This is a genomic window from Streptomyces sp. NPDC052052 (assembly GCF_040680455.1).
Lineage (GTDB): Bacteria > Actinomycetota > Actinomycetes > Streptomycetales > Streptomycetaceae > Streptomyces.
Map to the genome: position 1 here is coordinate 57672 of NZ_JBFAWU010000026.1, position 56913 is coordinate 114584.

The 56913-nt window shown below is 69.3% G+C and carries 51 protein-coding genes, 4 tRNA genes and 1 other RNA gene (1 of these 56 cut by a window edge); 16 read left to right on the top strand and 40 right to left on the bottom strand.

The features are described 5' to 3' along the window. Positions 1-138: 138 nt before the first annotated feature. Entirely contained in the window at positions 139-399 is a 261-nt protein-coding gene (locus AB0L71_RS27120; protein ID WP_365247724.1) for a DUF3073 domain-containing protein, read from the top strand. 164 nt (positions 400-563) lie between these two features. Here the strand turns inward: AB0L71_RS27120 and purM are convergent, their stop codons facing one another. Together purM and purF are read right to left on the bottom strand one after the other, a co-directional pair. Beyond that, on the bottom strand, positions 564-1631 hold the full coding sequence (gene purM, locus AB0L71_RS27125) for a phosphoribosylformylglycinamidine cyclo-ligase (protein ID WP_365247726.1): 1068 nt from the start codon (positions 1629-1631) through the stop codon (positions 564-566). Positions 1632-1691: 60 nt separating this feature from the next. Beyond that, entirely contained in the window at positions 1692-3218 is a 1527-nt protein-coding gene (gene purF, locus AB0L71_RS27130; RefSeq protein ID WP_365247728.1) for an amidophosphoribosyltransferase, read from the bottom strand. A gap of 485 nt (positions 3219-3703) precedes the next feature. Here purF and AB0L71_RS27135 point away from each other — a divergent pair, with 485 nt between their 5' ends. Then, on the top strand, positions 3704-3796 hold the full coding sequence (locus AB0L71_RS27135) for a putative leader peptide (RefSeq protein WP_365247730.1): 93 nt from the start codon (positions 3704-3706) through the stop codon (positions 3794-3796). Positions 3797-4019: 223 nt separating this feature from the next. Then, complete coding sequence (locus AB0L71_RS27140; RefSeq protein ID WP_365247732.1) at positions 4020-5474, top strand: sulfatase-like hydrolase/transferase; 1455 nt, start codon at positions 4020-4022, stop codon at positions 5472-5474. 143 nt (positions 5475-5617) lie between these two features. Here the strand turns inward: AB0L71_RS27140 and AB0L71_RS27145 are convergent, their stop codons facing one another. The 5 genes from AB0L71_RS27145 to purS all read right to left on the bottom strand — a co-directional run bounded on the left by AB0L71_RS27145 (position 5618) and on the right by purS (position 10491). Further along, positions 5618-6418, bottom strand: coding sequence for a sterol carrier family protein (locus tag AB0L71_RS27145; protein WP_365247734.1), 801 nt, complete (start codon positions 6416-6418; stop codon positions 5618-5620). A gap of 106 nt (positions 6419-6524) precedes the next feature. Then, the gene (locus AB0L71_RS27150; protein WP_365247736.1) at positions 6525-7163 is read right to left on the bottom strand and encodes a helix-turn-helix domain-containing protein; all 639 of its coding nucleotides are present in this window, start codon (positions 7161-7163) and stop codon (positions 6525-6527) included. Between the two features lie 138 nt (positions 7164-7301). After that, positions 7302-9551 carry a phosphoribosylformylglycinamidine synthase subunit PurL gene (gene purL, locus AB0L71_RS27155; RefSeq protein WP_365247738.1) on the bottom strand — a complete coding sequence of 750 codons (2250 nt, stop codon included), beginning with the start codon at positions 9549-9551 and terminating at the stop codon, positions 7302-7304. Then, on the bottom strand, positions 9548-10228 hold the full coding sequence (purQ, locus tag AB0L71_RS27160) for a phosphoribosylformylglycinamidine synthase subunit PurQ (protein ID WP_365247740.1): 681 nt from the start codon (positions 10226-10228) through the stop codon (positions 9548-9550). The genes purL and purQ overlap by 4 nt, the downstream gene beginning before the upstream one ends. Next, a complete protein-coding gene (gene purS, locus AB0L71_RS27165; RefSeq protein WP_283852935.1) occupies positions 10225-10491 on the bottom strand; it encodes a phosphoribosylformylglycinamidine synthase subunit PurS in 267 nt (88 codons plus the stop codon). The genes purQ and purS overlap by 4 nt, the downstream gene beginning before the upstream one ends. A 373-nt stretch (positions 10492-10864) precedes the next feature. On the opposite strand from purS, the gene AB0L71_RS27170 reads away from it, so the two are divergent. The 4 genes from AB0L71_RS27170 to AB0L71_RS27185 all read left to right on the top strand — a co-directional run bounded on the left by AB0L71_RS27170 (position 10865) and on the right by AB0L71_RS27185 (position 12309). Beyond that, a complete protein-coding gene (locus tag AB0L71_RS27170; RefSeq protein ID WP_365247742.1) occupies positions 10865-11200 on the top strand; it encodes an Lsr2 family protein in 336 nt (111 codons plus the stop codon). A gap of 242 nt (positions 11201-11442) precedes the next feature. Continuing rightward, positions 11443-11514 (top strand) — tRNA-Gly (locus AB0L71_RS27175). 98 nt (positions 11515-11612) lie between these two features. Next, a tRNA-Gly gene (locus AB0L71_RS27180) sits at positions 11613-11685 on the top strand. Positions 11686-12236: 551 nt separating this feature from the next. Next, positions 12237-12309, top strand: a tRNA-Gly gene (locus tag AB0L71_RS27185). Between the two features lie 59 nt (positions 12310-12368). Here AB0L71_RS27185 and AB0L71_RS27190 read toward each other — a convergent pair. From AB0L71_RS27190 to ffs, 6 genes are all read right to left on the bottom strand, one after another. Further along, entirely contained in the window at positions 12369-13283 is a 915-nt protein-coding gene (locus tag AB0L71_RS27190; protein ID WP_365247744.1) for a phosphoribosylaminoimidazolesuccinocarboxamide synthase, read from the bottom strand. A 109-nt stretch (positions 13284-13392) separates the two neighbouring features. After that, positions 13393-14853 (bottom strand): N,N-dimethylformamidase beta subunit family domain-containing protein, encoded by a 1461-nt coding sequence (locus tag AB0L71_RS27195; RefSeq protein ID WP_365247745.1) that lies wholly within the window; start codon positions 14851-14853, stop codon positions 13393-13395. 151 nt (positions 14854-15004) lie between these two features. Beyond that, the gene (locus AB0L71_RS27200; RefSeq protein WP_365247747.1) at positions 15005-16801 is read right to left on the bottom strand and encodes a hypothetical protein; all 1797 of its coding nucleotides are present in this window, start codon (positions 16799-16801) and stop codon (positions 15005-15007) included. A 386-nt stretch (positions 16802-17187) separates the two neighbouring features. Next, on the bottom strand, positions 17188-18438 hold the full coding sequence (gene purD / locus AB0L71_RS27205) for a phosphoribosylamine--glycine ligase (protein WP_365247749.1): 1251 nt from the start codon (positions 18436-18438) through the stop codon (positions 17188-17190). Positions 18439-18607: 169 nt separating this feature from the next. Continuing rightward, positions 18608-20806: a DNA polymerase III subunit gamma and tau gene (locus AB0L71_RS27210; protein WP_365247751.1), complete on the bottom strand. Its 2199-nt coding sequence runs from the start codon at positions 20804-20806 to the stop codon at positions 18608-18610. Between the two features lie 105 nt (positions 20807-20911). Beyond that, positions 20912-21006, bottom strand: an RNA gene (gene ffs, locus AB0L71_RS27215) — signal recognition particle sRNA small type. Between the two features lie 132 nt (positions 21007-21138). Between ffs and AB0L71_RS27220 the strand changes: the two genes are divergently transcribed. Then, a tRNA-Ser gene (locus AB0L71_RS27220) sits at positions 21139-21226 on the top strand. Positions 21227-21306: 80 nt separating this feature from the next. Here AB0L71_RS27220 and AB0L71_RS27225 read toward each other — a convergent pair. The 12 genes from AB0L71_RS27225 to AB0L71_RS27280 all read right to left on the bottom strand — a co-directional run bounded on the left by AB0L71_RS27225 (position 21307) and on the right by AB0L71_RS27280 (position 31280). Then, a complete protein-coding gene (locus AB0L71_RS27225) occupies positions 21307-22566 on the bottom strand; it encodes a tyrosine-type recombinase/integrase (protein ID WP_365247753.1) in 1260 nt (419 codons plus the stop codon). A 9-nt stretch (positions 22567-22575) separates the two neighbouring features. Further along, positions 22576-22821: a helix-turn-helix domain-containing protein gene (locus AB0L71_RS27230; protein ID WP_365247755.1), complete on the bottom strand. Its 246-nt coding sequence runs from the start codon at positions 22819-22821 to the stop codon at positions 22576-22578. Positions 22822-22941: 120 nt separating this feature from the next. Continuing rightward, positions 22942-24336, bottom strand: a complete 1395-nt coding sequence (locus AB0L71_RS27235) for a phage/plasmid primase, P4 family (protein ID WP_365247757.1) — start codon at positions 24334-24336, stop codon at positions 22942-22944. Next, positions 24333-25259 carry a bifunctional DNA primase/polymerase gene (locus AB0L71_RS27240; protein ID WP_365247759.1) on the bottom strand — a complete coding sequence of 309 codons (927 nt, stop codon included), beginning with the start codon at positions 25257-25259 and terminating at the stop codon, positions 24333-24335. The genes AB0L71_RS27235 and AB0L71_RS27240 overlap by 4 nt, the downstream gene beginning before the upstream one ends. 85 nt (positions 25260-25344) lie before the next feature. Next, a complete protein-coding gene (locus tag AB0L71_RS27245; RefSeq protein WP_365247761.1) occupies positions 25345-25947 on the bottom strand; it encodes a hypothetical protein in 603 nt (200 codons plus the stop codon). Positions 25948-25958: 11 nt separating this feature from the next. After that, positions 25959-26147, bottom strand: a complete 189-nt coding sequence (locus tag AB0L71_RS27250; RefSeq protein WP_365247763.1) for a hypothetical protein — start codon at positions 26145-26147, stop codon at positions 25959-25961. 35 nt (positions 26148-26182) lie between these two features. Continuing rightward, a complete protein-coding gene (locus tag AB0L71_RS27255; protein ID WP_362450908.1) occupies positions 26183-26434 on the bottom strand; it encodes a hypothetical protein in 252 nt (83 codons plus the stop codon). Positions 26435-26573: 139 nt separating this feature from the next. Next, complete coding sequence (locus AB0L71_RS27260; RefSeq protein ID WP_365247765.1) at positions 26574-28796, bottom strand: cell division protein FtsK; 2223 nt, start codon at positions 28794-28796, stop codon at positions 26574-26576. Positions 28797-28952: 156 nt separating this feature from the next. Then, a complete protein-coding gene (locus tag AB0L71_RS27265) occupies positions 28953-29321 on the bottom strand; it encodes an RRQRL motif-containing zinc-binding protein (RefSeq protein WP_365247767.1) in 369 nt (122 codons plus the stop codon). Beyond that, positions 29321-29965: a GGDEF domain-containing protein gene (locus AB0L71_RS27270; protein ID WP_365247769.1), complete on the bottom strand. Its 645-nt coding sequence runs from the start codon at positions 29963-29965 to the stop codon at positions 29321-29323. The genes AB0L71_RS27265 and AB0L71_RS27270 overlap by 1 nt, the downstream gene beginning before the upstream one ends. Beyond that, a complete protein-coding gene (locus AB0L71_RS27275) occupies positions 29962-30987 on the bottom strand; it encodes a DUF2637 domain-containing protein (RefSeq protein WP_365247771.1) in 1026 nt (341 codons plus the stop codon). Before AB0L71_RS27275 ends, AB0L71_RS27270 begins: the two co-directional genes overlap by 4 nt. Next, positions 30984-31280, bottom strand: coding sequence for a hypothetical protein (locus AB0L71_RS27280; RefSeq protein ID WP_365247773.1), 297 nt, complete (start codon positions 31278-31280; stop codon positions 30984-30986). The genes AB0L71_RS27275 and AB0L71_RS27280 overlap by 4 nt, the downstream gene beginning before the upstream one ends. A 652-nt stretch (positions 31281-31932) precedes the next feature. On the opposite strand from AB0L71_RS27280, the gene AB0L71_RS27285 reads away from it, so the two are divergent. Together AB0L71_RS27285 and AB0L71_RS27290 are read left to right on the top strand one after the other, a co-directional pair. After that, positions 31933-32691, top strand: coding sequence for a helix-turn-helix transcriptional regulator (locus AB0L71_RS27285; protein ID WP_365247775.1), 759 nt, complete (start codon positions 31933-31935; stop codon positions 32689-32691). Between the two features lie 2 nt (positions 32692-32693). Continuing rightward, positions 32694-33167 (top strand): NUDIX domain-containing protein, encoded by a 474-nt coding sequence (locus tag AB0L71_RS27290; protein WP_097967342.1) that lies wholly within the window; start codon positions 32694-32696, stop codon positions 33165-33167. On the opposite strand, the gene AB0L71_RS27295 is transcribed toward AB0L71_RS27290, so the two are convergent. The 5 genes from AB0L71_RS27295 to AB0L71_RS27315 all read right to left on the bottom strand — a co-directional run bounded on the left by AB0L71_RS27295 (position 33155) and on the right by AB0L71_RS27315 (position 39751). After that, the gene (locus tag AB0L71_RS27295; RefSeq protein ID WP_365247777.1) at positions 33155-33727 is read right to left on the bottom strand and encodes an HD domain-containing protein; all 573 of its coding nucleotides are present in this window, start codon (positions 33725-33727) and stop codon (positions 33155-33157) included. The genes AB0L71_RS27290 and AB0L71_RS27295 overlap by 13 nt on opposite strands. Next, entirely contained in the window at positions 33724-34143 is a 420-nt protein-coding gene (locus AB0L71_RS27300) for a GntR family transcriptional regulator (protein WP_365247779.1), read from the bottom strand. The genes AB0L71_RS27295 and AB0L71_RS27300 overlap by 4 nt, the downstream gene beginning before the upstream one ends. A gap of 114 nt (positions 34144-34257) precedes the next feature. Beyond that, positions 34258-36987, bottom strand: a complete 2730-nt coding sequence (locus tag AB0L71_RS27305) for an ATP-binding protein (RefSeq protein WP_365247781.1) — start codon at positions 36985-36987, stop codon at positions 34258-34260. Between the two features lie 100 nt (positions 36988-37087). Next, a complete protein-coding gene (locus tag AB0L71_RS27310) occupies positions 37088-37573 on the bottom strand; it encodes a hypothetical protein (protein WP_365247783.1) in 486 nt (161 codons plus the stop codon). A gap of 528 nt (positions 37574-38101) precedes the next feature. Then, on the bottom strand, positions 38102-39751 hold the full coding sequence (locus tag AB0L71_RS27315; protein ID WP_365247785.1) for a bifunctional NAD(P)/FAD-dependent oxidoreductase/class I SAM-dependent methyltransferase: 1650 nt from the start codon (positions 39749-39751) through the stop codon (positions 38102-38104). A 76-nt stretch (positions 39752-39827) separates the two neighbouring features. On the opposite strand from AB0L71_RS27315, the gene AB0L71_RS27320 reads away from it, so the two are divergent. Next, positions 39828-40385 (top strand): helix-turn-helix domain-containing protein, encoded by a 558-nt coding sequence (locus AB0L71_RS27320; RefSeq protein ID WP_365247787.1) that lies wholly within the window; start codon positions 39828-39830, stop codon positions 40383-40385. Between the two features lie 387 nt (positions 40386-40772). After that, positions 40773-41084 (top strand): hypothetical protein, encoded by a 312-nt coding sequence (locus AB0L71_RS27325; protein WP_365247788.1) that lies wholly within the window; start codon positions 40773-40775, stop codon positions 41082-41084. 173 nt (positions 41085-41257) lie between these two features. On the opposite strand, the gene AB0L71_RS27330 is transcribed toward AB0L71_RS27325, so the two are convergent. Both AB0L71_RS27330 and AB0L71_RS27335 read right to left on the bottom strand, forming a co-directional pair. After that, complete coding sequence (locus AB0L71_RS27330; RefSeq protein WP_365247789.1) at positions 41258-42196, bottom strand: FAD-dependent oxidoreductase; 939 nt, start codon at positions 42194-42196, stop codon at positions 41258-41260. Between the two features lie 46 nt (positions 42197-42242). Further along, positions 42243-42821: a class I SAM-dependent methyltransferase gene (locus AB0L71_RS27335; RefSeq protein WP_365247791.1), complete on the bottom strand. Its 579-nt coding sequence runs from the start codon at positions 42819-42821 to the stop codon at positions 42243-42245. 958 nt (positions 42822-43779) lie between these two features. On the opposite strand from AB0L71_RS27335, the gene AB0L71_RS27340 reads away from it, so the two are divergent. The 4 genes from AB0L71_RS27340 (at position 43780) to AB0L71_RS27355 (ending at position 49583) form a co-directional block, all read left to right on the top strand. Then, entirely contained in the window at positions 43780-45477 is a 1698-nt protein-coding gene (locus tag AB0L71_RS27340) for a helix-turn-helix domain-containing protein (protein ID WP_365247793.1), read from the top strand. A gap of 218 nt (positions 45478-45695) precedes the next feature. Then, complete coding sequence (locus AB0L71_RS27345) at positions 45696-47072, top strand: diaminopimelate decarboxylase (RefSeq protein ID WP_365247795.1); 1377 nt, start codon at positions 45696-45698, stop codon at positions 47070-47072. Further along, complete coding sequence (locus AB0L71_RS27350; RefSeq protein WP_365247797.1) at positions 47069-47902, top strand: M55 family metallopeptidase; 834 nt, start codon at positions 47069-47071, stop codon at positions 47900-47902. Before AB0L71_RS27345 ends, AB0L71_RS27350 begins: the two co-directional genes overlap by 4 nt. A 238-nt stretch (positions 47903-48140) precedes the next feature. Then, positions 48141-49583, top strand: a complete 1443-nt coding sequence (locus AB0L71_RS27355) for an amino acid permease (protein WP_365247799.1) — start codon at positions 48141-48143, stop codon at positions 49581-49583. Between the two features lie 105 nt (positions 49584-49688). Here the strand turns inward: AB0L71_RS27355 and AB0L71_RS27360 are convergent, their stop codons facing one another. The 8 genes from AB0L71_RS27360 to AB0L71_RS27395 form a co-directional block, all read right to left on the bottom strand. Next, entirely contained in the window at positions 49689-50504 is an 816-nt protein-coding gene (locus AB0L71_RS27360; protein WP_365247801.1) for a discoidin domain-containing protein, read from the bottom strand. Between the two features lie 341 nt (positions 50505-50845). After that, on the bottom strand, positions 50846-51379 hold the full coding sequence (locus tag AB0L71_RS27365; RefSeq protein WP_365247803.1) for a phage tail protein: 534 nt from the start codon (positions 51377-51379) through the stop codon (positions 50846-50848). A gap of 5 nt (positions 51380-51384) precedes the next feature. Beyond that, positions 51385-53343, bottom strand: a complete 1959-nt coding sequence (locus tag AB0L71_RS27370; RefSeq protein ID WP_365247805.1) for a putative baseplate assembly protein — start codon at positions 53341-53343, stop codon at positions 51385-51387. Continuing rightward, positions 53340-53753 carry a GPW/gp25 family protein gene (locus tag AB0L71_RS27375; protein ID WP_365247807.1) on the bottom strand — a complete coding sequence of 138 codons (414 nt, stop codon included), beginning with the start codon at positions 53751-53753 and terminating at the stop codon, positions 53340-53342. Before AB0L71_RS27375 ends, AB0L71_RS27370 begins: the two co-directional genes overlap by 4 nt. 6 nt (positions 53754-53759) lie before the next feature. Next, positions 53760-54053, bottom strand: coding sequence for a PAAR domain-containing protein (locus tag AB0L71_RS27380; protein ID WP_365247809.1), 294 nt, complete (start codon positions 54051-54053; stop codon positions 53760-53762). A gap of 50 nt (positions 54054-54103) precedes the next feature. Next, a complete protein-coding gene (locus AB0L71_RS27385; protein WP_365247811.1) occupies positions 54104-56080 on the bottom strand; it encodes a VgrG-related protein in 1977 nt (658 codons plus the stop codon). Further along, the gene (locus AB0L71_RS27390) at positions 56080-56880 is read right to left on the bottom strand and encodes a LysM peptidoglycan-binding domain-containing protein (protein WP_365247813.1); all 801 of its coding nucleotides are present in this window, start codon (positions 56878-56880) and stop codon (positions 56080-56082) included. The genes AB0L71_RS27385 and AB0L71_RS27390 overlap by 1 nt, the downstream gene beginning before the upstream one ends. Before the next feature lie 5 nt (positions 56881-56885). Further along, positions 56886-56913 carry the 3' end of a phage tail protein gene (locus AB0L71_RS27395; RefSeq protein ID WP_365247815.1) on the bottom strand. 410 nt of this gene lie beyond the right edge of the window, so 28 of the gene's 438 nt are visible here — the last part of the coding sequence; its start codon lies off the right edge, out of view; the stop codon is at positions 56886-56888.

Sequence of the window (56913 nt, forward strand, 5' to 3'; positions counted from 1 at the left end):
CGGCGTACCGCATGGCCGCGGAAGCAGGTACCGTTGAAGCCCTACAGGCACGGTCTCTCTGTCGAGAGTCCGTCCTGAAACATGAACGCGTGTCAAGACTCTGGGGCCGTCGAGCCCCGTCACCGAGGGGGTCGAGCCATGGGGCGCGGCCGGGCAAAGGCCAAGCAGACCAAGGTCGCCCGCCAGCTGAAGTACAGCAGCGGCGGGACTGACCTGTCGCGTCTGGCCAGTGAGCTGGGCGCATCGACTTCGAGTCAGCCACCGAACGCGGAGCCGTTCGAGGACGACGACGAGGAAGACGACCGGTACGCACAGTACGCGGATCTGTACAACGACGACGACGACGAAGAGGACGAGGACGACACGTCCAGTTCGTCGTCGCAGCGCCGCGGCGCTTGACCTCGCGCTGACACTTCAACCCGGTCCAGGCCCGTCCCGGACCGGGTTCTGTGTTGCCTCGACACGGTTCCGCGACAGCATCGTTCCGGCACCGCGCGGTGTCCGGGAACGAAGGTGCGCAGGAGCGAAGTGGCGACCGGGCAGGACCCGGTCGCCACTTCGCACTACCGTGCGTAGTCGCCCACCAGCTCGGCGCCCGAGGTGTGTGCCCCACGCTCCGTGATCTCGCCGGCGACCCACGACTCGACACCGCGGTCGGCGAGCGTCGTCAGGGCCACGTCCACGGAAGAGGCGGGGACGATCGCGATCATCCCGACGCCCATGTTCAGCGTCTTCTCCAGCTCCAGCCGCTCGACCTGCCCCGCCTTGCCGACCAGGTCGAAGACCGCGCCGGGCGTCCAGGTGGACCGGTCGACCCTGGCGTGCAGTCCGTCCGGGATGACCCGGGCCAGGTTGTTGGCCAGGCCACCGCCGGTGACATGGCTGAAGCCGTGCACCTCGGTCGTCCGAGTGAGGGCGAGGCAGTCCAGCGAGTAGATCCTGGTGGGCTCCAGGAGCTCCTCACCGAGCGTCCGGCCGAACTCCTCGACCTCCCGGTCCAGCGCCCAGCCGGCCCGGTCGAACACCACATGGCGGACGAGCGAGTACCCGTTGGAGTGAAGACCGGACGACGCCATCGCGATCACGACGTCACCCTCGCGGATACGTTCCGGGCCGAGCAGCTGGTCGGCTTCGACCACACCGGTACCGGCACCGGCGACATCGAAGTCGTCGGGGCCGAGGAGCCCCGGGTGCTCGGCGGTCTCGCCGCCGACCAGGGCGCAGCCGGCCAGGACACAGCCTTCGGCGATGCCCTTCACGATGGACGCGACACGCTCGGGGTGCACCTTGCCGACGCAGATGTAGTCGGTCATGAAGAGCGGCTCGGCACCGCAGACGACCAGGTCGTCGACGACCATGCCGACGAGGTCGTGGCCGATGGTGTCGTACACGCCCATCTGGCGCGCGAGGTCGACCTTCGTCCCGACGCCGTCGGTGGCGGAGGCGAGCAGCGGACGCTCGTAACGCTTGAGAGCAGAGGCGTCGAAGAGTCCGGCGAAACCGCCCAGGCCACCAAGGACCTCGGGGCGCCGTGTCTTCTTCACCCACTCCTTCATCAGTTCGACGGCGCGGTCGCCGGCCTCGATGTCGACGCCCGCTGCCGCGTAGGAAGCACCTGTTGTCTCAGACATGGCCTGGGATCTTTCGTGTGGAGATACGGGGCTGGTGGCCAGAGGGATACGGCCGGGCCGTCACGGACGACGCAGCGCGTCGGACGCGGCGGTTGCCGCAGGGCCTGCCGCCAGCTCGGTCTCCAGCAGCTGCTTGCCGAGCAGCTGCGGATCCGGCAGCTCCATCGGGTACTCGCCGTCGAAGCAGGCGCGGCACAGGTTCGGCTTGGCGATCGTCGTCGCCTCGACCATCGCGTCGAGCGAGATGTACGCGAGCGAGTCGGCACCCATCGACGTACAGATCTCGTCGACCGTCATGCCATTGGCGATCAGCTCGGCGCGGGTCGCGAAGTCGATGCCGAAGAAGCAGGGCCACTTCACCGGCGGGGACGAGATCCGGATGTGGATCTCGGCGGCTCCGGCCTCGCGGAGCATCCGGACCAGCGCGCGCTGGGTGTTGCCGCGGACGATCGAGTCGTCGACGACCACCAGGCGCTTGCCCTTGATGACTTCCTTGAGCGGGTTCAGCTTGAGCCGGATCCCCAGCTGGCGGATGGTCTGCGACGGCTGGATGAAGGTCCGGCCGACATAGGCGTTCTTCACCAGTCCGGAGCCGAACGGGATGCCGCTGGCCTCCGCGTATCCGATGGCGGCGGGGGTACCGGACTCCGGGGTCGCTATGACCAGGTCGGCTTCCACGGGGGATTCGGCAGCCAGCTTGCGGCCCATCTCCACCCGGGAGAGATAGACGTTGCGCCCGGCGATGTCGGTGTCGGGGCGGGCCAGATAGACGTACTCGAAGACACAGCCCTTGGGCTTCGCTTCCGCGAAGTGCGAGCTGCGCAGGCCGTTCTCGTCGATGGCGACGAGCTCGCCCGGCTCGATCTCGCGGACGAAGCTGGCACCGCAGATGTCGAGGGCGGCGGACTCGGAGGCCACCACCCAGCCGCGCTCCAGCCGACCCAGAACCAGCGGGCGGATGCCCTGCGGGTCACGGGCCGCGTAAAGGGTGTGCTCGTCCATGAAGACGAGGGAGAAGGCGCCCTTCACCTCGGGGAGCACCTTGGGGGCCGCCTGCTCGATGGTGAGCGGCTTGCCGTCCTCGTCGACCTGGCCGGCGAGCAGGGCGGTGACCAGATCGGTGTCGTTCGTCGCGGCGACCTGGGTGGAGCGGCCGTCCTTGCGGGGAAGGGCGGCGACCATCTCGGCGAGCCGGGCCGTGTTGACCAGGTTGCCGTTGTGGCCCAGGGCGATCGAGCCGTGCGCGGTCGCACGGAACGTCGGCTGCGCGTTCTCCCACACCGAGGCACCGGTGGTGGAGTAACGGGCATGACCGACCGCGATATGGCCCTGGAGAGATCCCAGAGACGTTTCGTCGAAGACCTGCGAGACCAGTCCCATGTCCTTGAAGACCAGGATCTGGGACCCGTTGCTCACTGCGATGCCCGCGGACTCCTGTCCACGGTGCTGCAGGGCATACAGTCCGAAATAGGTGAGCTTGGCGACCTCTTCACCCGGAGCCCAGACACCGAAGACGCCGCAAGCGTCCTGGGGGCCTTTCTCGCCGGGGAGCAGGTCGTGGTTGAGTCGTCCATCACCACGGGGCACGCCACCGAGTGTAGGCGAGGTCGACCACTGGTCCGAATTCGGGATACCGGTCCCGAGCACCGGGTAAGCGCCCCGGAGGACCTTTCGAGGATTCTGCGGGACGATCACTTGGAGTGATTGATTCCGGAACATCAGGGCGCTAGGAGCCGGCGCGAACCGGCCACAGGGCGGGGGCCGCCGGACCAGCGGCCGTTCACCGACCCGTTCCGGCACGCCCGAAGCCGTCCTGCCGGGACGGACCGTGGCGCTCGGTGAGTCGACGACGCTCCATCAGAGAGTCTGCCCGAACGTCTGTTTCGTGGCGAGCCTCACACCTGACAGGTTCGCATCCGGCCTCCCGAACGGGCTCGCACCAGGCGGAGCGGGGTCTTCGCGCCGCCGGCCGGACCAGGCCGGGCCTGGTCCGGGCACCGAATCGCACCCGGCGGTCCACAGTGCGAGACCCTCATTGACAGGCGCATGACCGATTGACAGTCTCCTGCCCCATGCAGCCTCTCGGCGACCGCACGGTCACGCTCGTGGAGCGCCGCCACGTCGATCTGGGACGTGTCGCGAGCGCCATCTGTCGCTGCACCTGATTCCCCGGCGCGCTCCCGGCCTTTTCTTCTTCTGCGCCTTTGTCGCGCACGGCCGGTACCGCTTCCCCCTCTCCGCCGCGCGCCGGCTGCGGCCACACCCGCCTCCCGTCACCCGCGCACGGCCGCACGCACCCGGAACCGCGGCCGGCTCCTGACGGTGGCCGACGGGTCCCACCTCCCCTTCCGCCGCTGCCCGCGATCCAACCCTGCCTTCGGAGCATTCATGTCGTCACAAAATTCGAACTTGCGTTCCCATGCGTCGCATGCGCCGCTGACCCGGCGCGCCTTCGGGGCCGCTGTCGGTGTCACGGCCGCCACCGCCGCCGTGGGAATCCCGGCCGCCTCCCCCGCCTCGGCGGCCCCCGTGGCCGAAGAGGTCCACGAGCGGCCCTTCCGGGCGGCCCGGGGCAAGCACTCCCGGCGGCCCAACATCCTCTTCATCCTCGGCGACGACCTCGGCTGGGCCGACCTCTCCTCCTACGGATCGCCGCACATCCGCACGCCCCATCTGGACCGGCTGGGACAGCAGGGCGTGCGATTCACGGACGCCTACTCCGGTTCCGCCACCTGCTCCCCCACCCGGTTCAGCCTCTACACCGGGCGCTATCCGGGCCGTACCGAGGGCGGGCTCGCCGAACCCATCGCGGACCGGTCGGTGGGGCTTGAACCCACCCACCCCACGCTCGCTTCGCTGCTGCGCGGCGCCGGGTACGCCACCGCGCTGATCGGCAAGTGGCACTGCGGCTATCTGCCCGACTACAGCCCGACCAAGTCAGGATGGGACGAGTTCTTCGGGAACTTCGGCGGCGCGCTGGAGTACTACTCCAAGCTCGGCCTGGGCGGCGAGTACGACCTGTACGAGGGTGATGCCGAGTACCGGGACCTGCGTTACTACACGCGGATCCTGACCGAGCGGGCGAGCGAGTACGTCCAGCGCGAGCACGACAGGCCGTGGCTGCTCAACCTCAACTTCACCACCCCGCACTGGCCGTGGATCGCGGAGGGCGACACGGCCGAGAGCGCCGAGGTCGTCCGAAAAATCAAGGCCGGGGGCCTGTCGGCCCTGTTCCACGCCGACGGCGGCACGGTCGAGAAGTACCGGCAGATGGTCGAGGACCTGGACCGGTCCGTCGGTGAGGTGCTGAAGGCCCTGGCGCGATCCGGCCAGGAGGAGGACACCCTTGTCTTCTTCGCCAGCGACAACGGCGGTGAGCGGTTCTCCTACCAGTGGCCGCTCTCCGGCAACAAGAGCTCCCTCCTGGAGGGCGGCATCCGGGTTCCGGCGGTGCTGCGCTGGCCCGCCAGGATCGATCCGCACCAGGTGAGCGGTCTGCCGGTGTTCTCGCCCGACTGGACGGCGACCCTGCTGGAGCTCGGCGGCGCCCGGCCGGACCCGGCATATCCGCTGGACGGCATCAGCCTCGCCGGGTACCTGCTGCGGGGTGAGGAGCCGCAGGAACGAGATCTGTTCTGGCGGGTGCGCAAGGAGCGGGCGCTGCGGCGCGGCGACTGGAAGTACTACCGGGGCAGCGGCGGGCGGGACCAGCTGTTCCAGCTCTCCCGGGACCAGCGGGAGCAGGCCGATCGTGCCGCCGCGGAGCCGGAACTGCTGGCCGAGCTGCGGGCCTCCTGGGAGCGGACGGACGCCGGCCTGCTGCCGTACCCGACGGGATCCTGAGCCGGTCCGCGGCCTCGGTGGCCGACACCCGTGTCCCTTGCCGTTCTCCGCGGTGAGGGACAGGGCCGCCGCGCGTATCCGCGGACGGCCTCCCGGAGACGGGGTCAAGCCGCCGCGAGACGACGCCGGCGGCCGTTCCCGGCTCATCTCATCAGCGGCAGCAGGGCGGAGAGGTCGGCCCGCTCGCCACTGGCGTCGAGCTTTGCCGCGTCGAGGGCCCGCTCCCATGTGGTGCGTCCGGTGGCGAGCCGGATCCAGGTGAGCGGATCGGTCTCGACGACGTTGGGCGGCGTACCGCGGGTGTGCTTGGGGCCCTGGACGCACTGGACGACCGCGAACGGCGGGATCCGCACCTCGACCGAGCCGCCCGGGGCCCTGTCCGCGAGGGCGTCGGCGAGCAGCCGGGTACAGGCGGCGAGCGCCTGCCGGTCGTACGGGATATCGAGCCCGGCCGCGTCGTTCAGGTCGTCGGTGTGCACGACGAGTTCGACGGTACGGGTGACGAGGAAGTCGGCCAGCCGCATCGTCCCGGCCGGGGCCTGCAGCAGCCGGTCCTCCGGGGCGCCCGGCACCAGCTCCTCGAACCGTTCGGCGACCTCCCCGTACAGCGCGTCGAGATCCGGCCGGTCCGCGGCGAGCGCCTTGGTGCCGTCGGCGATGGGGGCGGCCCGGTCGGCCGTCGAGAACGGCCAGTCGAGGAGGGCCACCTCGGGGGCGGCCAGGGCCGGTTCGGGCTGTTCCAGCATCCGGACGAGGTGCGAGAGGCCCATGGTCAGATGGGCGGCCAGTTCGCGCACCGTCCAGTCCCCGAGCCGGGTCGGCCCGGCGAGCTGTTCGGGCGTCAGGCCCCGTACGGCTGCGCGGACGTGGGCGAACTGCGCCAGAACCGCGGTGCGGGTCCTGGCGGGGTCGTAGCGACGGGCTCGTTTCCGGGACGGCGGCATGGTCCAGGAGCCTACCGACAGCCCTCGGGCCGGGCTGACCTTTCCGCCATCCGCCCACGGGCGGGGCACGGTTCCCCGGACTCGGCCCAGGTGTACGGGCGCGGCCTCAGGACCTGGTCGCGAAGGAGCCGATCCCCTGGTCGAGCAGGTCGAAGCCCCGCCCGGCAAGCATCAGGGCATCCGGCACGACCTGGTCCGCCGACTCCCCCGCCAGCAGCCGCAACTGGTTGTGCACGATCAGACCGTTCCGGGTGGCGATCAGCTGCGCGGCCGCGATCCTGACGAGAGCCGGCTCCTCACCCTCGTCGACCAGGACCTCCGCGAGCAGGTCGAGGGAGCGCAGGGAGGACGCATGAGCCCGGATGAGCAGCGCCGGGGTCTCCTGGATCAGCCGACGCAGTTCGAGCGCCAGTGGTGCGTCGCTCATCCCGACCGAGGGGTCGTGGGCCTCGACGGCCGCCAGGAACTGGCGCCGCGCCGCGTCCGTCGCGGACTCGCCTACGGCCCGGTCCCGCACCACGCGCGCGACATCGCCGATGTGCTCCTCCAGAGGGGCGAGGACCAGGTCCTCCTTGCCGGCGAAGTAGTTGAAGACCGTCATCTTCGACACGTCGGCCGCCTCGGCGATCTCGGCGACCGAGACCTGGTCGAAGCCGCGCTCGGCAAAGAGTCCGGCGGCCGCGCTCAGCAGACGGTGGCGCGTCTGGAGCTTCTTGCGCTCGCGCAGGCTCATCCCCTCAGTCATGGCCGCACCGTACCAGGATGAATATTGACCTCTGCCCAATTCTTGACTTGATCCATATTTGCCGGATGCAGGCCGGAAGCAGGAAACGAGAACGGCCCCTCCCATCCGGGCGGGGCCGTCCTCAGGCGGAATCAGACGTCAGGCGAGCAGACCCGGAATGGTCTCCTCGTGCGCCGTGCGCAGCTCGCTGAGCGGAATGCTGAACTCGCCCTGGATCTCGATCTCCTCACCGTCCACGACACCGATCCGGGTGACGGGCAGACCCCGCGCCCCGCACATGTCGTTGAAGCGGAGCTCCTCGCTGCGCGGAACGGAGACGATCGCGCGCCCCGCCGACTCGGAGAAGAGGAAGGTGAACGCGTCCAGACCGTCCGGCACGACCAGCCGGGCACCCTTCCCGCCCCGCAGGCAGGACTCGGTGACCGCCTGGATCAGACCGCCGTCGGAGAGGTCGTGCGCCGCGTCGATCATGCCGTCGCGGGACGCCGAGATCAGGATCTCGCCGAGCAGCTTCTCGCGCCCCAGGTCGACCTGGGGCGGCATGCCGCCCAGGTGCCCGTGGACGACCTCGGACCAGGCCGAGCCGCCGAACTCCTCACGCGTGTCGCCCAGCAGGTAGAGGAGCTGCCCCTCGTCCGCGAAGGCGACCGGCGTACGCCGGCTGACATCGTCGATCACACCGAGCACGGCCACGACCGGCGTCGGGTGGATCGCCGTCTCACCGGTCTGGTTGTACAGCGACACATTGCCGCCGGTGACCGGGGTACCCAGCTCCAGGCAGCCGTCCGCGAGACCACGGGTGGCCTCGGCGAACTGCCACATCACGTCCGGGTCCTCGGGCGAACCGAAGTTCAGGCAGTCCGAGACCGCGAGTGGCTTGGCACCGGAGGCGGCGACATTGCGGTACGCCTCCGCCAGCGCGAGCTGCGCACCGGTGTACGGGTCGAGCTTGGCGTACCGGCCGTTGCCGTCGGTCGCCATGGCCACGCCCAGGTTCGACTTCTCGTCGATCCGGACCATGCCGGCGTCCTCGGGCATCGCGAGCACGGTGTTGCCCTGCACGAACCGGTCGTACTGGTCCGTGATCCAGGACTTCGACGCCTGGTTCGGCGAAGCGACCAGCTGGAGGACCTGCTCGCGCAGCTCCGCGCCGTTCGCCGGACGCGCCAGCCTGCCCGCGTCGTCGGCCTGCAGCGCGTCCTGCCAGGACGGCCGGGCGAACGGGCGGTGGTACGTCGGACCCTCGTGGGCGACGGACCGCGGCGGCACGTCGACGATCTGCTCGCCGTGCCAGAAGATCTCCAGCTGGGAGCCCTCGGTCACCTCACCGATGACGGTGGCGATGACGTCCCACTTCTCGCAGATCTCCAGGAAACGCTCGACGTGCCGCGGCTCGACGATCGCGCACATGCGCTCCTGCGACTCGCTCATGAGGATTTCCTCGGGCGAGAGGGAGGAGTCGCGCAGCGGCACGGTGTCCAGCTCGACGCGCATGCCGCCGGAGCCGGCGGAGGCCAGCTCGGAGGTGGCGCAGGACAGGCCGGCGCCACCGAGGTCCTGGATACCGGCGACGAGCTTCTCGCGGAAGATCTCCAGGGTGCACTCGATGAGGAGCTTCTCCTGGAACGGGTCGCCGACCTGGACGGCCGGGCGCTTCGCCGGGCCGGTCGACTCGAAGGTCTCCGAGGCCAGCACCGAGACGCCACCGATGCCGTCGCCACCGGTGCGGGCACCGTAGAGGATCACCTTGTTGCCGGGGCCGGACGCCTTGGCGAGGTGGATGTCCTCGTGCTTCATCACGCCGATGCAGCCGGCATTGACCAACGGGTTGCCCTGGTAACAGGCGTCGAAGACGACCTCGCCGCCGATGTTCGGCAGCCCCAGGCAGTTGCCGTAGCCGCCGATGCCCGCCACGACACCCGGCAGGACGCGCTTGGTGTCGGGATGGTCGGCCGCGCCGAACCGCAGCGGGTCGACGACGGCGACGGGGCGGGCGCCCATGGCGAGGATGTCGCGGACGATGCCGCCGACACCGGTCGCCGCACCCTGGTAGGGCTCGATGTACGAGGGGTGGTTGTGCGACTCGACCTTGAAGGTGACCGCGTACCCCTGACCGACGTCGACCACACCGGCGTTCTCGCCGATGCCGACGAGCATCGCGTCGTTGACCGGGGCCTTCTCGCCGAACTGCTTGAGGTGGACCTTGCTGCTCTTGTAGGAGCAGTGCTCGGACCACATCACGGAGTACATGGCGAGCTCGGCGCCGGTGGGACGGCGGCCCAGGATCTCGCGGATCCGGGCGTACTCGTCCTCCTTGAGGCCGAGCTCCTTCCAGGGCTGCGCGACGTCCGGGGTCTCGGCCGCGTGCTTGACCGTATCCAGGCTCATGCGTTGACCAGCTTCTTGATGATCGAGGTGAAGAAACCGAGGCCGTCGGTGCGACCGGTTCCGATCAGCGGCTCGACGGCGTGCTCCGGGTGCGGCATCAGACCGACAACATTGCCCGCGGCGTTGGTGATGCCGGCGATGTCGCGCAGCGAGCCGTTGGGGTTCATGTCCAGATAGCGGAAAGCGACCCGGCCCTCCGCCTCCAGTTCGTCGAGCACGCGCTCGTCGGCGACGTACCGCCCGTCCATGTTCTTGAGCGGGACGGAGATCTCCTGGCCCGCGGAGTAGTCCGAGGTCCAGGCGGTCTCCGCGTTCTCGACGCGCAGCTTCTGGTCGCGGCAGATGAAGTGCAGGTGGTTGTTGCGCAGCATCGCGCCGGGCAGCAGGTGCGCCTCGGTCAGGATCTGGAAGCCGTTGCAGATGCCGAGCACCGGCATTCCCGCCCGCGCGTTCTCGATGATCGTCTCCATGACCGGCGAGAAGCGGGAGATGGCTCCGGCCCGCAGGTAGTCGCCGTAGGAGAAGCCTCCCGCCAGGACGACCGCGTCGACCTGGTGCAGGTCCTTGTCGCGGTGCCACAGCGAGACGGGCTCGGCGCCCGCGACCCGTACGGCCCGCAGGCTGTCCTGGTCGTCCAGCGTGCCGGGAAAGGTGACGACTCCGATGCGAGCGGTCACTTCGACTCCTCGGCCTTCTCCACCTTGACGGTGAAGTCCTCGATCACGGTGTTGGCGAGGAAGGTCTCGGCCATCTCGTGAATGCGACCGAGGGCGGCCTCGTCGACCGGCCCCTCGACCTCGAGCTCGAAACGCTTTCCCTGACGTACGTCCGCGATTCCCTCGAAGCCGAGACGGGGCAGTGCACGCTGCACCGCCTGTCCCTGCGGGTCGAGGATCTCGGGCTTGAGCATGACGTCGACTACGACGCGTGCCACTGGCACTCCCGGTGGTGGTGTGGTGCGACTGATTCTCCGGAGGGTTCCCCAGACCCCCGCAGGTCCCCTCAGCCTACCCGGCCAGAAATTCTACGCGAGTAGATATCCACAGGCCCCGATCGCGCCGGATAAGGACTGCGGCAACACACGAGGAAAGTCCTGCAAAGATTCTTACTGCCGACACATACAGAAGGCTGACACGCGGAGGTAATTGGACGGGCTTCACCATGCGGCACTCATCGCTGTACAAATGATTACCGGGGAATGCAGAATTACCCCTAAACAGTCGACATCTGTCGACCCCCATCCGCCTAACAGCCGGAAGGCCGGTATCAGCGCATATCAGACGCGCCGACACCGTAGGAAAGGACCGATATTCGTGGCTCAGCGCGTAGTGGTCACGCTCTCCGACGACATCGACGGGGGAGCAGCGGCGGAAACGGTCACCTTCGCCCTGGACGGGAAGTCGTACGAGATCGACCTCAATCCGTCCAATGCAAAGAAACTGCGCAAGGCCCTGGCGCCGTACATGGCGGCGGGCCGGAAGCAGACAAATACCAGAAAGCGCGGCAGGACTCCGGGACCGTACCGGCACACCTCGCTCGAACCCGATCCGGCGGCCGTGCGCGCCTGGGCCCGCTCCCACCGGATGGAGGTGCCGGCCCGCGGCCGGATCCCCAAGAAGGTCTACGAGGCGTTCCGCCAAGCCAGTTGAGCGCCCGGCCGCCGGACCGCCCGACCGGCCCGGCGGCCGGGGCGGTCGACGAGCGGATCTCGGCGCACGCGCGCCGACGCTCCGGCGCACGCTCGCGAACGCCCTGGCGCACGCTCACGAACGCCCTGGCGCACGCCTCGACGACACCCCGCGGGAGCCGACTTGCGCTACACCCCCGCAGGTCGGCTAAAGTCTGGAGCACGCCGAGGGGCAAGGCCGCAAAGCCGAACCTCACGCAGCGTGCGGGTGTAGTTCAGTAGCAGAACATCCCCCTTCCAGGGGGAAGGCGCAGTGTGCAATTCCTGTCACCCGCTCTGCATCGCTCTTCACGACCACTCCGGTGGATCAGGTAGAGTAGTGCTCGCACCGCCCGATGGATCTCTCGAAAGGGAGTACAATGAGCGGCAGCAATGCGGACGTGGCTCAGTTGGTAGAGCATCACCTTGCCAAGGTGAGGGTCGCGAGTTCGAATCTCGTCGTCCGCTCTTGATAAGACGAAGGCCCTGGTCGAATCCGACCGGGGCCTTCGTCGCATTCCCACTCACCCCCTCCGCCCTCCCCTCCCCTTCCCCGACTGGGAGATGCCCGGCATCGGCGGTGTGAGTGTGGCCACATCCCTGCGGGTCCAACGGCCGCACGGCCGGACGGCGATCGTGACGGGCCCGAGTCGGCCGGGGCGTCCGAAGCGGACCCCTCCGTGGATGTCCCGACCTTGGCACCGAAGATCGTCCCGCCCGGCAGCCGGCCGGGATCACCGGACGGAGCACGCGGGACAGCGGTGTGCGGTCGCGGAGTTGGCGGCCGATGGGATCTTTCCGGGGCCCCACCGCCGACCGCGCGCGAGGCCTGGAAACGGGAGCCGGCGGTCGGCGGGGCGCTGGTCAGGGAGATCGCCGAGCGGGCGGCGCTGTCACGGGGGAACGCCCGGAACCGCCTTTCGCGGGGCGCCTCGAAGCCTGGGCGGAGGACTGCTCTGCGGCAGTGCGTCCCGCGCACGGGCGCGCATGGGTATAGTGGTCCTCGCGCTTCGGCGCCTGCGGACGTGGCTCAGTTGGTAGAGCATCACCTTGCCAAGGTGAGGGTCGCGAGTTCGAATCTCGTCGTCCGCTCGGTTCAGCAAGAAGCCCCCGGTCTCTCGGCCGGGGGCTTCTTCGTGTCCGGGAGCCGCTTACCGCCAGGGCATGCCGGTGAGGCGCTCGTACGCCTCCAGGTACTTCGCCCGGGTCGCGTCCACGATCTCCTGGGGCAGCGCCGGGGGCGGCTGCTCGCTCTTGCGGTCCCAGCCGGAGGCCGGGGAGACCAGCCAGTCGCGTACGAACTGCTTGTCGTAACTGGGCTGGGCCCGGCCCGGCTCCCAGCTGTCCGCGGGCCAGAAGCGGGAGGAGTCCGGGGTCAGCACCTCGTCGGCGAGGATCAGCTTCTCGCCGCCGTCGGCCGTGGGAGCGAAGCCGAACTCGAACTTCGTGTCGGCGAGGATGATGCCGCGCTCACGGGCGATGTCGCGGGCCCTGCTGTACACGTCCAGCGTGGTGCGGCGCAGGTGGGCGGCGGTCTCCGCGCCGACCTGGCGGGCCACCTCCTCGTAGCTCACGTTCTCGTCGTGGTCGCCGACCGCCGCCTTGGTGGCGGGGGTGAAGATCGGAGCCGGGAGCTCGGAACCGTCGGCGAGGCCCTCGGGCAGCGCGAGGCCGCAGACCGTGCGCGATTCGTTGTACTCGACGAGGCCCGAGCCGGTGAGGTAGCCACGGGCGACGCATTCGACCGGGACCATCCGCAGCGACGTGCAGACCAGGGTGCGGCCGGCCCAGTCCGCGGGGGCTCCGGCAGGGAGCTCCGTGGACAGGACGTGGTTCGGGACGAGGTCGGCGAGCTGGTCGAACCACCACAGGGAGAGCCGGGTGAGGACGCGGCCCTTGTCCGGGATCTCGGTGGGCAGAACCCAGTCGAACGCGGAGATCCGGTCGCTGGCGACCATGACGAGATCGCCCGCCTCGTTCCGGTACAGGTCGCGCACCTTGCCGGTGTGAAGGTGGGTGAGCCCCGGGACCTGCACTGGTTCGGGCTTTTCTACAAATCCGGACACGCTGCCTCCGCGTAGGTTGATCCAGGAGTCGTAACGATTCTCCCGTATCGGGTGCGCCGGGTCGGAACGGGGGCGTCCGTGGCGTCGCGCGCCGTGCCCCGGAAGATTTTCAGGCGCGTTTGCAGATGTGGTCGAGGAGATTGGCGGTGGCGCGCTGAATGCGGGGGTCCACATGACCGGGGCGGTCCAGCGCCGGGGACCAGGCGAACGTGCCGGAGGCGAAGACGAGTGCGCCGGACGGTGCCCGGTACAGAGAGGTCTCCTGGTGGCGCTTGGCTCCCTCACTGTCCCGGTAGGGGGAATGGGCGAGCAGGATGCGGCTCTCGTGTGCGGGAAGTGCGGTGCGCGGGAAGTACCGGTCGGCCTCCCCCGCGACCAGGCCGTCGATCTCGTCGCCCTCGCCGGCTTCCGTGGCGTCCCACAGCCAGTGGTCGGCGTTCCGGACGACCAGGGGGTGCGGCTCGGGGACGCGGCCCGCGTACTGGATGCCGAGCAGTAGCTGCTCGGGACGGTCGATCTCGCGCCAGAGGGCGGGCTTTCCCGGACCGCGGCGCTTGCGGCAGGTGAGCAGCCGGTCCGGGACGCCGGACGGTGACGGGGAGAGGCTGACCTGCCAGTACATGGTGTTGGCGGAGAGGAAGACGAGCGAGGTACCGCCGTCGCGGGCGCGTTCGGCGGTCCGGCGCATGGGCACCGACCAGTACTCGTCGTGGCCGGGGAAGACCAGGCCCCGGTAGCGGCCCGGGTCGATCCGGCCCGCGTGCAGGTCTCGGGTGTCGGCATAGGCGATGTCGTAGCCGTACCGCTCGGCCCAGCGGATGAAGTCGTAGGCATGACCGACATGGAGGGGCAGACCCGCACCCGCGTACGGGCGGTCGAAGGACACGGTGATCGCGGCGTCCTCCTCGCCCAGGAGGCGGCCCTGTTCGTCCCAGGCGTGGTAGAGGCTGGCGCCGGTGCGGCCGTCCTCCGGGTAGAGGTTGTACGCCTGCCAGGTGATGTCCGGCAGGACCAGGAGCAGATCTGCCGGATGGTTGTCGCGGACCGTGAACGGGATGTGGGAGCGGTGCCCGTCGACCGTGGTGAGCACGGCGACGTACGCACCGATCGACCAGTAGCCGGGGATCTGCAGCCGCCAGGACTGCCACCAGTGGTGGCAGGAGACCGTCCGGTCGGCGGTGAGCGGGGCGGGCTGGGCGATGCCGGAGAGCCGGGGACTCGTGGTGATCTTGGAGGCGCCGTCGCCTCCGTAATGACCGATGCGGTAGATGTCCACGGTGAACTGCTGGGGCGGGTCCACGGTGATGTGGAAGTCGATCGCCTCTCCGGGGGCGGCGGCGCCCGTGGAGATGAAGCCCTTGATCTGGCGGTGCACGTCGTCGGCGGTGCGGGTGCCGCCGTCGGAGCTGCGGGTCAGTGTGGGGTCCGCGTACCAGGGGACGACGTGCCCGCTGTCGTCGACGTAGTTCTCGCTGCCGCGCAGCCAGGGCAGCGGGCCCTGGCCGAAGGGGTCGGAGACGGCATGCGCCGAAGCACCCGACTCCCACCGCCGAATCTGGTCCGCCCCCATATCGCTCCCCTCCCTGGTCCCCCGAGACAACAGTGACGTGCCGACCGTCAGCGTCGGTCCCCAGCACATCACATAACGCATGCACTCCGTCACCGTTCGTCGCTCATTGACAGGAATGGAACGCAATCTTCCGGGTATGCGGGGGTCCGCTTCAGACGAGACGGACGGGTTTGTCGGTGCGGACCCCGACCGACGCGAGCCAGGAACACAGCGGCCCCGCGTCCCCGTCCTCGACCAGGCGGAGGACGGGGCTGCCCAGATCCGCCCGCCGCTCACCGCCGACCAGCAGCACGGGACCGTCGAGCCAGTCGAGTCCGGGCACCGCACCCGCCGTGTCGACGGCGGCGCAGCAGACCATCGCCGCGACATGCTCGGCGAGCAGTTCCGTACCCGTACGGGGCGGCTGGAGCGGGAAGAGCGGGAGAGGGCCGGGGCCCCAGGACTCCGGGACGTCCCCGCCCGGGTGAGCACTCCGGGCTCCCGCCGAGCTCGACACGGCGCCGCTCCGGGGCTGTCGGGCCTCCGTCTCACGGGCCACCACGGCGCTGATCCGGGCAGCGAGGTCCTCGCTGCTCCCGCTCCGTCCGGACAGGTGCTCGACGACCCGGGCCAGCGTGGGCACTCCGGCGTCGAGGCCGAGCGGGAACACAGGACGGCCGGGACCGACAGGGCGACCGGGACCGGAGCCACCGGAACGGCCGGGATGCCCGGAGGAACCGTCCGTGGCCGCCGTGGGCGTCGCATCCGTCGAGTCGAGGACCCGGTGCAGGCGTGCCGCCTCGGTGCGCCATTTCCGGTCGACCACCTCTTCCGGGTACTGCTGCCAATCGACCGGAGCCCAGTCGGGGCCGCTCTGCGTCGGGCCGCCGTGGAAGAGCCGGGCCGCGAGCAGCGACGCCGCCTCGTCGGCCGCGCCCGGCTCCTCCAGAAGGTCGCAGGCAGGGCGCTCACCGAGCCGGGCGGTGAACCCGTCGGCGAGCCGGTCGCGACGGGAGAGTTCGGTGAGGGCGGACACCACACCCGCATCCAGCCGGGACGGCCAGCGACCCATCTGCCAGGCCGGCAGCGCGACCCGGGTGAGCAGTCGGTCCCAGCCCGCACAGGCGAGGCCCACCTGCTCCTGGGCGACGATCCGCAGACCGTAATCCACACCCTGTGCACAGACCGACGCGGCGGCGGCGACTCCCCGCTCCATCTCCGCGGCATGGGGCCGACATCTGCTCAGCAGCAACCGGGCGACCCAGCCGGCGAAGACCCGCGGCGCTCTGCGTACCCCGGGCATCGGTCCGGAGACGGGTGCGGCCGCGTCGGCAACGACTCCGTCCAGTCCCCGTACGAAACGACGTGCTGCGGCTATGTCGGGATGCGCGGAGGGACCCGTGCCCGCGACGACCGGAGCGAGGACGGCCCGCAGCTCCGCGACCCGCATCCACCAGAGGAACGGCGAACCGATGACCAGCACGGGAGCCGCCGAGCAGCGGCTGCGGCGCCGGCCCGCCGAACGTGTGCGGCGGGCCGCTCCGGGCTGCGCCGCGGGGTGCGTGCGGTCCTCCAGCCAGCTGTCGCAGTCGGGTGTGAGCGCCATCGCCGACGGCGCGGGAACCCCGAGCCGGTCGGCGAGGTCCCTGACCATGCGGTAGAGATCGGGGGCGGCGTCCTCCGGGAGCGGGACGGTCGGGCTGACCGCCGGTCTCGCCCGTACGACCGCGACCGCGACCACCGCGCCCAGCAGGAGCACGACGACCGCGCAGACGGCAGCGATCCAGCGCACCGCGTCCCAGCCGCTGCCGACGGCATGGCCCTGTGCGCCCGCCGCGAGCAGTACCACGGCCACCGCCGCCGGCAGGATGGCCACAGCGGTCGCTCTGCTGCGGATGCGCAGCAGAGCGAGAGCCCGGGCACGCGCGCTCTGCGCACCCAGCTCCTCACTCGTACCGGTACCGGACACGGCCGGACGTCACCCCCTCTGCCCCCGCGGCGGTGTTGTTCACTCCCCCACTGTGGCACCCGTCACTGACATCGCAATGCCGGTGGGCCAAGTGCCGGAATGCTTGCGCCGCACCCTAGTTGGGGCCTCGGCAAGCGTCATCCAGATAGCTGAGCCGTCACTCGATGGAATGGCTTTGGGTAAAGGTGCTGACACGGCGCCGTTCTTGAGGCAGCGCCACGTCGGTGGGTGTCGATCGGGTGCGGGGAGCGGCTCGAGCCAGGGGGCAGGCGAAACGGACGGCCCCGGTCCGGGCCTTCCAGGGCCGGGGCCGTCGGAACGGGCGGGGCAGGGGCCGTCGGAGCGCGGGCAGGGCCGGGGCCGTCCGGCCCCGGCCTCGCCCGGTCTCAGGCCTCCGCGGCCTTCCGGGCGATGTCCGTACGGAGCTGCGCACCGTCGAGCCGGATCCGGGACGCCGCCGTGTAGGCGCGCTCACGAGCGGCCGCGAGGTCCTTGCCGGTCGCGGTCACCGACAGCACCCGGCCGCCGGCGCTGACGATCGCGTCGCCATCCCGCCTGGTCCCGGCGTGCAGGACGTACGCGTGCGGGGCATCCTGTGCCGCCACGTCGTCGAGCCCCTCGATCGGGTCCCCCGTGCGCGGCGTACCCGGGTAGTTGTGCGAGGCGATGACCACCGTGACGGCGGCCTCGTCGCGCCACTTCAGCGGGGGCAGCTCATCGAGGGTGCCCTCCGCGGAGCCCAGCAGGACGCCGGCCAGCGGGGTCCTCAGGCGGGCCAGGACCACCTGGGTCTCGGGGTCGCCGAAACGGGCGTTGAACTCGATCACCCGGACGCCGCGCGAGGTGATCGCGAGGCCCGCGTACAGCAGCCCGGAGAACGGAGTACCGCGGCGGCGGAGCTCGTCGACGGTCGGCTGGAGCACCGACTCCAGGACCTCGTCGACCAGCTTGGGGTCGGCCCACGGGAGCGGGGAGTACGCACCCATACCGCCGGTGTTCGGGCCCTTGTCGTCGTCCAGGGCACGCTTGAAGTCCTGCGCGGGCTGGAGCGGCAGCACGGTGGTGCCGTCCGTGATCGCGAAGAGGCTGACCTCGGGTCCGTCGAGGAACTCCTCGATGACCACGTGGTCGCAGGCCAGGGCATGGGCGCGGGCGGCCTCGACGTCGTCGGTGACGACGACGCCCTTACCGGCCGCGAGCCCGTCGTCCTTGACGACGTACGGGGCGCCGAAGGCATCGAGCGCGGCATCGATCTCGGCGGGGGTGGTGCAGACGTAGCTCCGTGCGGTCGGGACACCGGCCCCGGCCATCACGTCCTTGGCGAACGCCTTGGAGCCCTCCAGCCGGGCCGCCTCGCCAGAGGGGCCGAAGCAGGGGATGCCCGCGGCGCGCACGGCGTCGGCGACTCCGGCGACGAGCGGCGCCTCGGGGCCGACGACCACCAGCTCGGCGCCCAGGTCGGTGGCGAGACGGGCGACGGCGTCGCCGTCGAGTGCGTCGACCGGGTGCAGTTCGGCCACCTCCGCGATGCCGGCGTTGCCGGGAGCGCAGTACAGAGCGGTGACGTCGGGGTCGAGGGAGAGAGAGCGGCACAGGGCGTGTTCGCGGGCGCCGCCGCCGATGACGAGGACCTTCACGGGGTGCAGCCTAACCGCCGGGGCGTGGCGGCCTCGACGGATGCCGTTCCGTGGACACCCGGCGCACCGCCCGCCGGACCGGCCGGGCGCTCTGGACGAACGCCCCGGCCGGGGCGTTCGTCACCCGGTCCCACCGGACCGGCGCCCCGACCGCACACCGCTCCCGTCGCTACTCGTTGTTGAACTCCTCGACCACGGTGGCACCCAGCTCGCGCACGATCAGGTCGTGGCCGGAGAGCGCCGAGTCGACGAGATCCGGGTCGTCCGCCTCCGGAATGTCGTCCTCGGGAGCGACCGACCGCGGGGGTTCGGACGCCGAGTACGCCGACGGTGCCGGCTCCGCGGCGGGCGCGGGACCCGGCTGCTGCTGCGACGCGGGGGTGGGCCCGGGCTCGTAGCTCTGCTGGGGCGTGGGGGCCGGACGGTGCTGCACGGGCGGTCCGGCGGAGGGACGGCCGCCACCGGTGTGCGCAGGCGCCCCGGCGCCGCCCGAGGGGTCGACGATCGCCTCGATCTTCCACTGGGCGTTGAACCGCTCGGCGAGCGCCTGCCGCAGCACGTCCTCGCTGCCGCTGCTCGCGAAGTTGTCGCGCGCGCCCGCGTTGAGGAAACCGATCTGCAGGGTGGTGCCGTCGAAGCCGGTGACCTGGGCGTTCTGACTGAGCAGGATCCAGGTGAACCGGCGGCGGTTCTTCACGGCCTCCAGGATGTCCGGCCACATGTTCCGTACCTGGCCGGCGCCCTGCGCCATTCCCGGGCTCGGCTCGGCGGCGGGCGCAGGTCCCGCGGGCGCGGCCCGGTCCGGGGCGGGGGCCGCGGCCGCCTGCGGAACCGGCGCCTGACCGGGCGTCGAAGCGGTCGGCCAGCCACCGGGACGACGGCCCGGATCCGGCGCCGTCGTCGCGGTGGGCCAGGCACCGGGGCGCTGGCCGCCCGCGGGGGCCGGGGCGGCGGGGCTGTCGGCGGGCGGCTGCGGAACGACGGGCGGCGCGGGCGGCGCGGACACCGGGGCCTCTGCGGCGGGGGCGAGTGCGGGTGCGGCAGGGGCGGGGGGCGCCACCACGGCGGCCGGTGCCTCCCCCCGTACCGCCGCACGCGCGGCGGCGGGTCCGGCGCCGGGCTGCACGGGCGGTGCGACGGGTGCGTGGGCCAGGGCCTCCGGCCCGGGCACGTACCCCATGGCGGGTCCCGTACCGGCGGTCGCGAACGACGCGCCGCGCTCCAGCCGGTCCAGCCGGGCCTGCAGCGAACGCTCGTCGTCGAAGGCGGCGGGCAGCAGCACCCGGGCGCAGATCAGCTCCACCTGGAGGCGCGGCGAGGTCGCCCCGCGCATCTCCGTCAGTCCCTCGTTGACCAGGTCGGCGGCGCGGCTCAGTTCGGCGGCGCCGAAGACGGACGCCTGGGCCTGCATCCGCTCGACGACATCGGCGGGGGCGTCGATCAGGCCCTTCTCGGCGGCGTCCGGAACGGCGGCGAGGATCACCAGGTCGCGCAGCCGCTCCAGGAGGTCGGCGACGAAGCGGCGCGGGTCGTTGCCGCCCTCGATCACCCGGTCCACGACCTCGAAGGCTGCGGCCCCGTCACCCGCGGCGAAGGCGTCCACGACCGCGTCGAGCAGCGAGCCGTCCGTATAACCGAGCAGCGAGGTCGCCATGGCGTAGGTCACACCCTCGTCGCCCGCGCCGGCCAGCAGCTGGTCCATCACCGACATCGAGTCACGCACGGACCCGGCCCCGGCCCGCACGACGAGCGGCAGCACGCCGTCCTCGACGGGGCTGTTCTCCTTGCCGCAGACCTCGGCGAGATAGTCGCGCAGCGTCCCCGGAGGCACCAGACGGAAGGGGTAGTGGTGCGTACGCGACCGGATGGTGCCGATGACCTTCTCGGGTTCGGTGGTCGCGAAGATGAACTTGAGATGCTCCGGCGGCTCCTCGACCACCTTCAGCAGGGCGTTGAACCCCGCCGAGGTGACCATGTGGGCCTCGTCGATGATGTAGATCTTGTAACGACTCGACGCGGGCCCGAAGAACGCCTTCTCCCGCAGATCACGGGCGTCGTCCACGCCACCGTGCGATGCGGCGTCGATCTCGATGACGTCGATCGATCCCGGCCCGTTGCGCGCGAGGTCCCGGCAGGACTGGCACTCCCCGCACGGCGTTGGCGTCGGACCCTGCTCGCAGTTCAGACAGCGGGCGAGGATGCGCGCACTGGTCGTCTTGCCGCAGCCGCGCGGGCCGCTGAACAGGTACGCGTGATTGACCCGGTTGTTCCGCAGGGCCTGCTGCAGCGGGTCGGTGACATGCTCCTGCCCGATGACCTCGGCGAACGACTCGGGGCGATAGCGGCGGTACAGCGCAAGGGACGACACACATACGAGGTTATCCGGGCGGACCGACAACCGGCCCCGGACCGGCGGGGCGCCGCCCCACTCCCCCGGAAACGCAGGGGCCGCTCTGGAAACACAGGGGCAAACACAAGGGCCCCCCACGCACCCGCCAGAGCCAACCTACCCTTGCTGCCTTCCGGCCCTGGGGGAGTTCAGTCAGATAGCGCCACGTGAGGGGCTGAGCCCCACCTTAGCCGATCCCCACCCCTCCCGGTCCACCTCCCCACCTTCTGCGACCGCCCCGGAGGGCCCGGAGGGGAGCCGGAGGGGAACGGGTTCGCGAGCACTCCTCAACGTCTTGTATTGTTTGCCGCGGAGGATTCGCCTAGTGGCCTAGGGCGCACGCTTGGAAAGCGTGTTGGGGGCAACCCCTCACGAGTTCGAATCTCGTATCCTCCGCCATTGCTCTCACCGGGCAATACGTTGAAGGGCCCCGCAGCTTGCTGCGGGGCCCTTCGGCGTTCGTAGTCTCATCTGCAGTCTCAACGAGACTCTTCGGAGCCCTCCGCGCCGCTGTCGTCAGCGTCGTGGGCCACTTCCCAGATGAGTCCTCCGACCCGCTGCGCGACGTCGGCGAGGATGCCGCCCGTCACGTGCTGATACCTGGCGGCCATCGCCGTGGACGACCAGCCCATGATCTGCATCACGACCCGCTCGGGGACACCGAGGATGAGCAGCACCGTTGCCGCGGTGTGCCGGGCATCGTGCAGGCGCCCGTCCCGAACCTTCGCATCGGTCAGCAGCCGCTTCCAGGCGTCGTAGTCCGTGCTCGGTACCAGCGGCTCGCCTACGGGAGAGGTGAAGACGAACCCGGACTCTCGCCAGTCCTCCCCCGCGATCGCCCGTTCGCGCGCCTGCTCTCTGCGGTGGAGCTCCAGCAGCCGCACCAGTTCGTCAGGGACACCGATGACGCGTCGCCCGGCGCGCGACTTCGTGCTTGCCGTGTCCTCGTTCTTCCTGACCCGCTTCTTGCAGTACCCCGGCTTCGCGCCGCAGTCGCCGCCGCACCCGTGGAGGTACTTCGGCCTCAGCCTGTTCTTCCTGACGCGCAGAACTCCGCTGCTCGTATCGAGGTCTGCCCACCGGAGCCCGAGCGCTTCGCCCTGCCGGAGTCCCAGAGCGAGCGCGATGGACCAGCGAGCACTGTTCCGAAGCTTGGCGGCCTCCGAGAGCAGGCGCTGCACCTCTTCGATGTCGTACGGCTCCACCTCCTCTTCCTCGATCCTCGGCGGGACCGCGAGTGTGGCGACATTCCGTGTGACGTGGCCGCGGCGCATCGCGTGATTCAGCGCGGTGCGGATCGTCCGATGCGCCTGGTGCGCGGTGGCGGGCTTGCTGCCGTTGGCCAGCATCCGGCTGTAGAAGCGCTCCAGGTGTTCGGGCTCCAGCTTGTCCAGCCGGTGAGCCCCGACGCCCGGCACGAGGTGGACCCGTACGGCCACCTCGTAACCGGCGTACGTGTTCTCTCGCACCGACGGCTTGGCGATCTCCTCCACCCAGTGCAGCAGCCACGCCTTGACGGTCCACGGGCGTCCGGGCTTCCGTACCTTGCCTTCATCCCGTTGCTTCTCCAGCGCGCGGACCTTCTTGATCACCTCCCCTTCGTTGATCTTGCTCATGACATGCCGCCGATCCGGCGTTCCGTCGTTCCGGATTCCGACGGTCACTCGTCCGTGCCAGTAGCCGTCACTGCCGAAATAGATGGATGACGCCCCGTCCGGGCGCTTGGGCCGCTTGGCCATGGATGCTCCTTACGCCGCGGCGTGGTTGATGCTGGGCTGCATGTGCTGGTTCAGGTAGTTGATGAGCGCCTGAACGGGGACTCGTCGGCTACGGCCGAACGGGACCGTCTGGACGGCTCCGTCACGGATCAGGCCGTACATCGTGGTCCGGCCGATACTCAGGCGGCGTGCGGCTTCCTCGACCGTCACGGCGAGGAGGGTGAGATCGAGGTCCTGCGGGTTCTCTTCGTTCTTCAGCAATTCGAGCCGGGACATGGCACTCCTCGGTGCGGTCACGCGAGCTGGTGTGTGTTGAGTCCGCATTGCTGTGTGTCGCGACTCAAGCGACTCAGAGGCCGTTCGGGGCGGCGTGAGTCGCTTGAGTCGCGACACCGGCTATCGCCGGTCGGACGGCGTGAGCGTGATGCCGGTGTACGTGGGCACCTGCCGGCCGTACGCGTCGCGGGGACGCGCACGGTGCAGTTGCGGCACGACGGAGAGCAGATTCCTTCCGAACATCTGCTTGGTCCCGACGGCTCGTACGCCGTTGTCCTCGGCCCACTCACGCCAGACCGCCCACAAGGTGTCGACCGGGACCTCACAGGCGGCCCCGACGGTGCAGCGCTCGCGAATGAACGCGCTCGTCGGTGAGGCGGTGTCCTGCATCGTGATGACCGCTTCCTGAGAGGAAGGCGGGTCCGTGATCCTGCCGATGCGCTGGAGTCGGGCCAGCCCTTCAAGGGCCCAGTTGAGAATCCCGGGCATCTCGGCGGCCAGCCTGTCTGTGAGGGCCGTGTCTTCCTTGCCGAGCCAGGAGACGGTCATGTTGAGCACGATGAAGCGTCGGGCGATGACTCCCGAGGAGTCCCCGAAGCTCGGCAGCTCATTGGTGAGGATCATCAGCCGCGTCGGCAGTTTGCCGGTCCACGGGTCGCGGAACTTGCGGTCGATGTCGATGGTGTCCTCACCAGAGATGGTGAGAAGCCGTTCGACGACCTGCCCGCCGTCCTTGCCGGACAGACGGGCATCGGAGATGACCGCGAGCGGCTTGCCGAGCAGCGTGGACAAACCGAAGTTGCTGCCGAGCCCGGCGAGCGTCGGCCCGGCGAGATTCTCACGTCCGACCAGTTCCTTGAGGACTCGGGCGATGGTCCCTTTGCCCGAGCGGGACGGCCCTTTGATGAGCAGGATCTTCTGTTGGTCGGTACGGCCGGAGAGGACGTACCCGAACCATTCCTGCAGCGCGTCCAGGGCCGCTTGGTCGTCCGGCCAGATCTGCCGAAGGAAGCGTTCCCATGTCGGCGCCGTGGCGGCGGGGTCGTAGTGGAACGGGACGGATACGAGGTTGAAGAAGCCGGGAGTGTGCGGCAAAAGGGCCCGGTCCCGGATGCGGAGCAAGCCGTTCTCACACGCCACGATCGGGCTGCCGTCCTTGCCCGCGGCGTCCTGCTCGACCCACGAAGGGGCGTCGGTGTCGGTAGGCAGGAGCGTGATGGCTCCCAGGGCATCGAGCAGGTTGCTGATCTTCTGCTTCGTGGGCGACCAGTCGCGGATCTCGGGCTGGCCATCTTTGCCCGGGACGCTGTAGGTGGCGTACTCCAGCCGCTTGTAGAGCGAGGACCGCATCTGCTGATCGTCCAAATCGCGCCAGCACGTGCCCGTCCAACGCATCCACGATCCGCGCCAGCGACGGCACACAAGGCGCTGGTTCTCGTTCTGCCAGCTTGGGAGCAGGCGACGCGCCACGGCCATCGGATTGGACGGAACGGGCAGTTCCTCCCTGCCGCTCATGCCGCGCTCGCCTCCGTCGCGCCGCCCCGGACGAAGCCGGAGCGGATCGCGGTGCGGCACTCTCCGGCGGGCAGGCCGATCGACTGCCCGGCGCTCATGAGTTCGGTGCTGACGGCGGCTTCGACGAGATCACCGTTTCGGATCATCCGCGCGAGGGCGTAGGCCGCGAAGTACACGGCACGATTACGACCGCCCTCGCGGGCGGACAGCACCTTTTCGAGCTCCCCGCGCAGTGCGGCGGTGCTGTAGGCGGTGGCGTTGCGCATCCGGGCCGACAGCTCAGCCAGCGGCATCGGGGCCGGTGCGGGCTTGGGGGCGAGCAGGTCACTGAGCCACGCAGGGAGGGGGGCCGGTGACGCGTCGTGAATGATCTCGTACGACGCTCCGCCCACAGCACTGCCGACGCCCACCACGTAGCCACCCCAGGCCCGAGTATCGACCTTCCAGCCCAGGACGTTGGCCGTGCTGCGTAGCTGCTTTCCGGTGGGTGCGGTGAAGTACAGGTGCTGGCCGCCGCGGCGAGTGCGCACCGAGTAAGTCTCGGTCGGCAACCGTTCCCCGGCGCGCTCGCAGAGCATGGCGAACACGTCCAGGCCGTCCGCTGCTCCCGCCCACTCGGCGGGCGAGGCGTCGGTCTCGTCCTTGGGCACGTCCAAGTCCACGACCACGAGGTTGGCGGGGCCCGTGGCGATGCCGACGTTGTACGGGGCGGCCTGCCAGCACCGGGCGATCTGCTCGCCGTCGAGTGTGGCGCGGTGCTCCGGGGTGCGGTGTCCTTCTGAGCAGCGACCGGTACCGGGGCAGTGTCGTTCGGAGTGCCCGGCGGGCCGCTTGTCGCCGGGGCGCAGAGGGAAGACGGGCCAGCCGCGCGCTACGGCCCCCAGGGCGGCGCTCAGCAGCGTCGGGGCAGGTGTTGGTGTCATGCTGAGGGTTCTCCTGTTTCTGCGAAGGGACAAGGGAACCGGGGCGGTCGCGGTCTTTGGCGAGAGGCGACCGCCCCGGGCAGAGCTAACGGTGTTCGGTGTGCGTGGGAAGCTCGGGCAGACCGGCGTCTGTGAGCGTCTGCGGGTCGAAGCCGGGCAGGGCGGCGCGGGTGATGAGCGCGGTGGCGAGCTGCTCGGCGTAGGCGGCGCCGGAGCGGGCGACCTCGATCTGTGCGCCGGCCCGCAGAGCCTCTACGCGTTCGACGTGACCCTGTTCCTCGCGGCGCTTCGTTGTCTGCCGCTCGTAGTCGACGGTGTCGCGCCGGTCGGTGCGCCAGTAGCGTGCGGCGATGCCGTAGGCCGCGGCGGTGGCCACAGCCCACAGCAGCAGCGGGAGGGGAAGGCCGTCGGCGTATCCGGCGACGCCTGCGAGGGCGAGCCCTCCGGACGTAGCGAACGCGGTTCCGGCGATGACGGAGTCACCGGCGCGACCGGCCGACGCGAAAGCGCCGGCTGTTGCCGCTCCGGCTGCGAGCACGACCATCAAGGCGGCGTTGCCGGCGGAGTGTTCGGCGCCGTTGGCGTTCCAGATCCGGCCCAGGATCAGCACGGTGGAGGTGGCGACGGCTGGGGCGATCTTCGGGGCCGCGAGTGCGACCCAGTGGCGTTGGATGAGGGGTTCGTTCATGGCGTGCCCCTTCACAGGTCGGGAACGGCGTGGATGACGGCGGTGGTGAGTTCGTTGATGGGTCCGGATGCGCCGGTGGAGGCGAGGAAAAACCCGAACATGACGGCGATGAACGCGGCGCCCCAGCTGAGGGTGTTGGAGCGGAGCAGGAAGAACAGGACGAGTCCGAAGAGCAGGACGAGCGAGACGGTGACGGCCACGGCGGGCCCCTTTCCGGTGCAGTGAGGGTGAGTGCTCAGCGGGTGCCGTCGCGGTGGAGGCGGGCGGCGACGTTGTAGAGGTGGCGTCCGATGCGGATGCGTTTGCCGGTGGCCTTGCAGCGGCGGCAGTCCTTGCCGCGCTTGGCCCGGCCCTTGCGGTCGGTCTTGGTCGCGAAGCCCCAGCCGCGGCACTTGCGGCAGTCTCCGAACGGCGAGACCGCACACAGACCGCTGTAACTGAGTGTGATGAGCAGGAGGAGTGCGCTAGCGAGCAGGGCAGGGGTCATGAAGGGCCTCCCGGGCCTGTTTCGGGGGTTTACGCAGGTGGGGCGCTAGAGGCTAGTTGGCTGATCAAGTAGCGAATGTGCCGCTAGCGGTGCCGCTAGACCTAGCGGGGTGTGCTGCTAGGTCTAGCGGCGAGCGGGGCTAGCTGGCGTCCCGGTTTCCGTCACGCTCCGCGATCGCGGTAAGGATGTGGGAGCGCTCGATCCCGCGCCGGTTGGCGCCCTTCCCGGCTTCGGTCTTGCCCCAGACCTGGCCGGTGCTGACGCCGTGCGGCTTGAGGGCTGCGGCCAGCTGTTCGGGCTCCCAGCCGCCGTAGACGTCCGGCCGGAGCTCGGAGAGACGGGCCACGACGACTTCGGACCACAGCTTCGGCTCTTCGACCGGCACCACCGCGAGGATGTCCGCGAGGAGATCGAAGCCGCTGGTCTCTCGGTCCTCGAAGACCTCTCCGGCCGCGTGGCCGGTGAGGGTTCCGGCGGCTTCGCGCAGACGGCGGGCCCGCAGCCCGATCACCTCGGCGGTGGGGGCGTCGACGTAGACGGAGGAGACGATCCGTGCGTCGGCGCCTTCACCGACGAAGTAGTGGATGCCCTTGTCCTTCCAGCTGAACATCGTGGCCCGGAGCCCCCGCTTGTAGGAGGAGGTACCGAGGACCATGTCGTTCTCCAGCTGGCCCATGACCTTCAGGCACCACCGGGCCGACGCGTTCGCCGAAATGCCGGTGGGCAGGGCCTTTGCGTCCGGGCGCTGCGTGGCCAGGAGCAGGACGATGCCGGTGGCGGGTCCGCGCTTGACGAGGTCGGTGCAGATCTCTTCGAACTCGGCCCCGTGCCTTGGGTGCTCGAACCAGACCTGGCACTCATCCACCCCGATGACGATCGGGTGCAGCCCGAGCTTGGGCTTGTTCGCCAGCTCGGACGTCACCTTCGACTCCGGGCAGATGTCTCGCGGCAGAGACCGGATCATCTTGGCCCGGCGGCGCAGCTCGGTGCGCAGTTCCCTCAGGTCAGCCAGCGCGTATTCGATGTCCTCGTCATCGTCCCCGGCACGGTGGCGGTGCGAGACCCGCTCGCCCACCGGGTCGAGGTCGCCGGTGCCCTTGAGGTCGTAGGTGTGGAGCTCGGCGCGGTTGTCGAGTGCTGCGATGAGCAGGAGCAGGCGGAGCAGGAACGTCTTGCCCATGCGGGGGATCGCTCCGATGACCCCGGCGATGTACATCAGGGTGATCTCGACCCACCGGCCGCGCTGGTCGGTGCCGAAGGAGACCGGCTTGAACAGGTCGACCGCCCCGCCCTTGATCAGCGGCCATGCGGGCTTCGTGGCCGTGGACATGTCCTGATCACCGACCCAGAGCACGAGACGGCCGGTGTGCTCGTCCGGGACGGCTTCGGGCCACACACACCCCAGCGGGCGGCGCAGGCCAGAGGCCAGCTTGTCGCGGCGCTCGATGACGTCGGTGACCGTCACGCCGTACGGGAGATCTCCCTCCGCGCGCCATCCGGGGCCGTCGCGGGTGATCGGGGCGGTGAACGTGAACCCGTCCCGACCCTTGCTCTGCACCTGGTTGATCGCGGTGATCCCGAGAGCCCCGAGGGCCCGCAGCACGATGTCACTGGTGAGCTTGGGCGCCTTGGTCATCTCCACGGCGCGGGTGATGACCGGGGCGTCGGCCTGAGTGCCGGCCGACCCGAGGGCCAGCAGCAGAGCCCCGGCCGAGAGGGCTTGGAGCCAGCCGGGGGCGAGGACGTAGATGGCGAGCGCGACACCGAGCCCCACGAACATGCCCAGCACCGCGACGAGGGTGCGGAGCCGGACCCGGCCGTCACGCTGCCGGGAGAGCTTGAGGTACTCGGCTGCGTCCTCGCGCCGGACGGAAGCGAGCCGGACCGGCTCGCCCTCCCGGTCGGCCACCCACCGCATCGTCCCGCCCATGAACTTCGCCGCCCCGACGGGGGCTTGGAAGGTGAGGCGGGCGGCGTAGTACGGGGAGCGCACTGCGTGGTACCCGGCCAGGTGCCCGTAGTGCCCTGCTGCCCACCGGGTCGCGGTCCGCAGCTCGGCCGCCGACCGGAGCCAGGCGGGGACGATCGCCCGGCGCTTGGCCCCGATGATCCGGCCCATGAACCCGGGCCCGACTTCGGCCGGGCCGTCGACCATCATCGGCTCGTCCGGGTCGCCCGACCCATCACCCGACCGTCCGTGGGTTGAGTCGGCCGACCGGTCGGCGTGCGGGTCGGCCGACTCGGTCCGGGCCGACCGAGCCTTGTCGAGGTCGACCACTTCCCCACCCGAGTCGGGCGCGGTGGGGGCAAGCATGTCGGCTTCGAGTCGGTTGAAGAGTTCGCTTTCGTCGTCGTGATTCACTGACTGTCCTTCCTGGACAAGGGAGTGGACGCGGGCCCGGCCGACGCTGTGAGAGGTGAGCGGTCGGGCCCGCGGTTCAAGGCTGAGGTGCGAGAGGGCCGCCAACTATCCGCGGTTTCGTATAGTCATGGCCCCGGCCTCACACCTGGCTACGGCCTACGAGTAGGCGCAGGTGGGGCACATGCCGAGTGAGGTCGGGATGCAGTACCCGGCATCCACGCGGCACTTCGGGCAGGTGCGGCGGGCGAGCATCGCCTTGGCGAGCGCTGCCGTACGGCCCGGGGTCATCGGGCGTACCGGCTTGGCCCGGTCAATGCGGTAGAGGTAAGCGACGGCCACACCGGCTTTGCGACGGCGCGAGCGGCGCATGATCTGCGCGGCCACCTCCTGCCCACCGGGCCGCAGCCCGCGGGCACGCAGCTGGCGGCGAGTGGCGTAGCCGTCGGGTGCGTACTTCCACGGGAACGTCGGTATCCCGTGGAGGGCGCCGGTCGGGTCGTAGCACTTGCCGAACGCGGGGGACATCAGGCTGCGTCCCGAGGTCCGGCGAGTGCGGTGCCGCGTCGGCCGGCACGACGGCCGGACCACGTGGCGAGCAGCCTGCCGAGCCCTGCTCGCCGCACCCCGGCCCGTCCCTGCTTTGCTGCGTACATCGCTTCATCCGCCCGGCGCAGCAGACCGGACAGGTCCTCGCCGGGGTGGTCTGCGGCACGGACCCAGCCGAGCGACACGGTGGTGTGCACTGCCGGGTCCATGCCGTCTGCGGGGCGGGCGAGCACGCCGTGCAGGACGGCGAGGAGGTCTGAGACGGTGCCGTGGTCGTCGATGACGACGGCGGCGAACTCATCGCCCCCGAGCCTCCCGGCGACACCGGCCTTGCCGACGTAGTGGGCCAGCCGGTCCGCGGTTGCCCGCAGCAGGGCATCCCCTGCTGCGTGGCCGTAGTTGTCGTTGATCTGCTTGAAGCGGTCGACGTCCGCGAGGACCACCACCGCCCGGGAATCCTTCAGCAGGGTGGAGGCTCGGCGGGTGAAGCCGTCCCGTGTGTGCAGCCCGGTGAGCGGGTCCCTTCGAGCGCTACGCAGGGAGCGGCGCAGCCACAGCGAGTGGACCGACCATCCGGCCGCGAGCGGCCCGGCCGCGGCGAGGGCGGATAACAGAGTGTTCATGCCGCCACCTCCCCGCCCGTGTCGTCACCGTCGTTGTCCAACTCGGTGTCCACGGAATGCAGCGGGAGAGCGGCGCGCTCCGCCTTGAGGGTGTCGCGCAGGCTGCGGGCGGTCGCCGCAGAGACGCGTACCGCCTCACGGATGCCGTCCGCGGTCAGTGCCGCGTCCGGCCACGCCTCAGTGACCTTCCGGGCCTCGGCCATGATCTCGTCCGGGGACCGCCGCGGCTTCGGCTTCGGCTTGGCACTGCGGCGAGCAGGCTTGGCAGGCGCTTTGGGCTCCGCCTTGGGTTTCTCGCTGCCGTCCTGCTTCGGGGCCGGTGCCGGGTCAGCGTTGGCGGGCGGTGCCTGCTCGGTGGCGGGGTTCAGATCCCCGAGCTTGAGCAGGACACGTTCCCGGCGGGGCGTCTGTGAGCGCCACCGGCGGCCGTGCCGCTCGCGCAGCTCGGCGCGGGCCAGCAGCCGTTCCCGCTCCCGGGCCAGGGCATCGGCGTAGGAGGTGACTTCCCATAGCGTCATCCGGCGCCACAGGGCGAACGTGGAGGGGAAGGCGAGCAACCACCGGGAAGCACGGATCTTGTCCATGCGGCGGCCGGTGACGGCGCCGATGCGGGAGGCGTAGATGTGGGCGCCGATCTCGGAGAACACCACCCACAGCAGCGGCATCGTCCCGTGCGCGACCTTGGCCCACAGGCCGTGTCCGGCGGAGATGTTCAGTCCGCAGGTCACCAGCGTCAGGATCCAGGGAACGAACCGGACCCAAGCCAACGCCATGTCCATCCGGATCAGCAGCAGGTTCGCCACCGAGAACACCGGGATGGACACGTCCATGCCGACCGGAACCATCCATGGCTCACCGAATCCCCACCGCGCTGCCGCAGCCGAGACCGCGTCGAACGAGGAGATCAGCCCGAGTGCGCCGACACCGGCCGCAGCGAGCGCACCGACACCGGCCAATCCCAGTTCCGGACGGGTCAGCGGCGGAACCGCCGGCCGATCCGTGCTGTGCGTTGTGGTCGTCATGCCGCCGCACCGCCTCGGTACTGCCGTCGGCCGGCCGCTCGGCGGGTGGGGAGGAGAGCGACGTTGAAGAGCTCCGGGGCGTGAGCCTCGATCGCCTCGGCGGCGACCTGGCTCACACGGTCGGGCAGGTCGGGGTTGTCGGCGAGGATGCTGCGGGCGGCGTCCAGACGGGCCGCGCGCTCCATCTCGCTCTCGCCCTCCACACCCAGCCAGAGGTCCAGCGGGGTGCCGAGGGCCAGTTCTACGAAGTCGATGTCCGAGACGACCTGGTGGCCGCCGATGTGCATGCGCATGAGAACTCCAGGGCTACGAAGGGATCGGGAACCGGGGCGGTCGCGGTCTTTTGGCGAGAGGCGACACCCCGGGTGCAGCGGAACAGATGGTGATGGTGATCAATGAAGCGATCAGCCACCGAGCGGAGGGGCACAGGGCTTCACCTGTCGGCCGATGCCACGGCCAGCAGGTCCCGAGCCTGGGAAAATCGGGTGCGTCATCGTCGCTGCTCTGACGCCAGCAGGGCGGCGTGCCAACGGGTGGCACCCAGTTGCGCTTAGGTGTTCTCCAGAGCCGTTGCGCAGAAGGTTGGGCCGCCGGGTGACGTCACCCGGTCACCGCGGGAACGGGGACTTCCACCCCGTCATTCGTTCTTGGCACGCTGTTCAGTTCTCAAGCCACGAGCGCTTCCTTCGAACCCGTTTCACGGGGCTCTCCGAGCGCAGGTAGAGCCGTTCACCGCGATCGCCCAGGTGATGCAGTACCTCTATTACAGGTACTGCATCGACTACCGTCAAGCTCATCGACGGAACCTCTGGGCTCTGCGCCGGAACTTCTTGGCGCACCATCAGCATTGCTGCAGGCCAGGGGCGTTGGTCACCCCCTCCGTAGACACCTTGGGTACATCTGGCTACCTTCGAGAAGTCCCAAGACGTCCCACCAGGGGTAGAGATGACCAACGAACGCTTACGTTCGGCCCTGCTCGCGCAGGGCATGACCGTCCGCGACCTGGCCGAAGCCATCGACGTGAACGCCAAGACGGTGGAGCGCTGGATCACGCAGGGGAAGGTGCCGTACCGGCGGCATCAGTACGCCACAGCCTCCGTGCTCGCCGTGGACGTCACGACGTTGTGGGACGACGGCAGGTCTGTCGACAGTGCTACCGACCTGAGTAAGGCGGAGATCGTCACGGTCTACCCGCACCGCCACATGGTCCCGAACGGACTGTGGCGGGAGCTGTATGCGCGGGCCCGCAGCCACCTCGATGTACTGGTCTACTCCGGGCTCTGGCTCTCGGAAGACCCTCTCTTCCATAACCTGCTGAAGGCCAAGGTCGAGAGCAACGCACAGGTGCGGATCATGCTTGGGGATCCCGGCTGCGACGCTGTGCGGCAGCGCGGCATAGACGAGGGCCACCGCATCATGGACGGCAAGATCCGCAATGCCCTGGTGAACTATCAACCGCTCTTCGCGAGTCACCCGGATGTTGGCTTCCGGCTCCATGACGCCACGCTCTACAACTCACTCTTCCGTTCCGACGACGAGATGCTCGTGAACACGCACGTCTACGGAATCGGCGCCTACATGGCCCCGGTCCTGCACTTGCGCCGGCTGCCGGGCGGCGGTCTCTTCGACACCTACGCCCGTAGCATCGAACAGACCTGGGGCAGCGCACGCCCGATCACCGACGACGACATGGTGGGAGCCTGAACATGGGACGCATCGACTACCTTCACGACCCGGACGCCCCGCCGGCCAACTCGGTGGTGCCGTCCGTCGTAGCGTTCGTGCGGAACGACGAAGGTGCCGTCCTGCTCATTCAGCGCTCGGACAACGGCCGTTGGGCACTGCCCGGTGGCGGCCACGACGTCGGCGAGTCCATCAGTGACACCGTGGTGCGCGAGGTCTGGGAAGAGACCGGCATCAAGGCCGAAGTCATAGACATCTCTGGGATCTACACCGATCCCGGGCACGTGATGCTCTACGACGACGGAGAGGCACGGCAGCAGTTCAGCATCTGCTTCCGCGCTCGCCCCGTCGGTGGTGACGTACGGACGAGCGACGAAACAACTCAGGTCCGCTGGGTCACCCCAGCGGACCTGTCCACGTACGACATCCACTCGACCATGCGGCTCCGAATCGAGCACGCCATGGACGACGCACGGCCGGCGCCCTACATCGGCTGACGCTTGACCTCTGCAAGCCGCAGCACGACCCGCGCAGTACAGGCGAGGATCTCCGGTTCCGCACGGCGAATGAACGTACCGATGAGACTGTCCGGCCCATACCGACCGGTGATCTCGTTCACCCGGTCCACGGGGTTCGTCGAGGTGCCGTCTGGCGTCGTGTTCATGTCGCAGTAGCAGAGCGCGTCCGCAAGGTCAGGGTGCTCACGCGGGAACTCGCCTTCCAGCTCGTCTCGCATCCCGCGCGCCTCGGCTTCCATCCACGCGCAGGAGTGGTGAGCGACCAGGCACACGATGCGCTCGTCCGCGTGCGCGACGTCCCGGAGGTACCGGGCACCATCCAGCGGGTGAAAGCCAGTCTTGGCCAAGTCGGGCGCGTACCCAATGTCGTGCAGAACGGCCGCGGCCTCCAGGAGCTCGGCATCGTCCCCGAGGATGGGGGCCAGGGTTCGGGCCCGCTCGGCCACACCCTGGCAATGCGCCCACCGACGCGGCAACGGCTCGGCAAGCAGCTTCTCCGCGAGGGGGTACGCCCACTTATTCAATCCCGTGGTCGTCAAGATTCCGGAGACTCCGTTCGCTTCGGCAGCGCCAGGACGCTGCGTTGCTTTCCTTGCCGGGACTCAGACAGCAGACCGGCCGATGCCAGCTTGTCGAGAGCTTTGCCCACAGTGGGCCGCGAGACCCCGAACCGCGAGCTGAGTTCGGCCGTACTCGGGAAGCGTTCTCCGACTCCGAGCTCGTCATCGATAATGACATCCGCCAAGCGCTCATCCAATGGACGCCGGTCGACTGCCTCGCCAGGCCTGATCACTCGCCAGCGCCCTCCAGGCACCGGTTCCGCGACACCTTCCCGTCGAAGAACCGCGAAAACCCGGAGGGCGACACCACGAGAGACTCCGTGCTCCCGCATCAGCTCCTCAGCGGACGGAACCTCGGCCAGCTCGCTGTTTTCCTTGATCTGCATCTTGACCATTTCAGCGATCCTGAGAAATGTCCCTCGTGGACTGGCTTGCTGCGACACTCGCTCCCCCTCCTTGCGACCGGTTGGCCCGACGCTTCAGATGCCGTTGGGGACCAATCCTACCGTTCACTCCCTCACGAATGGCTGAACGGCTACCGTTAGCGGACGGCCCTGGAAGTTGCCCGCTTCCACCCATTCAGTTTTTGAGCGCCGAAAGAATTTTTCGACAGCAGCCACATCCATACCCCATGCTTCTTTCACTGCCAAGCAGAACATAAATCTGAACGCGGATCGGGAGCCATGTCCGGCATTCCTAGGCCAATCCGTATCACTATTTCCCGCAAGCCTAATATTTGAAGAAGCGTCGAATACCAGCACGTCGCCGTCGATGTCGGCCGAAAACATTTCGGAACCAATGTCGACTCTAAAGCTATAGTGATCCGAAACGACGAAACTTGACCTCTTAGATATCCACTGAACGAGGCCAGGGTAATCTAGCCAACCGTCTTGAGTGCGCCAGCAATGCAAATGCCCGGCATCTTTATCCAGCCTCCATGCCATTTCGGCGACGACAGTAGACCATCCCGCGCGATCACTACCCTCGGCTAGGATCGCGAGTTCCCTCATCTGCGAGGATACCCAGTCACCCATCGACGCGTAGCTAACTAGCGGGAATGCAAATTCCCTGGCCGCTCCGTGTGGCCGACCAAGCAAGATGCCGCTCACGTTAGTAAGAGCCGCATTGGTCCTGGCGGGCCCAGCTGTCACGACTGATGCAGTCGGATATGTGAAATCTTCCTCCAATATTTCAGCGTCAAGCATGGCAATACGACCAGCTGGTTTACCCTCCTCGTCATGAACTATAACGAGCCGATTACCGACTCGCCGGGCAATATTCTCAGCTTCGGACTTTCCATCCCATGGATCATCACCATCGATTCCAAAAAAGTCATCGACATCGAAGCCATCATCTGGAAGGGCTAGGAGTCGTCGCATGAGCTTGACGCCATCCATATGCAACCATTCCTGCGTTGTCACAGCACACTTACTATCCCCACCACCAACGAGATCACTTGTCCAAATATCGACTTCGGCAGCGGGCATCAGATATCGCATGAGACTAGTCAAGGTGACATCCTCGACCATTCTCCACGACATTCTTGCAACGATTAGACGCAGCAGAAAGGAGTCGCCATTTTGGGTAGAGATTCCATCATCGAGCTCTTCGCCCAATTGCACTTTGATTGTCGTCCCGGGCTCATCCAGCTGTTCTGCGTGGGTGGCCTTTCGGAGAATCGGTCGGTGCTCTACACCGTTGCTGAATTCAAGCACCCAGGTATCAGCTGGACCGCCAGAGACGGATCGTGACACGACCTGAACTCGGCTTCCCATCATGAAAACCGAAAAAAAGCCAATACCGAACCGACCTGATGGCTCGAACTTGCTCGCTAGCAACCCCGGATTTTCGCGCACAACGTCTGCGCTCAGCCAGGACGTAGTACCAAAGTCAAGAAGTTTCCCCCCCAAAATACCGGGAGTCATCCCAATTCCATTATCACTGCAACATAGCCAAGACCTATTTTCCTGAACCTCTAGCCACAGCGACACTCGCCCTGCAAACGGCCGCCCACCGCGATAGCTAGACAGAGCTTCACGTGCCTTAACCGCATCACAGGCGTTGGTAGTAATCTCCCGCAGAGCGACGACCCAGCTTTTCCCGTACAGCTCATTACCTCCAAGACGACTCACCAGGCCGGCGACATCGCCTACTTTGATTTGCGCTTGAACCGGCTCCCACTCGCGGCAAGGAGCAACAATACTGAATGCCTTTGGCGACTCGACGTTAGCTACACCCCGAGCAGAGAAGGTGGGGCGCCCATTGTCGGCAAGCACGCTGTCTGTGTTGCGCAACTCCTCATCGACTGCTGACAGCGTTTCGTAAGCAAGCCACCAAGCCTTTATCTCGTCTGCCGCGAACCCATCAGGGGCCGTGAAGACTAGCCGTCCGTTTGTCAGATACGGCCTTTGGATTCGAGTTTGGAATAACCAGTGATCTTGAGATAGGGATGGCAAAGTTCTAACTGCAGCGAGAAGGTCGGGCGCACGCGTTGCATCCAGATGGGCCGCATCGGCCGTGCGAAGCAGGCACGCTATTACCAGAGTGTCAACCCGCCAATCGATTGGAGCGAAAGCTGGAGCACCTACAGGCGAAGAGAGGCCTTTGGTCACTTCATCTGAATTCCAGTGGTGACTAGCAGCCACTTTTCCGATTATGCGCCCATACGCTTGCCTGACATCAGGATCATTGATCAGATATGTTGTGCTCTTATCCTGCGCGACCCAGGACTTCGCCGGTAGCTGTTCAGCCACCTCGGCGTGCAACGTACGCAACAAATACTTGTCGGCTTCCGAAGCGAGTGGTTCGGAGGGTGAGGCTAGCTCCATCGGGTGCGGGGACCGGCCATATTTCTTGCGGATCTCTCCAGCGAGGGCGTCGGGCCACTCTCTACGGTCGCGAAGATTCTTCCCCGAAATTTGGTGTGCGGCCCGACTCATAGCCAGATCGTGCACGAGAATGGCGCCACCCAGAACGAAGGCTTCGGCAGGATTCAGAAGAAGATCCGGGCCTGCGATATGATTTGCGATCTCCCACAAAGCGTATGTGTGGCTGCTGTCATGCTGAGTGAATTCAGGCAGGTCGCGCGCGATCTCAGTCGCAAGCTGATTGGCTCTTTCTTCCATGTCCAGAAGAGCACGCTTCAGCTTATCGCGAGCATGGACATGATCAGTAAAGGCATCTTGCGCGAAAGCTTTGCGCCATAGATCGGGCCGGGAAGCATCGTCTGGCTGTACCATTTCTCGATTATGTCCGAGACACAGGATCCTTGCCAAGAGAACTGAAAAAAAAGATGCTCGAACCTCGACTTGCGTCAGCCAGAGACGCTATGATTCAAGATCATTTGATGGCTGGCAGCACTACCAGGGCAACGAGCGTCCACATGATCACGATGGAGACGAGGATGAACAGCAATACGTAGGTCTCGTACCAGCGGAAGAGATTCCTTGAGCTCGGGCGCTGACGAAAACCAACCTTCACCATTTCGTCGGTGATGTCACATTCCTCATTGCGATAATCAAGCCATGAAAGCGCACCAACGATAATCAGAGTCGCGGTGAAGGCGGCAACCATCGTGGTAAGAATAAGTAGACCAATTATGCCACTCTGAGCTGTACCGGGTGGCACTTTCCAATTTCGATACCCAACAAACAATGCCAATGCAGCCCCGACTAATGCGGTGGCCAGAGTTTGATAGATAGCGAGAAATCGGTGGGCATTTTCATTCACTGCATGAATTTGCTGCAGAATGTAGCGATACCGTTCTAGCGCAAACTCGGTTCGAGCTGCACTCAATTCCGGACTGGGCTCCCCTGGCGTCGTCATGTTCCCCCCACCCCTCTGAATCGCATCCAAGCATAGGGTACAAGTCTCCTCGAGGGCCAGAACTAGGGCGGCGGTCCTCTAAGTTGCTGGCAGGTGCCACCTGCCAGCTATTGCTATCGAGCGTCGTCCGCGCCTGCTTGTCGGTTCGTAGCACCAGGGCACCTGGCCGGCCCATGGAGTCGCACAACGCAAGGAGATGGCGGCCAAAGCAAAGAAGCGCAAAATCCGCGAGAAGCGTTAGGCGCTGTTCACGAGACTTCGAGGTTCGCTGGCACAGTCTCATCCGTAGTCTCGTTCGCAGCCGTACGCGGTCGTCCACCATCCCGGTGGGCCTGCCCGTGACCTGGCCAGTGGACCCGCACGAACCAGGAAGAACGCGGCCATGCAGAGTTGGAAAGCGTGTTGGGGGCAACCCCTCACGAGTTCGAATCTCGTATCCTCCGCCATTGCTCTCACCGGGCAATATGTCGAAGGGCCTCACCGTTCGCGGTGGGGCCCTTCGACGTTGCCTCAGTCCTCGTTGCGCGATCAGACCGTTCGTCGAGTCGCGCGCAGTACGACGTCGCTGACGTGGTGGGTGCTGGCCGCGCCGGGGGGTCGTGGCCGGGTTTCGTGGGTCTCGACATCCCAGGTGCCGGGGTCCGCGGTGAGCGCGGCAGCGATCTCGTCGACCCCGACGAACGCCTCCGGGTCGTACATCCGGGTCTGGGTCGCCACGTCCACCGGGTCGCGCAGTGGCGTGAAGTCGTGGTGCACGACCAGGAGCATGCCGCCGGGGGCGACGGCGGCGAGCAGGCTGCGCAGACCGCGCTGGTCGGGCGTGCGCTTGAACGAGCCGTACTGCAGCGAGACCAGGTCGAAGGTCTCGGCGCCGAAGGGCGCGGGATCGTTGGCGTCGCCGTGCACGAGGTTGACGTCGAGCCCGCGGCGTTCGGCCTCGACGCGCACCCGGGCGAGCGCGTTGCCGGAGATGTCGGTGGCGGTCACCTTCCAGGCGTGCTCGGCCAGCCAGAGGGCGTCGGCGCCCTCGCCGGTTCCGACGTCGAGGGCCCGGCCCGGGGCCAGAGGCGTGACCTCGTGGACGAGCGTGCCATTGGGGTTGACGCTCCACGCTCGGTCGGAGCCCCCGTAGCGGTGGTCCCAGTCGGCCTCCTCGCCCGAATGCCGGACGGCCGCGCGCAGATCCTCCTCGGCGAGGCTGAAGGCGATCATGGCGCCGACCTGGCTGCCCTGGGCGGCCGACGGCAGCACCTGCAGGCTCGGGTCGGTGACGTTGCCGGCCGCGTAGATCCCCGGTACGGCGGTCTCGCCGCGCGGGTCGACCGCGAGGACGTCGCCGGCGCCGGTCGGGTGGGGGGTGGTGGTGAGCCCGACTCCGGTCAGCACGTCGGCTCGGGCCTTGAACTGCGAGCCGACCACGACGGCGTCGGCCTCGAGGACGCGACCGTCGCCGAGCTCGACCCCGGACACCTCACCGTCCGGCCCGGAGAGGACCCGGCTGGCCTGGCTGCGCTCGACGGTGACGCCGGAGGCGGCGAGGGCTTCGACGACTCCCTCGTCAAGCCCGGTCGGGTCGTGCAGCACGACGGTCAGCCGGTCGGTCAGGTGCCGGAACAGCGGGGTCGGGTGGAGCCCCATGGGGTGCGTGACGATCTGCACCAGGCGCTGGTCGCGCACCTCGAAGCCGTGGCAGAACGGGCAGTGGATCACGCCGCGCCCCCACGCCTCGGCGACGCCGTCGATCGCGGGGAGCTCGTCGGACAGGCCGGTCGCGGCGAGGACGCGACGGGCCACCAGTGCGTGCCCGCCGGTGAGGTCCAGCCGGAACCGGCCGTCGTCGCGACGGCGCACCCCCACGACTCGGCCGGCGAGCACCTCCGCGCCGTGCCTGCGTACCTCCTCGCGACCGGCCTCCATCAGCTCGCCGGGCGCGATGCCCTCGTGCCCCAGATAGCCATGCATGTGCGCGGCCGGGGCGTTGCGCGGGGTGCCGTCGTCAACCACGACGACGCCGCGCCGCTGGCGGGAGATCTGCAGGACGGCGGCGAGACCCGCGGCCGAGCCGCCGATCACGGCGACATCGCAATGACGCTCCAGGGTGGGGTGTTGCGGGTGGCTGACATGCTCGGTGGGCTCGGACCGGGCCGGGTGCCCGTTGTGTATGGGGTGCTCGCTCATGAGATCCGACGGTACAGCGCCAGGCGCTTTCCGCAAGGACCTTTGCAGAATCAGCAAGGCATGACACGATGGACAGATGAATGGAGTCGCTGACATCGAGGCCCTTGCACGGTCGCGTCTGCGCAGCATGCGCACCACACTGGGATACTCCCTCGACGAACTGGCCGAGCGCACCAACCTCAGCCCGTCGACGATCAGCCGCATCGAGACGGGCAAGCGCACGCTCAGCATTGACGTGCTCGTGCCCCTGGCCAACGCCCTCCAGGTGAGTCTGGACGCGCTCTTCGAGGTGCCCACCGACGACGACGTGGTCATCCGTCCGGTCGCGCACAGCAGCGGCACGCGGACGACGTGGCCGCTGAGCCGTCCGGACGGACGCACGGTAGCGGTGAAGATGCGCCTTGAGCCGTCCGACGCGTCGCCCTGTCAACGGGTACACCCGGGCCACGACTGGTTCCTCGTCCTGGAGGGACGCGTGCGACTGTGGCTGGGCGAGCGGCAGATCGACGTCGGGACAGGAGAGGCGGCGGAGTTCGCGACCATGGTCCCGCACGCGATCACGGCCCTGGACGGTCCAGCCGAGTTGGTCATGGTCTTCGACCGTGACGGACAGCGCGCGCACGTGCACCAGTGAGCTCGACGCCTGTGAAGGAGCACGGCAGCCACCGAGGGTCGCGCGAGGGTCCCGGGGGTCGCAGTCCGGGCTGCATTCATGGTCGTCCGGGAGTGTTCATCTGAGCGATCCAGTAGGGCTGCGCCGTAGTTCAGGACGCCCGCGAACCCGACCGGACCCCCGCACGAACAGCTGGAAAGCGTGTTTGCATGCCCGAATGACCCGACGGCATTGCGCGGTTGGACGGCAGTCAGCTGGTCGCATCGCCTCGCGGTACACGCGTCCGGACGGAGGTCGAACCACATCACTGGAGGGAAGAAGCCGTTTCCGCGGGGCGTCAGACCGACCACAAACCCGGTTTACCGGAGGAGCTCGGGCAGCCAGGCTGGGATCATGCCTCGCAGAATCATGTTCGTACAGCTCAAGACGGGCTACGACACCGACCGCGGCCCTTCGTGGATTGAGTGGGTGGACTTCTCCAAGACCTGGAAGTCGGCCTACTTCCAGGGGCGAACGCTGCGGCGTGCCACGGGTATCGGCTTGTTCGACGCGAACTTCTACGATGTCGAAACCGGCGAGGAGTTCTGGATCTCCGGACCGAAGCGCGACCGGAGTGACACACGGTACGGACCGCAAGAGCCGACCGTGGCCGATGACGCCGCAGACGCTTATCGCGCGTTCCTTCAGGGCGCACCGCTTCCCGGCCGAGAAGCTGGCTAGCCCTGTGCCGCTCAGTTCAAGCGGTAGGCGTCTTCCCACCCCAGCCGATCAGCGAGAAGCAGTACGTCAGCAAGGTGCAGCGCTTGCCCGGAGGCATCGCGCCTGACGCTCCGTCATCCCGACTACGACTTCGCATGGTCGGGATGCCTGCGCGATGGAGTGGATCAGCCGCCTCAGCTCGTGGTGAGCAGCTCCCCGGCCGCGTAGTAGGCGCGCAGCGCGGCCTCGCTGCCGGAGCCCAGGGCAGTCATGATCCGTTGAAAGCGGGCGGATCGGAGGTCGCCGGCCACGATCACGCGGGGATGCTGATCGGTCGGCGGGCAGTATCCGTCCGCGCCGCGGATCAGATCGCCGGACGGGGCGGTCGGCGCGTTCCCGATGCTGAGAAAGGCAGCGTCGCCGGTGACCGTCCTCCTTTCGCCGTTCCGGCCGACCGCTTCCGCTGTCACCGCTGTCCCGTTCCGGGGAATGAGCGTCACACGCTCGACCGGCAGGAGTGTGACGCGGAGGTCGTCGCGGACCTCCTCGATCTTGTACGCGTCGGCTGCCGGGTACGCCACGAGCAGCCGGGTGTCGGTGGTCGGGTGGGCGCGCAGGAAGGTGCCGATGGGGCGATCGCCGCCGAGGACGAGGAGCGTGCGGCCCTCGGCGCCCTCCGCCTCGGCCTGCCAGAGCGGGGGCAGGGTCAGGTCGTCGGGGGCAGCGATCCAGTCGACGTCGCGGGGCTGGAGGGGGCCGACGCCGGTGGCCACGATGGCGTATGGAGCGGTGAGGTGGGTGCCGGCGTCGAGAGTGACGGTGACGCGGGCTTCGTCGGCACGGAGTTCGGTGACGTGGTGGCCGAGTTCGAGGCGGCACAGCTGGGTGCTCCTCAGTTCCGTACCGATGGAGTCGGCGAGCTCGGGGCCGCTGGTGTAGCCGCCGAGCACGTTGTTCAGGGCCGGGATGCGATAGAGGTTGCGGCACAGCGTGTCCGGCTCGATCAGGACGGAGCGCATGCCGACGCTGGCGGCCATGCGGGCGGCAGCGCAGCCGGCCGGGCCGCCACCGATGACGATCAGATCGGTGTCGTCGGTGGCGGGCGAACCGGTGCGGGGCGGCGTGTCTGCCATGGGGCTATTCCAGCACCGGAGCGCAGGCGTACGGGGATTCGGCCGGTCAGACGCGCGTGGCGATGATGAGCCCGGACGACCAGTCGAGCCGGGTCGCGGTCAGCCGCTCGTCGGTGAGGAGGCGCTCCGCCAGGGCCTCCGCACGGGGTCCGTGTCCCTCAGGCCAGGTGGACTGCGGCAGCAGGTCGTCCACGACGTAGAGCGCGCCGGGCGCGAGCAACTCCAGTGTTTCGTCGAGCTGTTCGAACTTGCCGGCCCAGGTGTCCGCGAAGATCAGGTCGAAGGTCTCTCCCGTGAGTTTCCCGATCAGCTCCCCGGCGTCACCATGAACGAAGCTCACCCGTGGATCCTGTCCGAGTTGCCCGCGGGCCACCTCGACGAGTCGGCCCTCCTGCTCCACCGTGAGCAGTTCGGCGTGCTCGTTCATGCCGGCGAGCAGCCAGGCCGTGGACATGCCTGCGCCCGTGCCGAGTTCGAGGATCCGGCCGCCGGGCTTGGCGGCCGCCAGTGTCCGCAGAAGCGCACCGGTCGACGGTTCGCAGGACATCTCGAAGCCGAGGTCCTGACAGGCCTGTGTGAGCAAGTCCATTGTTCTGGACAGCACTTGTGGCTCCGCTTCGGTCATCAGGATCTCCTCGGGATGACGGGTACGGTGCGCGGGTGCCTGGGGATCACACCATCCACGGGTGGGGCGGCGCCAGGCGATTACGGCTGCCGTATGCGTGCGCGGATACCTGTATGCCCCGATGCCGGAATGCGCGGTTCTCCGCGTCACCCTGGCGTCGACTGCCTTCGGTTGGACGTCGACGTGGAACCTCATCTCCCGAGAGGGGCGGTGCGACCGATGACGTTGCCGGCCACTCCACCTGCTGACACGCAGAATCCGCCCGCAGCGAAGAGAAGCAGCCCTGCTCGGGCTGAGGCGGCCGGGATGAGCAGGGCGAAGATCGCGAACCCCAGCTTGAACAGCGGCATGGCGCGGGCTGTCCCGATCAGGCCGGCGACTGTCGTATGAGGAATGCTTCGGCGATACCCCCCGTGCTGCCGGCTGCGAGTCCCCCGGGCCGGGAGACCGCCGGGCGGCCAGGCCGTTCCGCCCCCGCGGGCTTCCACGGGTACCGCGCCCTCGTGACGGGGCCGCGAACCCCTGCGCGTGAACATGCCCAGACATGCGCAGTCCCCGGTATCCCTTCTCGCCTTCCGTCGTTTTCAGTCGTCGCTGAAAGCTCCGGAATCGGAAGGATCTACCGGGGGCCTGGCCAGAGCCAACAAGTGGGTCACTCGGATCAGTGAACGTCTTCACTGACGGTGCGGCTCGCTCCGGTTTTCTGGTGTATTGATGATTTTCCTCCGCATTTGGCATGAGTCAAGGGGTTTGGTCATATTTTCCGATGCACGGACGGAAGGCCGGCGATCTCGCGCCCACGCTGCCGTCCCCCGGGGCTCCGGCCTCGGTTTCGCTAGGGGTTGAGGCGGTGCTGCGCGGCCCGCACCACCGGAAACATCGGTTCGAGGGCTCGGTGCGGTGACCGGAGCCGTAAGGGCCGTGCCCCGCTCCGAGACCATCCGCCCATGATGGAGGCATGGCAACGCACGAACTGGGCCGGCCCGGACCGGACCGGCATGAACCGGACCGGAACGATGCCGGGCCCTCGCTGGAGCAGATCCTCCACCTGGTCGCCCCCGGGATGCTCGATGTCGTCGTGGCGCCGCGCGGCACCGGCATACCGGTGGCCGACGTGGTGCTGCACGACCCCGGTGAGGAGCGGGACGACGAGACCTGGGCGGCGTCCGGGCTGATCCTGCTCGCGGTCGGCATGGAGGTCGCCTCGCCGGACGCGGTCGACGTGCTGCGCGCCGCCGACCGGGCCGGGGCCGCGGCCGTGGTGCTGCGGCGGGGGTCTCGCGGGCCGCGGGCGGCGCTGTTGGAGGCCGCGGGTCAGGGGCGTACGGCACTGCTCACCCGGCGGCCGGGGCAGGGGTGGACGGAGGTGCTCGGTCAGTTGCGTACCGCACTGGCGCAGAGCGCCCCGACCGGAACGACCGGGGTGGAGGGGCTGCGCCTCGGTGACCTGCCGGGGCTCGCCAACACGGTGGCGGATCTGGTCGGTGGCGCGATCACGATCGAGGACCCGCAGTCACTGGTGCTGGCCTACTCGCGGATGGACCACGAGCCCGACCCGATGCGCCGGCTGACCATCCTCGGGCAGGAAGTCCCCCGCTGGCGGGTCGACCAACTGCGCGAGAGCGGCTTCTTCCAGGCCCTGTGGAGCACCGACGACGTCGTGCGACTGCCCGCCGACGACCGGTACGCCGAGCGGCTGGCCATCGCGGTGCGCCACGGGTCGGAGATCCTCGGATCGCTCTGGGCCGCCGCCGACGGCCGACCACTGGCCGAGGACGCCGCGGCGGCGCTGCGCACGGCCGCACGGGCCGCCGTACCGCATCTGTCCCACCACCAGACGTGGGGCCGCGCCGCGGCCCGGGCGCGGGAAGGCGCCGTGCACGCCCTTCTCGACGGGAGCGCGCACGCCGCGCGCACCGCGCACGACGCCGGGGTCGCGCCGGACCTGCCGTACGCGGTGCTGGTCGCGGAGGCGTACGACAGCCGGGACCTGGCTGCCGGGTCCGCCCCGGCGGCCGGGGGCGCGGCCGAGCAGCGGGTGCTGGACGTGCTCGCGCTGCAGGCCGAGGCGTACCGGCCGGGCTGTGTGACCGCGCGGTCGGGACGCCGGCTGTACATCCTGCTCCCGGCGGGGGACGGCGGGACGGATCCGGCGCGTGCCCTGCTGGCGACGGCGCGCTCGGTGCCGCGGAGTGTGGTCTTCGCGGGGATCGGCCCGGTGGCGGCGGGCCTGGCGGGGCTACCCGCGTCGCGTGAGGCCGCGGAGCTGGTGGTGCGGGTGCTGCGGCAGCGGGCCGCGAGCCTGCCGGCCGCGGACATGGTCTCCGCGGTGGCGGGGTTCGGCGAGATGGTTCCCGAGACCTCAGCCCTGCGGGTGCTCGACCGGGTCGAGCCCTTGTGGGAGACCCTGTCGGGTCCCGTGCACGCGATGGTGGAGCACGACCGCGCGCACGGCTCGGAGTACGGCACTTCGGTGGCCGCGTACCTCGACGCGTTCGGCGACACGGCCACCGCCGCCCAGCGGCTGAACGTGCATGCGAACACCTTGCGGTACCGGCTGCGGCGGGCCCGGGAGCTGTTCGGCGTCGACCTGGCCGACCCCACCGTCCGGCTCCTGGCGGACATCGGACTGCGCCTGGCGCGGCGTACGGGGTGAGCGTGACCGACGGGCGTACGGGGTGAACGGCCGAGGCCCGGCGCGCGGCCGACCGTGCGGCAGCAGTGATCGTTGTGCTGTCGTACGGCACAACCTGATCACTCATCCATGGTCGTGCGGGACGAAGACGTAACGGGTGGCGCGGGCCGAAGCTGTGCACAACGGCCGGCGGCTCGACGAGCGCCGTGCACGACCGACGGGTATGGAGTGTGGTTCATGTGACTTCCGGTTCTCCCCATCAGCGCACCGGCGCCCGTGAGGCCGCGCTCGCACGTGCCGTCGAGGACGGTCTGCTCGGCCCGCAGTCGCCCCTGGTCGGCCTCCTCGACGTGGACGGTGTGATCGCCGCGGTCGAGGCGCTGCAGGAGGCGTTCGAGGGACCCGCCGAAGTGCACCACACGTTCGCGGCGAAGGCGTGCGGCCTGGTGCCGGTGCTGCGGCTGCTCGCGGACGCGGGCATGGGCTGTGAGGTGGCCTCGCCGGGAGAGCTGGAGCAGGCGCTGGCGGCCGGGTTCAGCTACGACCGGCTGGTCTTCGACAGCCCCGCCAAGACGGTCGAGGAGCTGGAGTTCGCCCTGACCCACGGCATCGCGTTCAACCTGGACAACTTCCAGGAGATGGCCCGGGTCGACCGTCTACTGGCCGGCCGGGAAGCCTCCGGGCCCATCGGGTTGCGGGTGAACCCCCAGGTGGGCGCGGGCGCCATCGGTGCGATGAGCACCGCGACCGCGACCTCGAAGTTCGGTGTGGCGCTGCGCGATCCGGGGGCCGTCGACGCGGTGATCGATGCCTTCGCACGCCGCCCGTGGCTCAACCGGCTGCACGCCCACGTCGGTTCCCAGGGCTGCCCGTTGCCGCTCATCGCCCAGGGGGTGCGTGCGGCGTACGAGCTGGCCGAGCGGATCAACACGGAGCTGGGCCGCACCCAGATCACCGGGCTGGACATCGGCGGCGGCCTGCCCGTCAACTTCGACAGCGAGGACGACCGGCCGACGTACGCCGACTACGTCGCCGAACTCCGCGCCGCCGCACCCGGACTCTTCGACGGCCGCTACACCCTGGTCACCGAATTCGGACGCTCCCTGCTCGCCAAGAGCGGCACCATCGGCACGCTCGTCGAGTACACCAAGTCGGCCGGCGGCCGGCAGATCGCGGTCACGCACGCCGGGGCCCAGGTGGCGACCCGCACGGTCTTCATGCCCGACGCCTGGCCGCTGCGGGTCGGGGTGTTCGACGCGGCGGGCCGGCCCAAGCAGGGCCCGACCGAGGTCGTCGACATCGCAGGACCGTGCTGCTTCGCCGGCGACCTGACCGCGACCGCGCGCGAACTCCCGGCCGTCGAGCCGGGTGACGTGGTGGCGCTGTACGACACCGGGGCGTACTACTTCTCTTCGCACTTCTCCTACAATTCCCTGCCCAGGCCTGCTGTGTACGGTTATCGCACGGATTCCGGCGGCCAGGTCCAGTTCGCTCTCGTACGCGAGGCCCAGAGCGTGCGCGGCGTGGTCGAGGAGAGCGGACTGTCCCAGGCGGACGCCTTGGTGGCGCTGCGCTCGGACGGTCCCGCGGAGCAATCGAAGGAGGTGGCGGTGTGACACGTGTCTTGATATCCGCCGACATGGAAGGGGCGACCGGCACGGTCTCCCCGGCGGACGTCGAGGCGGGAACGCCACGGTACGAACGGTTCCGCCGCCTGCTCACGCAGGACGTCAACGCCGCCGTCGCGGGGTTCGCCGACGCCGGTGCGGACGAGGTGATCGTCAATGACGCGCACTGCGGCATGGACAACGTGCTCATCGAGGAACTCGACCCCCGCGCGGTCCTGATCGTCGGCCGGCACAAGCCGCTGGGCATGATGCAGGGCCTGGAGACCGGCGTCGACGCGGTGGCGTTCGTCGGGTACCACACCGGTGCGGGGGAGGACGGAGTCCTCGCCCACACCTATCTGTCGCACAGCATCCTCGGCGTACGCATCGACGGCGAGCCCGTCGGTGAGGGCGAGTTCAACGCCCTGGTGTCCGCCGAGGCCCAGGCTCCCGTGGTGCTGGTCACCGGCGACGACGTGACCTGCCGCGACGCCGCCCGGTACGCGCCGGGCTGCCGGACCGTCACGGTGAAGACGGCGATCTCCCGTCACGCCGCGATCTGCCGCACCCCCGCCGTCACGAGCGCCGACATCCGCCGGGAGGCGGCCGCGGCCCTCTCCTCTCCCCCAGCCCGCCCCACCGCACGTCCGACGCCGCACGTGGTGGAGGTCGACGTGGACAGCCGGCACCTGGTGCAGCGCGCATGCGCGCTGGCCGGTGTCGAACCGGCGGGGCCCCGGACCGTCCGCATGGAGACCTCCGACGCCCGGGAGGCGCTGCGCCGCTTCCGCGCGCTGTCCTGGGTGATCGGCGGCGGTCGCGAGGGCGACTGGACCTGATGACCCGGCGCGGCGGCCCCGACCGGGCCGCCGCCGCACCACCCCTGTGACCGTCCGGCGGCCAGAAGCCACGGCCCGGCACACAACGGTCGCTCCCCGCGGAGCCACCGCCCTTCCCGGGGGGAAGCACGCCCGAACGGCGACCGCTCCCCGAAAACACAGCTTTCCCGCCGGACACCCCTCTACGGGAGGGAATCCTCCGCGCCCCTTCACACCGTTGCCCAGGACAGGAGCTGCCATGACTTCCCCCGCACCGCAGAGAGAACCCCAGAGCCCGCAACCAGGACTCAGCCGCTCCCTGCGCAACCGCCACATGTCGATGATCGCGATCGGCGGCGCGATCGGCGCCGGCCTGTTCGTCGGCAGCGGATCGGTGATCAAGACCGCCGGACCCGCCGCGATCGTGTCGTACTGCCTGGCCGGGGCCCTCGTCCTGTGCACGATGCGCATGCTCGGCGAGATGGTCGTGGCCAAGCCGTCCTCGGGTTCGTTCGCCGACTACGCGCGCACCGCCATCGGGCCGTGGGCGGGCTTCACCATCGGCTGGCTGTACTGGTACTACTACGTCATCATCGTGGCCGTGGAGGCCGTGGCCGGTGCGGCGATCCTGCACGCGTGGATCGGGCTCCCGCTCTGGGTGCTGGCGATGGGCCTGATGGTCGTGATGACCGCGACCAACCTGCTGTCGGTGAAGTCGTTCGGCGAGTTCGAGTTCTGGTTCTCCTCGGTCAAGGTCGCCGCGATCGTCGCCTTCCTGATCGTCGGAGGGCTGTACGTCTTCGGTGCCTGGCCCGACGCCTCGTTCGACTTCTCGAACCTGACCGCGCACGGCGGCTTCACCCCGAACGGCTTCACGTCGATCTTCTCCGCGATCGTCGTGGTCATCTTCGCCTTCGGCGGAGCCGAGATCGTCACCATCGCCGCGGCCGAGAGCAAGGAGCCGGAACGCTCCGTCGCCCGCGCCACGACCGGCATCATCTGGCGGATCATCCTCTTCTACGTCGGTTCGATCGTCCTGGTCGTCACCATCGTTCCGTGGGACAGCGCCAAGGTCCTCGCCAGTCCGTACGTCGCGGCCTGGAACATCATCGGTCTGCCGGGCGCGGGCGTCGTGATGGACATCGTGATCCTCACCGCGGTGCTGAGCGTGCTCAACTCCTCGGTCTACGTCTCCTCGCGCATGCTGCGTGCCCTCGCCACCCAGGGCGACGCACCCACCTGGCTGGTGGCGACGAACAAGCGCAACGTCCCGGCCCGCGCGATCCTCGCCGGAACCGTGGTCGGCTGGCTCTCGGTGCTGCTCGCCTATCTGTCCCCGGACACCGTGTTCAGCTACCTGGTGAACTCCTCCGGCGCCATCGCCATCTTCATGTACCTCATGATCGGCGCGTCCCAGCTGCGGATGCGGCGCCGACTGGAGCGCGAGGCGCCCGAACGGCTGACCCTGCGCATGTGGCTCTTCCCCTACCTGACCTGGGTGGTGATGGCCGGCTTCGCCGCCGTCCTGGTGGCCATGGCCGTCATCGGCGACCAGCGCACCCAGTTGTTCACCAGCCTCGGCAGCCTGGCCGTCGTCCTGGTCGCCTACCTGGTGCGCAGGGCCCGCGGCACCCGCCCGCCGAGCCAGGCCGACACCGAGGTCGCGGAGGGGGCCGAGGCCCAGGCCCTGACCACCCACTGACCGGACCCTCCCGCACACGACGAAGGCCCCGACCGGGCGGACACCTGGTCGGGGCCTTCGCCCTGTCGTCTTCGTGGCGGTGTGCCTCGTCGCGCCCGTTCGCGATCAGGACCGACGGCCGTAGAACTCCACCTCGGCAAGGGCGAGTCGGCGGCCGGAGCCCGCTCCATAGGTGCTGTCGGTCGTCAGCCGCGCCCGCACGACCTGTGAGCCGCGCAGGTCGAAGGTCTGCTGCCCCGGCTGGTCCTTGACCCTGATCACCTTGTCGGTCCGGCTTCCGTCGGCGGCGGTGAGCGTGACGGTGATCCGGGCCGGGCGGGCCTGGGCCAGGAACTCGTCCTTCTTGGTCGACGTACCGGAGAAGACGACCAGCTTCAGCACCCGTACCGGCTGCTCGAAGTCGCACTCCAGGTACTGCCCGACACCGGTGTCGGGCCCCGCCGCCGAGGGTGACCAGTAGCGGTTGTTGAAACCGTCGAACGCCGCACCGGCCGGGTGGCCGGGAGCCACGCTCGACGCCCGGAAGCGGGTGGGCGGCACCGCCTCCGGCGTCCCGGTCTCGTCCTTGGCGAAGCCGAACCAGCCGGACACATGGGGAAGGGCGAACCAGACACCGCACGCCACCACGATCAGCAGGACCGGAAGCGCCAGGCCGGGCCGGCGCCACAGCCGGCGCTTCGGCCGGGTTCCCGCGACGGGCGCCTGCCGCGGTCGCCGGCGGAACATCCGACGCCACCACGGAGGCCGGGCCTCGGGCGGCGGGCCGGGGTCCAGGACCAGCGCGCATCGGATGCACCGGGTGCGGTCCGAGGCGTTCTCCGTACGGCAGTTGGGGCAGCGGATGGTCGGGGCGGGCAGCGGTCCCGGCGTGGTGTGCGGGGCGACCGGCGGTACGTCGGGCAGCGCCTCCGGCCCCGGCACCGACTCGTCCGTCCCGTCACCGGGGCGCCGGGGAGCAGCCGGGGCGACGGGGGGCCGAGGGGCAGGCGTCGGCTGCGGCTGCGGGGATGGCTGGGGATGTGGGGACACCTGAGGTGTGGGCGACGGCTGCGGCTGGGGGCGCGGCTGCGGCTGTGGCTGTGGGGATGGCTGGGGCGGTGGAGACGACCGCGGCTGGGGCGCGGGCGGCGTCGGCGGCGGGGTGCCGGTGGTGGCAGGGGGCGTCGGGGTGCCGGCGGCGGACCCCTCCCATTCCAGGAACGCCTGGCACGACGCACAGAACTGCGTCCCCGGCGCATTGCTCTGACCGCATGCCTCACAGATCACGAGACCTCCAGATCGAAGCCCACATGCGCCGGAATCTCCGTACGGATCAGCTCCTCCAGCCGCACCCGGTCGACCTGGTACGGCTGTGTGGCCCGGACCCGGACCGTCACCCACGGCCGCGGGCTGCCCGGGAACTGCGTGCGCGGGGTCGACGACCACGCCGTGCCGCCGCTCTCGACGATGTCCGGCTCGATGCCCGTCTCCAGGAACACCGCCTCCGCGAGACCGCGCCGGGTGCCGCGTCTGCTGTGCCGCTCGACCGCTCCCCGTACCGCGGCACGCCGCTGCTCGACGGGGTGGTGCTCACCGGTGTCGACGGCCACCCACTGGGCCAGCCAGGTCAGGAAGTCATCCGGTGCGCTGCGGGGATCGAGGTGGGCGGGCAGATTGTCGATGGCGAGCAGGACCGGGGCGAGTACGTCGTCGAGCGCCGCCAGGAACCGTCGCAGGAAGTCCTGTTCCAGATAGACCGCCGGGAGCTGCTCGATCAGCGGGTGCGGTGTCGGCAGGCCGGTCACGGCTGTGCGCATGGCGGTCAGGCCTCCCGGACCCGGAGCTGGTGCTCGTAGCTGAAGACCAGGGCGTGCCGGTCCAGTGCAATCTTCGTGGCGGGTTCGCCGCGCTGTCCGGTCACCGGATCCGCGGGGAAGAGGCGTACGTCCTCCACCAGATCCACCCCCGGCACCTGCTGCAGTACGGCGAACGCCTCGCCCGACTGGATCGGCCGGCCGAACGGCCAGCCGTCGCCGCCCGGACCACCGCTCAGCGGGTTGAAGTAGCGGTAGAGGGCCTCCAGCGCCTCCTCCCGCACCTGTTCCCGCACGGCGCCCCTGCGTGCCTGGACCGAGGCGACCACGGTGACCCCCTGGTAGTAGGGCGGTTCGACCACCAACCGGGCGCCGATCGGGCGCCGTTCGTCGAGATGGCCGGCGATCAGGGCGAGGGTGTGCTGCGGCGGGATGAGTTCGTCGAACTGGATCCGTCCCTGCTCGTCGCTGCGTCCTGCCGGTACGACGAGCAGCCGCACCCCGCCCGCCTCGACGTCCGCGTCCCCGCCGGCCGGGATGCACTGCACCCGGGAGGCGTCGGGGGCGACCTCGCGGGCCAGCAGTTCGTAGTCGTGCGGCACCACGGCCCGGTGCAGGGTCCGCAACGTCATCGGCCCGCGTACCCGTGCGCTGTCCACAGTCTCCCCGTCGACTCCGCCGAGCGCGGGCCGCCGGTTCTCCACCCGGGCCACGAACGGGATGGCGCTGCGCAGCACCCGGAGCGTGGAGCGGGCGACATTGCCGCGCAGCCCGCCGCCGGTGCGGTACGCGCGCACGCGTACGGTGGCGCCCTTCGGCGGGACCGCCCCGTAGTAGCGGATGGAGCCGTCCCGCTCCCGTACCGCCGGGCCGAACTCGACCCGGCCGGAGTTGGGGTCGAGCGTGATGTGCCGGTCCTCGGGGCCGGAGTGGGCGAAGTCGTCGACCCGGGTCCACTCCGTGCCCTGCGGGCCTCCCGACGGGTCCGCGACCTCGACGACGAACTCGCCCGGCACGACGGGCGGACGGCTCACCGTGAAGGTCTGTCCGGGTACGCCTTCGGCCGGTCCGAGGACCTCGTCCGTCACGGTCTCCGCGTGCACGGCCCCGACGGTCGCGCCGATCGTGAACGCCGTGATCCGGCGCACCACCGGGGACGCCATGTAGGTGGGCTGCCCGGCTTCGGCCTCCACCAGACGGCAGCGCAGCCAGCCGCCGGTGCGGCGCACGACGACGGCCGGGGTGTGGCCTTCCGGCAGGTGCAGGATCAGTTCCCCGGACCGGTTGAAGCCGCCCGTGTCGTCCTTCTCGACCTCGCAGACCGTCCAGGCCCTGCCGTCCCAGGCCTCCCAGAGCAGCGGCGGCCGCAGCGGGTCGACGCCGACGCCGTCGACCGAACATTCCAGCCGCAGTACGACGACGCCCGACGGGACGGCGGCGGACAGCCCGACGTAGACCGCGTCGCCGGGCACGGGTGTGGTGTCGAAGCAGGGGACGGCCCGGCCGAGCGCGAGCTCCTCCGTGCGGTCGACGGCGTCACCGGACGTCGGCCAGGTGGCGAGGTGGGCGAACTCGCAGGGCACGATGGACAGTTCACGGCCGGTGGTGAACACCACCGCTTCCTCGGTCTCGGTGCGGACGGTCGCCACCTCCGTACCGGCCTTCACCCGCACCGGTTCGGGCTGCGGCGCGGAGAGCCGGAACGTCACATCGGTGTGGGCGGCCGTGGGCGGGTGGAGCCGGACACCGATCAGGTCGAGGAAGGTCAGATAGCTCTTCTCCGGGACCCGGTTCACCCGGTAGACGAGCTGGTCGACCATGGTCGCGAAGGCCTCGATGAGGGTCACGCCGGGATCCGACACGTTGTGGTCGGTCCACTCGGGGCAGCGCTGCTGGACGAGCCGTTTCGCCTCGTCGACCAGGCCCTGGAAGCGGCGGTCGTCCAGATGCGGGCTGGGCAGCGTCACGCTCCGTCCACCTCCTCGTGCTGCGGGATCACATAGAACGGAAAGACCAGGTTCCGGGGGTCGTTGGCGCCCCGGACGGTGTAGCCGATGTCGATGTACAGGACCCCGTTGTCGACCTCGTCGAACCGCACGACGACCTCGGTGACCTCGATCCGGGGCTCCCACCGGTCCAGGGCCAGACGTACCTCGTACGCGAGCTGTCCGGCCGTGCCCGCGTCCGCCGGGGCGAACACGTAGTCGTTGATCGCGCAGCCGAACTCCGGGCGCATGGGCCGTTCGCCCGGCGAGGTCGCCAGGATCAGCCGGATCGACTCCTCCAGCTCGTGCTCGCCGCGCACCAGGGCGATGGAGCCGGTGGCGTCCGTATGCGGCGGGAAGGCCCAGCCCGCGCCGATGAACTGCTGCCCCATGGCCGCTCAGCCCCCGATCAGCACCGTCGGACAGCCGGACACGACGGGCGCGCCGCAGGCGGCCAGGTCCCCGACCCGGGCAGCGGGCATCCCGCCGATCAGCACCGAGGTGCTGCCGGGCGGTGCGATCGTGGACGGCGGGTGGACCGCGGGCGGCGGCATCGCGCACACGTGCGGGGTGCCGACCGTGGCGGCGGGCAGGCCGCCGATGAGCACGGACGGGACACCGGGCGGCCCGACCGTGCCGGGGTGTCCGGTGGGGTCGCCGACCCGTGCGGCCGGCGCCGCGGCTGCTGCCATGGAAGTTCGTTCCTCTCGTTTCGTTCAGCTCGCTCGGCGCTCACGCGCCGTCAGTTGATCTTCACCAGCGGTGCGTTGACGGCCAGCGAGCCGCCTGCCTTGATCTCGGTCCGCTGCGTTCCGTTGACCGCGACCTGGGCGCCCTGGACGTCCACCGTGCCGCCGGTGGAGAGCTTGACCTCGCCGTTGCCGCCGTCGACCCGCACTCCGCTGCGGGACGTCAACGTGACGCTGTCGCCGCTCAGTTCGAGCTTTCCCTGTCCGCCGTCCAGCGCGACGCCGTGAGCCGCCTTGATGGACACCTGCTGCTTGGCCTCGATGGTCACGCTGCCGTCGCTGTTGATCACGATCGCGGTGCCTCTGCGATCGAGATCGATCTTCAGTTTTCCGTCGCCGGTGAGCAGACGTACGCCCTGCGGTCCGTCGGCGCCGTCCAGGAGTTCCAGCTGGTTCCCGCTCCTGGAGGCGATCGAACGCCGGTTGACCTCACCGGTGGTCGGATCGACCAGCTTGCCCCCCTGAGCGGGGGACCCACCGGATGCCGCCTCCCCGCCGCCCGCCCCGGACGCACCGCCGCCGTCCCCGGACCCGCCGCCACTTCCACCACCACTGCCACTGCTGCCCTGTGACGGCCGGTCCTTGCCGTTGTACAGACCGGCGAGGACGTACGGACGGTCCAGATGCCCGTGCTCGAACCCCACCAGGACCTCGTCCCCCACCTCGGGGATGAACGCCTCGCCGCCACTCGTCCCGCCGGACTGCGCCGTACGCGCCCAGTCGCTCGCGTACTCGTCCGACAGCCACGGGAACCGCACCTTGACCCGGCCCGAGCCCTCCGGGTCCTGGGTGTCCGTGACCGTCCCGTTGACCAGGCCCACGCAACGCGACCCACCACCGGCCCCCGCCCCGGGCCCACCGGCCCCCGGTCCTCCGCCGGTCAGCCCGAACAGCGAACGCTCCTGCTGTCCGGAGACCGTCAGCCAGGTCTCGTACCCGCGCAACGGGTCGAAGACATGCCGCGACGAGGTGACGGTGTACCGCCCCTCGAACGGTGCTCCCACCGCGTTGAGCGCCACCGCGCTGCCCGCCCGTACCTCGGGGTTCCCCCGGATCACCGCCTCCAGCTCCGCGAACGAACCGGCGATCCGTTCCGCCAGCGCCTTCGCCGCCTGGTCCACCTGTGCCTGGGCCCCGTACGCCGCGTCCGTGACCACGAAACGCGCCTCGCCGAAGGGGGCGGACACCTCGGCCGCGCTCACGCCCAGCTCCAGCGTCGTCGACTTCCCCGCGGGGGCCCGCCCCACGAGCGGCTGCTTGGCCTTGATGTCCCAGCCGCGCACCTCGACCTCGGAGACCTGCTCGGCGGAGGACACCCCGGCCCGGCAGCGCAGCAGATTGCTGCCCATCTCCAGGACCAGGGCGTTCCGTTCGGCCCGCGCCGATCCGTCGGGCGCACCGCTCGCCTCCGCGGGCCGGGTGATGTGCAGCTGCCCGTCGAGCACATAGGCCTGCGCGCCCGCCTCCTCGGCGAGGTCGCGTACGAACTCCCAGTCGGTGATGTTCGGTTGGGCGATGTGTTCGAGTACCGGACCGGCCACGTCCACCGTCCCCGCCTTCAGGCCTGCGCGCTGGGCGACCTGGGCGCAGATGTCGGCGAGCGTCATGTTCTGGTAGCTGGCCACCCGGCGTCCCCGGAACAGCCGGTGCGACTCGTCGAGACCGCGTACGACAGTGAAGGTGCCGGTCTCGTCGAGCTCCACCTCCAGGGCCGTGACGACCCCCTTCAGCAACGGCTTCGGTTCCGTGTCACTGCCCGCGCGGGCCAGCAGCCGGGCCTCGCTCCCGATCTTCAGCCCGGTCTTCTCCAACAACACCCGGTCCGGGTCACGGAAGCGCAGGAGGAACAGGTCGGGAAGGGTCCTGCTGTCGTCGACGTATCCCTCGACCAGCGTGTTCACGGACCCGGGCGGCAGCGGCCGGCCGTCGAACTCCACCACCAGCGCCGTCGCCACACCTGGCTGCGCCATCAGGAACGCCCCCTGTCGCGTTCCTCCTCGAGCCGTTTCAGCTCGTCGAGCGCGGGGAGGAGCAGCTGCTGCCCGGGGGCCAGCCGCATCGGGTCGTCGATCCCGTTCGCCTCCGCGATCACCCGCCAGGCGGCCGGGTCTCCGTACTCCCGCTGGGCGAGCGACGGCAGCGAGTCCCCGGCGTCCAGCCGGTGCACCCGGCGGGCCGCGAGGGCGCCCGAGGTCGGGTTCTGCCCCGGGGTGTCCCCGCTGATCTCCTCCATCGAGACCTGGCAGACGGCCCGGATCGGCACACCCGACGTCGTGAACAGGGTGTACTTCGCCTGCACTTGGCTCACATAGCCGGGAAACCCGGTCAGCCCGCCCCAGTGGAAGACCACCCACGGCGGTGACGAACGCTGCTGCTGACGGGTCTCGTTGGTCGGCACACAGCACGCGAACAGCTGCTCCACGGCGTTCACCACCCGGGTGTCCTGGGTGTCGCTGGCGTCGAAGAACATCTCCACGGTGAGCTTGCTGGGCTGGGATCCCTGGTACTCCGGCGGTCCCGAGCTCTTGGCTCCCTTGGCCGGACTCCGTTTCCAGGAGGCGGCCTTGGTGAGGCTCAGCTCCTTGGGGTTGAACTGGAAGTCGATCCGTCCGCACGGTCCGCCGGGCGTGAGACCGCCGCCGGTCGGCGGCGTCCGCAGTTCCAGGTAGGCGTGCTCCAGCTTGGGCCGGGCCGATCCGCCCCGGCCCGCCTGCGCCGACACCCCGGAGGTACCGGCCGCACTGAACGCGATGGGACCTGCGCCGCTCACCGCCCTCAGCCCTCCATGACGTAGCCGTGATGG

What these genes read in the sequence shown, in the direction of transcription:
- AB0L71_RS27120 (WP_365247724.1), top strand. Translation starts at nt 139, where the DNA reads ATGGGGCGCGGCCGGGCAAAGGCCAAGCAGACCAAGGTCGCCCGCCAG.
- purM (WP_365247726.1), bottom strand. Translation starts at nt 1,631, where the DNA reads ATGTCTGAGACAACAGGTGCTTCCTACGCGGCAGCGGGCGTCGACATC.
- AB0L71_RS27135 (WP_365247730.1), top strand. Translation starts at nt 3,704, where the DNA reads ATGCAGCCTCTCGGCGACCGCACGGTCACGCTCGTGGAGCGCCGCCAC.
- AB0L71_RS27140 (WP_365247732.1), top strand. Translation starts at nt 4,020, where the DNA reads ATGTCGTCACAAAATTCGAACTTGCGTTCCCATGCGTCGCATGCGCCG.
- AB0L71_RS27145 (WP_365247734.1), bottom strand. Translation starts at nt 6,418, where the DNA reads ATGCCGCCGTCCCGGAAACGAGCCCGTCGCTACGACCCCGCCAGGACC.
- AB0L71_RS27150 (WP_365247736.1), bottom strand. Translation starts at nt 7,163, where the DNA reads ATGACTGAGGGGATGAGCCTGCGCGAGCGCAAGAAGCTCCAGACGCGC.
- purL (WP_365247738.1), bottom strand. Translation starts at nt 9,551, where the DNA reads ATGAGCCTGGATACGGTCAAGCACGCGGCCGAGACCCCGGACGTCGCG.
- AB0L71_RS27195 (WP_365247745.1), bottom strand. Translation starts at nt 14,853, where the DNA reads ATGGGGGCGGACCAGATTCGGCGGTGGGAGTCGGGTGCTTCGGCGCAT.
- AB0L71_RS27225 (WP_365247753.1), bottom strand. Translation starts at nt 22,566, where the DNA reads ATGGCCAAGCGGCCCAAGCGCCCGGACGGGGCGTCATCCATCTATTTC.
- AB0L71_RS27230 (WP_365247755.1), bottom strand. Translation starts at nt 22,821, where the DNA reads ATGTCCCGGCTCGAATTGCTGAAGAACGAAGAGAACCCGCAGGACCTC.
- AB0L71_RS27235 (WP_365247757.1), bottom strand. Translation starts at nt 24,336, where the DNA reads ATGAGCGGCAGGGAGGAACTGCCCGTTCCGTCCAATCCGATGGCCGTG.
- AB0L71_RS27240 (WP_365247759.1), bottom strand. Translation starts at nt 25,259, where the DNA reads ATGACACCAACACCTGCCCCGACGCTGCTGAGCGCCGCCCTGGGGGCC.
- AB0L71_RS27245 (WP_365247761.1), bottom strand. Translation starts at nt 25,947, where the DNA reads ATGAACGAACCCCTCATCCAACGCCACTGGGTCGCACTCGCGGCCCCG.
- AB0L71_RS27255 (WP_362450908.1), bottom strand. Translation starts at nt 26,434, where the DNA reads ATGACCCCTGCCCTGCTCGCTAGCGCACTCCTCCTGCTCATCACACTC.
- AB0L71_RS27265 (WP_365247767.1), bottom strand. Translation starts at nt 29,321, where the DNA reads ATGTCCCCCGCGTTCGGCAAGTGCTACGACCCGACCGGCGCCCTCCAC.
- AB0L71_RS27270 (WP_365247769.1), bottom strand. Translation starts at nt 29,965, where the DNA reads ATGAACACTCTGTTATCCGCCCTCGCCGCGGCCGGGCCGCTCGCGGCC.
- AB0L71_RS27275 (WP_365247771.1), bottom strand. Translation starts at nt 30,987, where the DNA reads ATGACGACCACAACGCACAGCACGGATCGGCCGGCGGTTCCGCCGCTG.
- AB0L71_RS27280 (WP_365247773.1), bottom strand. Translation starts at nt 31,280, where the DNA reads ATGCGCATGCACATCGGCGGCCACCAGGTCGTCTCGGACATCGACTTC.
- AB0L71_RS27285 (WP_365247775.1), top strand. Translation starts at nt 31,933, where the DNA reads ATGACCAACGAACGCTTACGTTCGGCCCTGCTCGCGCAGGGCATGACC.
- AB0L71_RS27290 (WP_097967342.1), top strand. Translation starts at nt 32,694, where the DNA reads ATGGGACGCATCGACTACCTTCACGACCCGGACGCCCCGCCGGCCAAC.
- AB0L71_RS27300 (WP_365247779.1), bottom strand. Translation starts at nt 34,143, where the DNA reads ATGGTCAAGATGCAGATCAAGGAAAACAGCGAGCTGGCCGAGGTTCCG.
- AB0L71_RS27305 (WP_365247781.1), bottom strand. Translation starts at nt 36,987, where the DNA reads ATGGTACAGCCAGACGATGCTTCCCGGCCCGATCTATGGCGCAAAGCT.
- AB0L71_RS27310 (WP_365247783.1), bottom strand. Translation starts at nt 37,573, where the DNA reads ATGACGACGCCAGGGGAGCCCAGTCCGGAATTGAGTGCAGCTCGAACC.
- AB0L71_RS27315 (WP_365247785.1), bottom strand. Translation starts at nt 39,751, where the DNA reads ATGAGCGAGCACCCCATACACAACGGGCACCCGGCCCGGTCCGAGCCC.
- AB0L71_RS27320 (WP_365247787.1), top strand. Translation starts at nt 39,828, where the DNA reads ATGAATGGAGTCGCTGACATCGAGGCCCTTGCACGGTCGCGTCTGCGC.
- AB0L71_RS27325 (WP_365247788.1), top strand. Translation starts at nt 40,773, where the DNA reads ATGTTCGTACAGCTCAAGACGGGCTACGACACCGACCGCGGCCCTTCG.
- AB0L71_RS27330 (WP_365247789.1), bottom strand. Translation starts at nt 42,196, where the DNA reads ATGGCAGACACGCCGCCCCGCACCGGTTCGCCCGCCACCGACGACACC.
- AB0L71_RS27335 (WP_365247791.1), bottom strand. Translation starts at nt 42,821, where the DNA reads ATGACCGAAGCGGAGCCACAAGTGCTGTCCAGAACAATGGACTTGCTC.
- AB0L71_RS27340 (WP_365247793.1), top strand. Translation starts at nt 43,780, where the DNA reads ATGGCAACGCACGAACTGGGCCGGCCCGGACCGGACCGGCATGAACCG.
- AB0L71_RS27355 (WP_365247799.1), top strand. Translation starts at nt 48,141, where the DNA reads ATGACTTCCCCCGCACCGCAGAGAGAACCCCAGAGCCCGCAACCAGGA.
- AB0L71_RS27365 (WP_365247803.1), bottom strand. Translation starts at nt 51,379, where the DNA reads ATGCGCACAGCCGTGACCGGCCTGCCGACACCGCACCCGCTGATCGAG.
- AB0L71_RS27375 (WP_365247807.1), bottom strand. Translation starts at nt 53,753, where the DNA reads ATGGGGCAGCAGTTCATCGGCGCGGGCTGGGCCTTCCCGCCGCATACG.
- AB0L71_RS27380 (WP_365247809.1), bottom strand. Translation starts at nt 54,053, where the DNA reads ATGGCAGCAGCCGCGGCGCCGGCCGCACGGGTCGGCGACCCCACCGGA.
- AB0L71_RS27385 (WP_365247811.1), bottom strand. Translation starts at nt 56,080, where the DNA reads ATGGCGCAGCCAGGTGTGGCGACGGCGCTGGTGGTGGAGTTCGACGGC.